This window comes from Aeromonas sp. 6P (assembly GCF_051919525.1).
GTDB lineage: Bacteria > Pseudomonadota > Gammaproteobacteria > Enterobacterales > Aeromonadaceae > Aeromonas > Aeromonas veronii.
Genome location: NZ_JBQBEO010000002.1, coordinates 2,371,935 through 2,429,605, shown reverse-complemented (window position 1 = coordinate 2,429,605; position 57,671 = coordinate 2,371,935). Strand labels below are relative to the sequence as shown.

Annotated in this window: 41 protein-coding genes and 4 pseudogenes (1 of these 45 only partly in view); 15 read left to right on the top strand and 30 right to left on the bottom strand. The window is 59.2% G+C overall.

Translation table 11 applies throughout. The features are described from left to right. The 8 genes in view from ACTG2J_RS11360 to ACTG2J_RS11325 are tightly spaced (at most 20 nt apart) and all read right to left on the bottom strand, a layout consistent with a single transcriptional unit that may run on beyond the window. A protein-coding gene (locus ACTG2J_RS11360; RefSeq protein WP_088869005.1) for a DUF3379 domain-containing protein crosses the window boundary here: on the bottom strand, positions 1 to 552 show its 5' portion. It extends 228 nt beyond the left edge of the window; 552 of the gene's 780 nt are visible here — the first part of the coding sequence; it begins with the start codon at positions 550 to 552; the stop codon falls past the left edge of the window. Continuing rightward, on the bottom strand, positions 545 to 1,144 hold the full coding sequence (locus tag ACTG2J_RS11355; protein ID WP_005333245.1) for a sigma-70 family RNA polymerase sigma factor: 600 nt from the start codon (positions 1,142 to 1,144) through the stop codon (positions 545 to 547). The genes ACTG2J_RS11360 and ACTG2J_RS11355 overlap by 8 nt, the downstream gene beginning before the upstream one ends. A 13-nt stretch (positions 1,145 to 1,157) precedes the next feature. Continuing rightward, positions 1,158 to 2,669, bottom strand: coding sequence for a hypothetical protein (locus ACTG2J_RS11350; RefSeq protein WP_439997908.1), 1,512 nt, complete (start codon positions 2,667 to 2,669; stop codon positions 1,158 to 1,160). Between the two features lie 20 nt (positions 2,670 to 2,689). Next, positions 2,690 to 4,141, bottom strand: coding sequence for a VWA domain-containing protein (locus ACTG2J_RS11345; RefSeq protein ID WP_274161516.1), 1,452 nt, complete (start codon positions 4,139 to 4,141; stop codon positions 2,690 to 2,692). Further along, the gene (locus ACTG2J_RS11340) at positions 4,132 to 5,124 is read right to left on the bottom strand and encodes a VWA domain-containing protein (protein ID WP_439997501.1); all 993 of its coding nucleotides are present in this window, start codon (positions 5,122 to 5,124) and stop codon (positions 4,132 to 4,134) included. The genes ACTG2J_RS11345 and ACTG2J_RS11340 overlap by 10 nt, the downstream gene beginning before the upstream one ends. After that, positions 5,121 to 5,660 (bottom strand): DUF4381 domain-containing protein, encoded by a 540-nt coding sequence (locus ACTG2J_RS11335; RefSeq protein ID WP_274161518.1) that lies wholly within the window; start codon positions 5,658 to 5,660, stop codon positions 5,121 to 5,123. The genes ACTG2J_RS11340 and ACTG2J_RS11335 overlap by 4 nt, the downstream gene beginning before the upstream one ends. Next, entirely contained in the window at positions 5,645 to 6,547 is a 903-nt protein-coding gene (locus ACTG2J_RS11330) for a DUF58 domain-containing protein (protein WP_439997500.1), read from the bottom strand. Before ACTG2J_RS11330 ends, ACTG2J_RS11335 begins: the two co-directional genes overlap by 16 nt. Next, positions 6,538 to 7,488, bottom strand: a complete 951-nt coding sequence (locus tag ACTG2J_RS11325; protein WP_113739487.1) for an AAA family ATPase — start codon at positions 7,486 to 7,488, stop codon at positions 6,538 to 6,540. Before ACTG2J_RS11325 ends, ACTG2J_RS11330 begins: the two co-directional genes overlap by 10 nt. Positions 7,489 to 7,670: 182 nt before the next feature. Here ACTG2J_RS11325 and fadI point away from each other — a divergent pair, with 182 nt between their 5' ends. Beyond that, entirely contained in the window at positions 7,671 to 8,981 is a 1,311-nt protein-coding gene (gene fadI / locus ACTG2J_RS11320) for an acetyl-CoA C-acyltransferase FadI (protein ID WP_113739488.1), read from the top strand. Continuing rightward, the gene (gene fadJ, locus ACTG2J_RS11315) at positions 8,981 to 11,128 is read left to right on the top strand and encodes a fatty acid oxidation complex subunit alpha FadJ (RefSeq protein WP_113739591.1); all 2,148 of its coding nucleotides are present in this window, start codon (positions 8,981 to 8,983) and stop codon (positions 11,126 to 11,128) included. The genes fadI and fadJ overlap by 1 nt, the downstream gene beginning before the upstream one ends. 168 nt (positions 11,129 to 11,296) lie before the next feature. On the opposite strand, the gene ACTG2J_RS11310 is transcribed toward fadJ, so the two are convergent. The 4 genes from ACTG2J_RS11310 to ACTG2J_RS11295 all read right to left on the bottom strand — a co-directional run bounded on the left by ACTG2J_RS11310 (position 11,297) and on the right by ACTG2J_RS11295 (position 18,552). After that, positions 11,297 to 12,817: a SpoVR family protein gene (locus ACTG2J_RS11310; protein WP_019445117.1), complete on the bottom strand. Its 1,521-nt coding sequence runs from the start codon at positions 12,815 to 12,817 to the stop codon at positions 11,297 to 11,299. Positions 12,818 to 12,826: 9 nt separating this feature from the next. Continuing rightward, a complete protein-coding gene (locus ACTG2J_RS11305) occupies positions 12,827 to 14,098 on the bottom strand; it encodes a YeaH/YhbH family protein (RefSeq protein ID WP_005360363.1) in 1,272 nt (423 codons plus the stop codon). A gap of 23 nt (positions 14,099 to 14,121) precedes the next feature. Continuing rightward, positions 14,122 to 16,044, bottom strand: coding sequence for a PrkA family serine protein kinase (locus ACTG2J_RS11300; protein WP_005333223.1), 1,923 nt, complete (start codon positions 16,042 to 16,044; stop codon positions 14,122 to 14,124). A 591-nt stretch (positions 16,045 to 16,635) separates the two neighbouring features. Beyond that, the gene (locus ACTG2J_RS11295) at positions 16,636 to 18,552 is read right to left on the bottom strand and encodes a RecQ family ATP-dependent DNA helicase (protein ID WP_439988625.1); all 1,917 of its coding nucleotides are present in this window, start codon (positions 18,550 to 18,552) and stop codon (positions 16,636 to 16,638) included. Positions 18,553 to 18,907: 355 nt separating this feature from the next. Here ACTG2J_RS11295 and sstT point away from each other — a divergent pair, with 355 nt between their 5' ends. Next, on the top strand, positions 18,908 to 20,158 hold the full coding sequence (sstT, locus tag ACTG2J_RS11290) for a serine/threonine transporter SstT (protein ID WP_139473892.1): 1,251 nt from the start codon (positions 18,908 to 18,910) through the stop codon (positions 20,156 to 20,158). Positions 20,159 to 20,745: 587 nt separating this feature from the next. On the opposite strand, the gene ACTG2J_RS11285 is transcribed toward sstT, so the two are convergent. From ACTG2J_RS11285 to pabB, 3 genes are all read right to left on the bottom strand, one after another. Then, the gene (locus ACTG2J_RS11285) at positions 20,746 to 22,044 is read right to left on the bottom strand and encodes a serine/threonine transporter (protein WP_439997499.1); all 1,299 of its coding nucleotides are present in this window, start codon (positions 22,042 to 22,044) and stop codon (positions 20,746 to 20,748) included. A gap of 216 nt (positions 22,045 to 22,260) precedes the next feature. Further along, positions 22,261 to 22,827 carry a CoA pyrophosphatase gene (locus ACTG2J_RS11280; RefSeq protein WP_236375078.1) on the bottom strand — a complete coding sequence of 189 codons (567 nt, stop codon included), beginning with the start codon at positions 22,825 to 22,827 and terminating at the stop codon, positions 22,261 to 22,263. Between the two features lie 42 nt (positions 22,828 to 22,869). Continuing rightward, complete coding sequence (gene pabB, locus ACTG2J_RS11275; RefSeq protein ID WP_234923094.1) at positions 22,870 to 24,153, bottom strand: aminodeoxychorismate synthase component I; 1,284 nt, start codon at positions 24,151 to 24,153, stop codon at positions 22,870 to 22,872. A gap of 294 nt (positions 24,154 to 24,447) precedes the next feature. Here pabB and ACTG2J_RS11270 point away from each other — a divergent pair, with 294 nt between their 5' ends. Further along, on the top strand, positions 24,448 to 25,974 hold the full coding sequence (locus ACTG2J_RS11270) for a fumarate hydratase (RefSeq protein ID WP_439988628.1): 1,527 nt from the start codon (positions 24,448 to 24,450) through the stop codon (positions 25,972 to 25,974). A gap of 204 nt (positions 25,975 to 26,178) precedes the next feature. Here the strand turns inward: ACTG2J_RS11270 and ACTG2J_RS11265 are convergent, their stop codons facing one another. After that, complete coding sequence (locus ACTG2J_RS11265; protein ID WP_111900926.1) at positions 26,179 to 26,757, bottom strand: PhnA domain-containing protein; 579 nt, start codon at positions 26,755 to 26,757, stop codon at positions 26,179 to 26,181. Positions 26,758 to 26,941: 184 nt separating this feature from the next. On the opposite strand from ACTG2J_RS11265, the gene ACTG2J_RS11260 reads away from it, so the two are divergent. The 3 genes and pseudogenes from ACTG2J_RS11260 (at position 26,942) to ACTG2J_RS11250 (ending at position 31,130) form a co-directional block, all read left to right on the top strand. Further along, the gene (locus tag ACTG2J_RS11260; RefSeq protein ID WP_439997498.1) at positions 26,942 to 28,162 is read left to right on the top strand and encodes a methyltransferase; all 1,221 of its coding nucleotides are present in this window, start codon (positions 26,942 to 26,944) and stop codon (positions 28,160 to 28,162) included. Between the two features lie 307 nt (positions 28,163 to 28,469). Beyond that, positions 28,470 to 29,931 (top strand): annotated as a pseudogene (locus tag ACTG2J_RS11255) (chitinase). A 590-nt stretch (positions 29,932 to 30,521) separates the two neighbouring features. After that, positions 30,522 to 31,130 (top strand): histidine phosphatase family protein, encoded by a 609-nt coding sequence (locus ACTG2J_RS11250; RefSeq protein WP_113739495.1) that lies wholly within the window; start codon positions 30,522 to 30,524, stop codon positions 31,128 to 31,130. A 130-nt stretch (positions 31,131 to 31,260) separates the two neighbouring features. Here ACTG2J_RS11250 and ACTG2J_RS11245 read toward each other — a convergent pair whose 3' ends face one another. Continuing rightward, the gene (locus ACTG2J_RS11245; protein WP_064341229.1) at positions 31,261 to 32,556 is read right to left on the bottom strand and encodes a sensor domain-containing diguanylate cyclase; all 1,296 of its coding nucleotides are present in this window, start codon (positions 32,554 to 32,556) and stop codon (positions 31,261 to 31,263) included. A gap of 57 nt (positions 32,557 to 32,613) precedes the next feature. Then, on the bottom strand, positions 32,614 to 33,138 hold the full coding sequence (gene smrB / locus ACTG2J_RS11240) for an endonuclease SmrB (RefSeq protein WP_005333198.1): 525 nt from the start codon (positions 33,136 to 33,138) through the stop codon (positions 32,614 to 32,616). 82 nt (positions 33,139 to 33,220) lie between these two features. On the opposite strand from smrB, the gene prmB reads away from it, so the two are divergent. Both prmB and aroC read left to right on the top strand, forming a co-directional pair. Further along, the gene (gene prmB / locus ACTG2J_RS11235) at positions 33,221 to 34,156 is read left to right on the top strand and encodes a 50S ribosomal protein L3 N(5)-glutamine methyltransferase (RefSeq protein WP_236267394.1); all 936 of its coding nucleotides are present in this window, start codon (positions 33,221 to 33,223) and stop codon (positions 34,154 to 34,156) included. A gap of 12 nt (positions 34,157 to 34,168) precedes the next feature. Next, the gene (gene aroC / locus ACTG2J_RS11230; protein WP_021230156.1) at positions 34,169 to 35,257 is read left to right on the top strand and encodes a chorismate synthase; all 1,089 of its coding nucleotides are present in this window, start codon (positions 34,169 to 34,171) and stop codon (positions 35,255 to 35,257) included. 111 nt (positions 35,258 to 35,368) lie between these two features. Here aroC and ACTG2J_RS11225 read toward each other — a convergent pair whose 3' ends face one another. Further along, the gene (locus ACTG2J_RS11225) at positions 35,369 to 36,199 is read right to left on the bottom strand and encodes a substrate-binding periplasmic protein (protein WP_425892328.1); all 831 of its coding nucleotides are present in this window, start codon (positions 36,197 to 36,199) and stop codon (positions 35,369 to 35,371) included. Positions 36,200 to 36,547: 348 nt separating this feature from the next. On the opposite strand from ACTG2J_RS11225, the gene ACTG2J_RS11220 reads away from it, so the two are divergent. After that, on the top strand, positions 36,548 to 37,948 hold the full coding sequence (locus ACTG2J_RS11220; protein ID WP_439997497.1) for a DEAD/DEAH box helicase: 1,401 nt from the start codon (positions 36,548 to 36,550) through the stop codon (positions 37,946 to 37,948). Positions 37,949 to 38,067: 119 nt separating this feature from the next. On the opposite strand, the gene ACTG2J_RS11215 is transcribed toward ACTG2J_RS11220, so the two are convergent. The 5 genes and pseudogenes from ACTG2J_RS11215 to cra form a co-directional block, all read right to left on the bottom strand. Further along, complete coding sequence (locus tag ACTG2J_RS11215; RefSeq protein WP_439988629.1) at positions 38,068 to 38,718, bottom strand: hypothetical protein; 651 nt, start codon at positions 38,716 to 38,718, stop codon at positions 38,068 to 38,070. A 116-nt stretch (positions 38,719 to 38,834) separates the two neighbouring features. Then, the gene (locus ACTG2J_RS11210) at positions 38,835 to 39,221 is read right to left on the bottom strand and encodes an MAPEG family protein (RefSeq protein ID WP_439988630.1); all 387 of its coding nucleotides are present in this window, start codon (positions 39,219 to 39,221) and stop codon (positions 38,835 to 38,837) included. A 225-nt stretch (positions 39,222 to 39,446) separates the two neighbouring features. Continuing rightward, positions 39,447 to 40,004 (bottom strand): annotated as a pseudogene (locus ACTG2J_RS11205) (hypothetical protein). Positions 40,005 to 40,257: 253 nt separating this feature from the next. After that, positions 40,258 to 41,451: an aromatic amino acid transport family protein gene (locus tag ACTG2J_RS11200; RefSeq protein WP_439988631.1), complete on the bottom strand. Its 1,194-nt coding sequence runs from the start codon at positions 41,449 to 41,451 to the stop codon at positions 40,258 to 40,260. 558 nt (positions 41,452 to 42,009) lie between these two features. Further along, on the bottom strand, positions 42,010 to 42,996 hold the full coding sequence (gene cra, locus ACTG2J_RS11195; RefSeq protein WP_162628382.1) for a catabolite repressor/activator: 987 nt from the start codon (positions 42,994 to 42,996) through the stop codon (positions 42,010 to 42,012). A gap of 296 nt (positions 42,997 to 43,292) precedes the next feature. On the opposite strand from cra, the gene fruB reads away from it, so the two are divergent. The 3 genes and pseudogenes from fruB (at position 43,293) to fruA (ending at position 47,102) form a co-directional block, all read left to right on the top strand. Beyond that, positions 43,293 to 44,393 carry a fused PTS fructose transporter subunit IIA/HPr protein gene (gene fruB, locus ACTG2J_RS11190; RefSeq protein ID WP_113739502.1) on the top strand — a complete coding sequence of 367 codons (1,101 nt, stop codon included), beginning with the start codon at positions 43,293 to 43,295 and terminating at the stop codon, positions 44,391 to 44,393. After that, positions 44,393 to 45,381, top strand: a pseudogene (gene pfkB, locus ACTG2J_RS11185) (1-phosphofructokinase). The gene fruB and the pseudogene pfkB overlap by 1 nt, the downstream one beginning before the upstream one ends. Then, a complete protein-coding gene (gene fruA, locus ACTG2J_RS11180; protein WP_113739504.1) occupies positions 45,378 to 47,102 on the top strand; it encodes a PTS fructose transporter subunit IIBC in 1,725 nt (574 codons plus the stop codon). The pseudogene pfkB and the gene fruA overlap by 4 nt, the downstream one beginning before the upstream one ends. Before the next feature lie 100 nt (positions 47,103 to 47,202). Here the strand turns inward: fruA and ACTG2J_RS11175 are convergent, their stop codons facing one another. After that, complete coding sequence (locus tag ACTG2J_RS11175) at positions 47,203 to 47,454, bottom strand: DUF1289 domain-containing protein (RefSeq protein WP_113739505.1); 252 nt, start codon at positions 47,452 to 47,454, stop codon at positions 47,203 to 47,205. A 150-nt stretch (positions 47,455 to 47,604) separates the two neighbouring features. On the opposite strand from ACTG2J_RS11175, the gene mltA reads away from it, so the two are divergent. Further along, positions 47,605 to 48,756 (top strand): murein transglycosylase A, encoded by a 1,152-nt coding sequence (gene mltA, locus ACTG2J_RS11170; protein WP_019445143.1) that lies wholly within the window; start codon positions 47,605 to 47,607, stop codon positions 48,754 to 48,756. Between the two features lie 118 nt (positions 48,757 to 48,874). Here mltA and yfaE read toward each other — a convergent pair whose 3' ends face one another. The 5 genes from yfaE to ubiG form a co-directional block, all read right to left on the bottom strand. Beyond that, positions 48,875 to 49,198 (bottom strand): class I ribonucleotide reductase maintenance protein YfaE, encoded by a 324-nt coding sequence (yfaE, locus tag ACTG2J_RS11165; protein ID WP_219263875.1) that lies wholly within the window; start codon positions 49,196 to 49,198, stop codon positions 48,875 to 48,877. Continuing rightward, positions 49,195 to 50,328, bottom strand: a complete 1,134-nt coding sequence (nrdB, locus tag ACTG2J_RS11160; RefSeq protein WP_005336708.1) for a class Ia ribonucleoside-diphosphate reductase subunit beta — start codon at positions 50,326 to 50,328, stop codon at positions 49,195 to 49,197. Before nrdB ends, yfaE begins: the two co-directional genes overlap by 4 nt. Positions 50,329 to 50,408: 80 nt before the next feature. Further along, positions 50,409 to 52,676, bottom strand: coding sequence for a class 1a ribonucleoside-diphosphate reductase subunit alpha (gene nrdA / locus ACTG2J_RS11155; protein WP_439988632.1), 2,268 nt, complete (start codon positions 52,674 to 52,676; stop codon positions 50,409 to 50,411). Positions 52,677 to 53,298: 622 nt separating this feature from the next. Then, positions 53,299 to 53,994 (bottom strand): HAD family hydrolase, encoded by a 696-nt coding sequence (locus ACTG2J_RS11150; protein ID WP_227273629.1) that lies wholly within the window; start codon positions 53,992 to 53,994, stop codon positions 53,299 to 53,301. Beyond that, entirely contained in the window at positions 53,994 to 54,710 is a 717-nt protein-coding gene (gene ubiG / locus ACTG2J_RS11145; protein WP_439997496.1) for a bifunctional 2-polyprenyl-6-hydroxyphenol methylase/3-demethylubiquinol 3-O-methyltransferase UbiG, read from the bottom strand. The genes ACTG2J_RS11150 and ubiG overlap by 1 nt, the downstream gene beginning before the upstream one ends. A 198-nt stretch (positions 54,711 to 54,908) precedes the next feature. Between ubiG and gyrA the strand changes: the two are divergent. Continuing rightward, positions 54,909 to 57,648 (top strand): annotated as a pseudogene (gene gyrA, locus ACTG2J_RS11140) (DNA topoisomerase (ATP-hydrolyzing) subunit A). Positions 57,649 to 57,671 lie beyond the last annotated feature (23 nt).

The window sequence follows — 57,671 nt, the reverse complement described above, 5'->3', positions numbered from 1 at the left end:
CTGATAAAACGAGCAGTGATTGACATAGGTCACCTTGAGCCCATCCATCCCGCTTAAGGTGGCGCCATACTTCTCCATCTTGGCATTGATGTTATGCAGATTGACCTGTTCATCGACACCTTCAATAAAGGGTTCTTCGCCATAGACATGAGCCATCGCCACCTGTGCGAGGGAGAGGGCCGCAGGAGCCGTTTCTGGCAGCGTGATCCAGCGGGTGCTCATTCCCAGCAGGAAGGCGACCGATGCAGCCAGGGCGATCTGGCGCCAGGATGTTGATGTCCGGATCTTGACCGGCGCCGTGCCAAGGGGGCGGGATGGCGGCAAATCATCTGGCGCGTCACTGTCTTTCTGCATGGCTTGCCTGAGCAGGATCCGCTCGGCCAGTCCGGCGGGAACCTCTACCTGCATGGCGTGCTTGAGAGTTCTGTCGAACTGCTTCATCTCGTCGAGATAGTTCCGATTGGCCTGGCTTGCTTCAGCGGCTTTGAGAAAATCCGGCAGTTTATCGTTGGGCTGGATCATGGCGTTGCGGCGAAATTCGAGTTCATCCATGTCCGTGTCCTCTTGCTTGGTTCTTCTGCTCCATCGCCTCCTTGATCTGGTTGCGGGCGCGAAACAGTCGGGTCATGACGGTGTTCTTGTTGAGGCCGAGCATCTCGGCAATCTCCTCACCACTGAATCCTCCCACGACTTGCAGCAGCAGTGGCTCCTGGTACTCCTCGGGCAACCGGGCGATGTGACGGTGCAACCACTCGTTCTCCATTTCCTGTTCGCTGTGCAGCGCATCGTGCTGGGGCTGAGGGTGATCGTCGAGATCCACCAGCTCCAGCTGTTTGCGTTCAAAGCGGCGGGCGTTCTCCCGTCTGAGGATGGTGATCAGCCACCCTTTGGCCGCCTTGTCATCCTGCAGGGTGTCGATAGCCTTCCAGGCACGCAGGAAGGTCTCTTGCACCAGATCTTCCGCCACGTTGGGATCCCGGGTCAGCCAGTAGGCATACCGGTAGAGATCGCCATGCAGCGCATGAACCAGTGCTTCAAATTTGGTTTGTTTGTCAGCCATGGGATCAGAGACCGGCGAAGTGGCCGGATCATTTCCACCAATATGCTGCTGAGCACGTTTTTTTCTAAAAAACAGCAGTGCCATAGGGCAATCCTTGTCAGGGGGCGTGGCGGCGGGAGCGGGAACTCCCGTGCGCTAGCAGGTAAATCAGGTACGCAATACCGGCCGTTTCATCAGCCCTGAGGGTATGCGCTAGAGCGCGCCACTCGATGGGCGGGCTAGAAGAGGGCCGTGCAAAACAGGCTCGCTCGAGTGCGGCGAGCCCGTTGCCGAGCCGATTATGCCCAGCGTCAGGCAACTGGCCTAATTGATAATAGGAGACCTGCCAGCGCATGGTCGCCCACTTGATCAGCGCCTTGCGACTGGCATCCGGCTGTTGTCGGGAAAGGGCACGTTGCAGTTGATAGAAGGCGTGCCAGCGGGGCCAGTGGCGCCATAGCGCACGCAGCGTTATGGCCAGCACGACCCACCAAAGGCTCTCTCGCAGTGCCATCTGCGATGTCTGCTGATCAGGTTGCCGATTTGTCGTTGCCTGAAACGTCAGCGTGATGGCAGGGAGGCTGGCCTGCTCAATCCGGCCACTTTGGGTATTAAACCAGGGCAGAGCAATGGGGGGCAGCTGGTAGTCGCCGCTCTGCTCCGCGACCAGAGTCTGGCGCCACTGTCGCTCAAACAGCAGCTTGCCATCTCGGTAACGCTCCTGCTGTTGCTCGCCATCGGGATGTGCCTGTATGCCGTTTGGCAGTTGATGGGCCATCAGGGGGGCAAGCTGTATCTGGCCGCTGTCACCATTTTCCATGGTCAGGGTGAGGATACGGATCAGTGGTTCACCCACTTCCCCCGTGGAGGCCGGTTCAAGCCGTTGACTCAGGGTCAGCCGGGTGGCCACCGGCGTGGCGGGGGCTTTGTCGACCCGAACCTCGAGTGGTGCCGCGCGGGCCGAGAGTTTTTGCGGCTTGTTCCCTTGCTGCGTGAGCTGCCCCTGCAAGCGGGGTGAGTCGAGGTACCAGAGTCCCGGCGCTTTTGCCTGAATGAGCCAGCTGCGGGTGAGCCGGCCGGGTAGACCAGCCTGAGCGGGGGCGATCCACTCGTCGCTACCGAGGCGACGGATGGTGAAGTTAGCAGAGCTGAGCTCGCTCAGGGCCGGGTTTTGCATACTGGTGGGCAGCCAAAGGGTCAGGCGGTAGGTCACCGGCTGGCCGGGATAGAGCGGGCCCTGATGATCAAGGCTGGCCTGCATCTCGAGGGGCGAGGGGGCCTCGGGCTGTGGCAGCGCGGTTGTTTTCGCCTCTCTCAATGGCAGGGTGAGCGAGGGGGTGAACTCATTTCCCAGCTTGAGCGGGGCAATCACCACCTTTGTATTAGCGGGTGAGTCGCTCTGGTGCAGCGGGATCTGCCAGCGAGTCAGTTGTTGTACCGGGGTGGTGACCCGGCTCATGGTCACTCTGCCCACTGCAAACTGGCGCAGTAGGGGGGTGATCTCCAGTTCGCTGCTCTGGCGCTCGCCATCCGCTTCGATGATCAGCAGCCAATCGCTGGGGTCAGCCCCCGGCAGCAGCTCTGCCCTAGGGGGCAAAGCCCAGCAAAGTTGACTCGCGAGTGCGAGCAACAGCCCCCATCCTGCTCGCGTCACCAGGGCTCCTCCACTTTGATAAGGTCCCGGCGCAGCGCCTCTTTACGCAGTCGCTGTTCCAGCAGCAACACAGGGGGAGAGGGGGGCAGGGGCATTGCCGTCGCCTGCTGAGCTGCCGATGGATCGGGCTGCTTGCTGTTGCTGGTATCGGGAGCGGCGGCCGCACCGCCTTGCAACAGAGAGAGGTTATAGAGCGCATCTTCATGGCCGGGCTCCAGTGCCAGAGCGGCCAGATAGGCCTCTTTGGCTGCGGCAAACTCCCCCAGTTGCAGCAGGGCATTGCCGCGGTTGTAGTGGGCGGTGGCGCTCGTCGCTTGCTGATAGGCTGAGATAGCTTGCCGGTAGGCTCCGGCCCGATACCAGGCGTTGCCGCGCCAGACTGGATCGTTGAAGGTGCGGGCAGCCCGCTGAAAATCCCCCTCTTGATAAGCCTGCATCGCTTGCAGATCCCCCCTCTCTGTTGCTTGCAGATCTTGTGGCGCAAGCAGCTGAGCTCCCACCATCAGCGCCATCATCAACCGGGCGCCGACTCTGGCCAGAAAGGCCAGTGGTAACAAGGGGATCAGCAGCCAGGGGCCAAGATCCAGTGGCGCCGGGGTGAGGGCCGAGGTCGTTGTGGGCAGCGGTGCAAAGCGGGGGACATCGCTGCCAAGCCACTGCAGCTCACCGCCGAGACGGTTGGCCAGAGCGGCAATGGCCTGACTATCGGGGACGGGCAACTGCGCGGGCATGCGGGTGGCAAACCCCAACTCATTGGCCGGAATGGCGGGCATGGGGGCCGGTTGACCACTGCTGGCGAGCAGAATATCGAGGCGTGCCGACTGGGTGTCGCGGCAGAGAAGGCGTTGTTGGCAGGGCCACAGAGCAGCGATTTGGGCCATCTGATTCTGGGTGAGGTCGTCGGTGATCAGCAGCAGACGGGCCTGCTCACCGGGGGCCAGCTGCTTCATGGCAAGTTCCACCGCCCGTGCCGGGTTGCTGCCCTGCAGCGGCATGATATCGGGGCGCAAGTCGGGCAGTAGCAGCGAAAGGGCCTGATGATCCCGGGTGGGCGGCATGGCGAGGTAGGCGTCGCCTGCGTAGAGGATCAGCGCAATGCGCTCGCCCTTGGCGCGGCTCAGCAGCTGCTGTAATTGCCATCTGACCCGGGTTGCCCGATCCGGTTTGAGATCGGTGGCGGTCATCGAGCGTGACAAGTCGAGTAGCCAGATATCGAGCGGTGCTGCAGGCTGCTGTTGCAGCTCACCGCGCAGTGCCGGTCCACTCAGGGCCAAAATGACGGGCAGGGTTGCCAGCCAGAGCCAGGGACGTTGAGGACGGGATGCTGGCAGCAGATAAGCCTGCATCGCAGGTGCGAGCAGCGGGGACTGGCGACGACGGTGCCACCCTTGCCAGAGCCAGGGGATGAGTGCGATCAGCCACAGAGGGCGGAGCAAGATCAGCTCCATCTGCGCGCGCCTCGTGCCAGCCAGTTACGCACCATGCGAAACTCCAGTCTGCCGTGCCCTGATGGCAGAAGCAGCAAGCCACAAAGCAGTGCCAATGGCCAGGGGTAGAGCTCGATCACCGGCTGGTACTGGGCAATCGGCATGGGGGCAGGTTCAAGGGCATTGAGAGTCGCATTGATAGCATCGAGATCGCTTTGGGTTCGCGCCCTGAAATAGCGCCCCTGTCCTGTTTTTGCCAGCTCTTTCAGGAGCGGTTCGTCCAGTTCGCTGCTGGGATCGGCCTGACCGCTGCCCGCCTCATCGTAGGGTTGGATAAAGGTATCGGGATCGGCCCCGACCCCCAGCGTGTAGATCCTTATTCCCTGTGCCGCGGCGAGTTTGGCCTCCTGCAGCGGGTCGGCATTGCCTGCGGTATTGCGGCCATCAGTGACCAGCAGCAGGGCGGTGGGGCGACCCGGATCTCCATGCTGACGTGCCAGCTGGATGGCTTCGCCAAGGGCGGTGGTTCGGCCGACCAGATCAAAATCGAGCTCGTCGCTCAAGGTCAACAGCGCCGGGATCTCCTGAGTGAGGGGAGAGAGCAGGTAGGCGTGATCGGCAAATACGATGAGGCCCACTCTGTCTCCGGCCCGTTTGGCGATCAGCGCCTTGATCTGCTGGCGCACCGCCGTTAGCCGTGCTTGCTGCTCGCCGTTATCGAGCATATCCGGGGTACGCATGCTGTCTGACAGATCCACCGCCAGCAGCAGATCCCGACTCCCCTCATATTTGATCACCGGTTCCCCCCACCACTGGGGGCGGCAGAGGGCGAGGATAAGGGCGCACCAGAGCAGCATGGAGCGCCAGAGCGGCAATCCGGCCTGAGGGCGCAGCAGCGCAAACCCGGGATAAGCCAGATAACCGCGGCGCAGGGGCGGCAAGCCGAAGCGCACCAGCAAGGGCAGCACCAGCGCCAGCGCAAACCAGGGCCAAGCCAGGATCATGGATGCCTCCGCGCGACTTTACGCCCAGAGCGGGGGGAGCGTTGCAAGAAGAGGGTTTGACCCCAGCGGCGATAATGTTGCCGAAGCTGTTCGCACTGCTCGCGAGTCGGGTTCTGGCTGCCATAGAGCCAACTGCTCCAGTGAGATGAGAACTGGCTAAAATCGCTGCCGCCGTGGCGATCGATGAAGGCTAGCCACGCCTCACCTTGCAGTTGGCGCGCCTCGGGCCAGCGCTGTAGCGCTTCATGACGCAGGGCCTCCTGTATTTGCGCCACCAGCAGCGCCGGATCCCCCTCCAGCTGGCGACACCAGCGGCGGTAACGTATCACCCTCTTGGCAATCAGGACGAGCAGCAGCAGAAGAAAACCGGCGATCAGGAGCCACAGTAGCGCCTGCACTCTGGGATCAAGACTCTGTTCAATCAGATCCGGCCCCGGGTGGATGTCTCGCATCAGGGCGGCCAGCGGCGGAGTGATGGCGTCGGAGGCGGGACTGGCGCTGTCGAGTTCGGCGGGCGAGATCATCCCTGATGACATAACCCCTCCTGCCACTGCTGTTGCAGCGTCTGACTGTTATCGAGCAGATAGAGGCGCTGCACCAATGGCAACAGCAACTGCTTGCCGTGGGCCAGCTGCTGCTCGGCAGCTTGCTGGTAGCGGCGGGAGAAACCGGCATGGCCTCCATCCAGCCAGCCTTGATAGTGCTGCCCTGGCCGATCGATGGCCACCGGCAGCTGGCCATCAGGGGGAAGGGCAGCCTCGAGGGGGTCGCGGATCTGCCAATAGTGAATATCGTGGCGCCGGGAGAGCAGTTGCAACTGCTGACAGAGCGCCGACTCACAGGGTCTGTGGTCGGTGATCAGCGTCAGTTTGGCACCATGGGGCAGCTTCACGCTGGCCAAGGTGTCGGCCAGTGAATGGGATAGTACCCGACGTGCCAGCCCTTGCTGGTAGTGATGGCAGAGGGATTCGAGCAGGGGCAGCACGCTGCCGCGCTGGCTCTGGTGATTTGGGATAAGCCCGTGGCAGATCAGGGTGTTGTGCTGCTTCTCCCCTTGCCAGATCAGGGCTGCTGCCAGCTCGCATCCCAGACGCGCCTTGAGCTGCCGTGTGGAGCCGAAATACATGGCGGGGGAGAGATCAAGCAGCAGCCAGTGCGCCTGATCCAGCTCCTCGCTATAGAGGCGGGTATAAGGACGACCGAGGCGCGCCGTCACTCGCCAGTCGATATGGCGTACCTCGTCACCAGCCTGATAGGCGCGCAGCTCGCGAAACGTGAGTCCGGGAGAGCGGCCCGGTTTGCCGCGTTCGCTGCTGCTTCTGCCTGCGTGAGGTGGCTTCCTGGCCTTGGCCCAGAGCCGGATATTGAGCAGCCGTGGCAGCGACAGGGCGATATCGGGATGCAGACTGGGATCTAGGGGCATGGCACCTGATCCAGCAGTTGGGCGATCAGGATATCGTTATCCAGATTGTCGGCCAGTGCCTGATAGCTGGGTATAAGGCGGTGGCGCAGCACCGGATAGGCTTGCAGCTGGATATCTTCCGGCAGCACATAATCACGTCCGGCAAGCCAGGCTCGGGCGCGGGCGGAGCGAGCCAGCCCAAGTGTGGCGCGGGGGCTGGCCCCTACGGCAATCAGTGGCTCAAGGGCAGGGCAAAGACCACTGCCCGGGCGAGTGGCGCAGACGAGCTCCACCAGATAGTGCTCCAGTCGGCTTTGCATGGTCACCGCCAGCACTTCGCTGCGCGCACGCTGCAAGCTGGTCTGACTCAGGGTCACTGGCGCCGCGCCAAGTTGTTCGCCGCTGGCGTTGAGCTGCAAGATGGCGAGCTCCATGGTGGGGCTCGGGTAATCCACCATCAGCTTGAGCAGAAAGCGGTCGAGCTGCGCCTCCGGCAGGGGATAGGTTCCCTCCTGCTCGATGGGGTTCTGGGTGGCGGCCACCATAAAGAGGGGTGGCAGCCGCCAGCTCTTTTTGCCCACGGTGATCTGGTGTTCGGCCATGGCTTCCAGCAGTGCAGATTGCACCTTGGCCGGTGCCCGGTTGATCTCGTCCGCCAGCACCAGATGATTGAACAGGGGGCCTGGTTGGAATACAAAACTGGCATCCTGCGGGTGAAACACCTCGCTGCCGGTGAGATCGGCGGGAAGCAGGTCGGGAGTAAACTGGATACGGGAAAAGCGTCCCTCGACGGCGCCAGCGAGCGCCTTGACGGCGCGGGTTTTGGCAAGACCGGGTGCCCCTTCGATTAATACATGTCCTTCACATAACAGGGCAATCAGGAGCCCTTCTATTAGTTCCTCCTGCCCCAGGATCTGACTGCCAAGATAGTCCCTAAGTGCTCTGAACTCGGCCGTTGCCATGCGATAAACCCGTTGTTTTTATGGAAGTTGATCTTTTTATACTCCAGTTGCTTCCCAAGGGCGAGCAAAGGGGCCTTGCCGCGCTTAATTTAGTTTCAATCAGCTGTATGAAACTTGTGATTGGATTGTTAAGATGTGGCGCAATGAGGTCAGACCTCTGCCTTTTAAACCAAGGAGCCAGGATGAAACAGCCATTGAAACTGACGACTCGCCAGGGCGAACGGATTGCCGTCGTGGCGGGGCTGCGTACCCCCTTTGCCAAGCAGGCCACCGCCTTTCATGGCGTGCCTGCAGTCGATCTCGGCAAACTGGTGGTGAGCGAGATGCTTGCCCGTACCGATCTCGACCCCAAGCTTATCGACCAGCTGGTGTTTGGTCAGGTGGTTCAGATGCCGGAAGCCCCCAATATTGCCCGCGAGATCGTGCTCGGTACCGGCATGAGCGTCAATACCGATGCCTATAGCGTCTCCCGCGCCTGCGCCACCAGCTTTCAGGCGGTGGCCAACGTCACCGAATCCATCATGGCCGGTACCGTAGACATCGCCATCGCTGGCGGTGCTGACTCCTCCTCCGTACTGCCTATCGGAGTGAGCAAGAAGCTGGCCCGCGCCCTGGTGGATCTCAACAAGGCGCGCAATCTGCAGCAGCGCTTCAACATTTTGCGCCAGCTGCGGGTCAAGGATCTGCTGCCGGTGCCGCCTGCTGTGGCGGAATACTCTACGGGACTTTCGATGGGACAGACCGCCGAGCAGATGGCCAAGAGCCACCAGATCAGCCGCGAGGCGCAAGATGCGCTGGCGCACCGCTCCCACACTCTGGCCGCGCAGGCTTGGGCTGATGGCAAGCTCAGCGGTGAGGTGTTTACCGCCCATGTACCGCCCTACAAATCACCGCTGGAGCGGGACAACAATATCCGTGAAAGCTCGGATCTCGCGAGCTACGCCAAGCTCAAGCCGGTGTTTGACCGAGTCCATGGCACAGTCACTGCTGCCAATGCGACCCCGCTCACTGACGGCGCCGCTGCCGTGCTGTTGATGCGCGAAGGTCGGGCGAAAGAGCTGGGCCTCGAACCGCTTGGCTATATCCGTAGTTTCGCTTTCTCGGCCATCGATGTCTGGCAAGACATGCTGATGGGGCCCTCCTACGCCACGCCGCTGGCGCTGGATCGTGCCGGTATCACGCTCGGTGACCTCACCCTGATCGACATGCACGAAGCCTTTGCCGCCCAGACCCTGGCCAACCTCAAGATGTTTGCCAGCCACGAGTTTGCCCGTGACAAGCTGGGCCGCGATCAGGCCATCGGCGAGGTGGACATGGAGAAGTTCAACGTCCTCGGTGGTTCGCTGGCCTATGGCCACCCCTTTGCCGCGACCGGTGCGCGGATGATCACCCAGACCCTGCACGAGCTGCGTCGTCGCGGTGGGGGACTGGGGCTCAACACCGCCTGTGCGGCGGGTGGATTGGGCGTGGCTATGGTGTTGGAGGTTGAATGATGAGCGCTAAGACTTTTTCCCTGGATGTTCGCAAAGATGGCATCGGCATCCTCACCATGGATGTGCCGGGCGAGAGCATGAATACCCTCAAGGCCGCCTTTGTGGAGGAGATCCGCACCGTGCTGGCCGAAGTGAAACGCAACAAGGATTTGATCGGTCTGGTGATCACCTCCGGCAAAAAGGACTCCTTCATCGCTGGCGCTGACATCACCATGCTGGCCGCCTGCACCAGTGCCAAGGATGCCGAGACCCTGTCGCGAGAAGGGCAGGAGATCTTTGCCGAGATCGAGGGGCTGACCATTCCTGTGATCGCCGCCATTCACGGCCCCTGCCTCGGTGGCGGGCTGGAGCTGGCGCTGGCCTGCCATGGTCGGGTGGTGACCGATCACGGAAAATCTGTGCTGGGATTGCCGGAAGTTCAGCTCGGTCTGCTGCCGGGCTCTGGCGGTACCCAGCGTCTGCCGCGCCTCATCGGGGTGGCCAAGGCGCTGGATCTGATGCTGACCGGCAAGCAGGTTCGCGCCAAACAAGCCAAGAAATTGGGGCTGGTGGACGATGTGGTGCCGCCGTCAATCTTGTTGGATGCTGCTATCAAGCTGGCCAAGAAGGGAAAACCGCGCCATCAGTTGAAACGGGATCTGCAGGGCAAGGTGCTGGAGACCAACAAGCTGGGCCGCAAGGTGCTGTTCGATCAGGCCAGCAAGGGGGTGAAAGCCAAGACCCGTGGCAACTACCCGGCGCCGGAGCGGATCCTGGATGTTGTGCGCATCGGCGTGGAGGAGGGGATGAAGGCCGGTCTGGCCGCGGAATCCCGCCACTTTGGCGAGCTGGTGATGACTGCTGAGTCTGCCGCCCTGCGTTCCATCTTCTTTGCCACCACCGAGATGAAGAAAGAGGTCACCTATCAGGGGGCCGAGCCGCGCAAGGTGGCCCATGCCGCCGTGCTGGGCGGTGGTCTGATGGGGGGCGGCATTGCGTTCGTCACCGCTACCAAGGCGGGAGTGCCGGTGCGGATCAAGGATGTGGCAAGCGCCGGGATCGGCAATGCCATGCGCTACAGCTATGACATTCTGGCCAAGAAGCTCAAGCGCCGTCACATCCTGCGCAGCGAGCTGGAAAAGCAGATGAGCTTGCTGACCGGCACCCTCGACTACTCCGGTTTTCACCGGGTGGACATAGTGGTGGAGGCGGTGTTTGAAGATCTCAATCTCAAACACCAGATGGTGAAAGATGTAGAGCGTGAGTGCGGTGAACACACAGTGTTTGCCTCCAACACCTCTTCCTTGCCCATTAACCAGATTGCGGCAGAGGCGGCGCACCCGGAGCGAGTCGTGGGGCTGCACTACTTCAGCCCGGTGGACAAGATGCCGCTGGCGGAGATCATCCCCCACGCAGGTACCAGTGCCGAGACGGTCGCCACCACTCTGGCCTTTGCCCGTGCTCAGGGTAAAACGCCTATCGTGGTGAAGGACGAAGCCGGTTTCTACGTCAACCGCATCCTGGCGCCCTACATGAACGAAGCGGCGCGACTGGTGCTGGAAGGGGAGCCGGTGGAGGTGCTGGATAGCGCACTGCTGGACTTTGGTTTCCCGGTTGGCCCCATCACCTTGCTGGACGAGGTGGGGATCGATGTGGGCGCCAAGATCTCCCCTATTCTCGAAAAAGAGCTGGGCGGCGAGCAGTTCCAGGCGCCCAAGGCGTTCGACAAGCTGCTGCAAAATGATCGCAAGGGACGCAAGAACGGCAAGGGCTTCTATCTCTATGGCAAGGCGGCACCGCGCAACAAGCTGACCGGCAAAGAGGGCAAGAAGACGGTGGACGAGAGCGTCTATGGCGTGCTCGGCATCAAGCCTTCTGCCAAGCTGGCCCGTCAGGAGATCGCCGAGCGTTGCGTATTGTTGATGCTCAACGAAGCAGCGATGGCGCTGGATAGCGGTGTGGTGGCGTCGGCCCGTGATGGCGATATCGGCGCCATCTTCGGCATCGGTTTCCCGCCCTTCCTCGGCGGCCCGTTCCGTTATATGGACACGCTCGGGATCGATCATCTGGTTGGCCGTCTGGAGTATTACCAGAAGCGCCACGGCGACCGGTTCGCCCCCTGTGCCCGTCTCAAGGCGATGGCCGCGGAGCAGCAGAACTTCTACTGATAACCGCTGCAGAGTGACCGCAAAGCAAAGAGGCCCGCACACCATGCGGGCCTCTTTCTATGTTGTGGTTTGTTCGGGTTGTACGGCTTGGGCAGCGCTCATGCTGGCAGAAGCAACCGATTAAAAAACGGCCCACCGAAGTGGGCCGTCGAGATATCACGTCACGGGTCAGATCCCCGGTTTGCGCTCCGGGCAACGACCTATGATATCGGGTGGCAGCTCGCCGTTATCCTGCTCTAGCACCACGTCGAATCCCCACAGTTGATGCAGGTGTTTGAGCACCTCATGGCGAGAGTCGCCAAGGGGGATGCGGTTGTGGGGCACATAGCGCAGGGTGAGGGAGCGATCCCCCTTCACGGCGACGTTGTACACCTGAATATTGGGCTCCAGATTGCTGAGGTTGTACTGGGCCGACAGGGTATTGCGCACCTGACGGTACCCCTCGTCATTGTGGATGGCGGAGACTTTCAAATAGTTCTTCAGATCGTCGTCATCAATGGCGAACAACTTCATATCCCGCATCACTTTCGGGCTTAAGAACTGGCTGATAAAGCTCTCATCCTTGAAGTTTTGCATGGCAAAGTGGAGGGTTTCGACCCAGTTGCTGCCGGCATAGTCGGGGAACCAGTATCTATCCTCCTCGGTCGGGTTCTCGCAGATGCGGCGCAGGTCGGTAAACATGGCAAACCCCAGCGCATAAGGGTTGATCCCCGAGTAGTAGCGGCTGTTGTAAGCCGGTTGATAGACCACATTGGTGTGGCTGTGCAGCACCTCCATCATGAAGCGATCGCTCAGCTTGCCCTCGTCATAAAGGTGATTGAGGATGGTGTAGTGCCAGAAGGTGGCCCACCCCTCGTTCATCACCTGGGTCTGCTTTTGTGGATAGAAATACTGGCTGATCTTGCGCACTATGCGTACCACTTCCCGCTGCCAGGGCTCCAGCAGGGGGGCATTCTTCTCGATGAAGTAGAGAATGTTCTCCTGGGGCTCTGCGGGGTAGCGCCTGTCCTCCACACCAGCGGCTTTATGCTGCTTGGGCAGGGTTCGCCACAGCTCGTTGACCTGAGTCTGCAGATAATCTTCCCGCGCCTTCTGACGCCGCTTCTCCTCGGCCATCGAGATCTTCTGGGGACGCTTGTAGCGATCCACCCCGAAGTTCATCAGGGCATGGCAGGAGTCGAGCAGCTGTTCCACCGCCTCGATGCCATGCTTCTCTTCGCACTGGGTGATGTAGTTTTTGGCGAACAACAGGTAGTCGATGATGGAAGAGGCATCGGTCCAGGCCTTGAACAGGTAGTTGTTCTTGAAGAAGGAGTTGTGACCGTAGCAGGCGTGTGCCATCACCAGCGCCTGCATCGGCATGGTGTTCTCCTCCATCAGGTAGGCGATGCAGGGATCGGAATTGATGACGATCTCGTAGGCCAGTCCCATCTGGCCGCGCTTGTAGTTGCGCTCGGTATGGATAAAGCGCTTGCCGAACGACCAGTGTTGATAGCCGATGGGCATGCCGACGCTGGAGTAGGCATCCATCATCTGCTCGGCGGTGATCACCTCGATTTGGTTGGGGTAGGTGTCCAGCTTGTAGAAACGGGCGACACGGGCGATCTCCTGGTGATAGGTCTCCAGCAGATCGAAGTTCCAGTCTGGTCCGTCATCCAGTGGCGCTACACGTTTTTCTGTTTCGATCATGTGACCTCCTCACGCCGCTTGTTTCTTGAACAGCTCGCGGAACACCGGATAGATATCCTCGACCTTGCGAATGTGCTCCATCGCAAAGTGGGGGAACTGGCTGGCTACCGACTCATATTCGTGCCACAGGGTCTGGTGGGCACGGGTGGTGATCTCGATGTAGGAGTAGTACCTCACCCTTGGCATGATGTCCCGCGCCAAGATCTCCCTGCACTGCGGTGAGTCATCAGCCCAGTTGTCACCATCCGACGCCTGCGCCGCATAGATGTTCCACTGGTTTGCGGGGTAACGCTCGTTGATGATGTCATTCATCATCTTGAGGGCGCTGGAGACGATGGTGCCGCCAGTCTCCTGGGAGTAGAAGAACTCGTGCTCGTCCACCTCCTTGGCCTGGGTGTGGTGGCGGATGTAGACCACCTCGACGTTCTTGTAGGTCCGGCTCAGGAACAGATAGAGCAAGATATAGAAACGCTTGGCCATCTCCTTGGTGGCCTGATCCATGGAGCCAGATACGTCCATCAGACAGAACATCACCGCCTGGCTGGAGGGGACGGGCCGTTTGACGAAGTTGTTGAATTTGAGATCGAAGGTGTCGATAAACGGCACCGCATCGATCCGTCGTTTCAGCTCCCGGATCTCCTTCTCGAGCAGGGCGATTTCGGCAAAGTGTTCGTTGGGATCGGTAGCCAGCAGGGCCAGCCGATCTTCCAGTTCATGCAGTTGGCGTTTCTTGCCAGCTTGCAACGCCATGCGCCGTGCCAGCGAGTTTTGTAGCGAGCGCACCACGTTGATATTAGCGGGCACCCCGTTGGAGGTGTAGCCCGCCCGATAGGTTTTGACTTCCATCAGCTGATTGAGCTGGGTTTTCTGCAGCCTGGGCAGCTCCAGATCTTCAAACAGCAGATCGAGATACTCATCCTTGGAGATCTGGAACACGAAATCATCTGCCCCTTCCCCCTGATTGGATGCTTGTCCCTCGCCGGAACCCTGTCCACCGCCCCCTCCTTTGGGGCGGTCAATCTTGTCGCCGGAGACGAACTGATCATTGCCGGGATGCACCATCTCCCGTTTACCTCCGTGCCCCTGATGAAAATGGGGCTCGCCGATATCCTTGGTCGGGATGCTGATGCTCTCACCCTTGTCTACGTCCTGAATGCTGCGCTTGGAGACAGCATCCGAGACCGCTTGTTTTATCTGCTTCTTGTAGCGGCGGATGAAGCGCTGCCGATTGACAGCGCTTTTGTTTTTGCCGTTGAGCCTGCGGTCGATAAAATGCGCCATAACTCCCCCTTGAACAGTCAGGGTCAGGATGACTTGCGTACCCTGAGATACCATTCGGAGAGCAGTCGCACCTGTTTACGGGTGTAGCCTTTCTCCATCATCCGTTCGACAAAGTTATCGTGCTTCTTCTGCTCCTCGGCCGAGGTTTTGCTGTTGAAGGAGATAACCGGCAGCAGCTCTTCCGTGTTGGAGAACATCTTCTTCTCGATCACGGTGCGCAGCTTCTCGTAACTGGTCCAGTTGGGGTTACGGCCTGCATTGTTGGCCCGGGCACGCAGCACGAAGTTGACGATTTCGTTGCGGAAATCTTTCGGGTTGCTGATCCCGGCGGGTTTTTCAATTTTCTCCAGCTCACTGTTGAGGGACGCTCTGTCAAACAGCTGGCCGGTCTCGGGGTCACGGTACTCCTGATCCTGGATCCAGAAGTCGGCGTAGGTGACGTAGCGATCGAAGATGTTCTGACCGTACTCGGAGTAGGACTCGAGATAGGCGGTCTGGATCTCCTTGCCGATGAACTCCACATAGCGTGGGGTCAGATAGCCCTTGATGAACTCAAGGTAGCGGTCGTGCAGCTCTTGCGGGAACTGCTCGCGCTCGATCTGCTGCTCCAGCACATAGAAGAGGTGCACCGGGTTGGCGGCCACTTCCGCATGATCGAAGTTGAAGACGCGGGAGAGGATCTTGAACGCAAAGCGGGTGGAGAGACCATTCATTCCCTCATCCACCCCGGCGTAGTCGCGATACTCCTGATAGCTCTTCGCCTTCGGATCGGTGTCCTTCAGACTTTCGCCATCATAGACCCGCATCTTGGAGTAGATGCTGGAGTTTTCCGGCTCTTTCAGCCGTGACAACACAGAGAACTGGCCCAGCAGCTCGAGGGTGCCCGGGGCGCATTTGGCCTCGGTCAATTCGCTGTTGATCAGCAGTTTCTCGTAGATCTTCACCTCTTCGGAGACGCGCAGGCAGTAAGGCACCTTGACGATGTATACCCGGTCGAGGAAGGCCTCGTTGTTCTTGTTGTTGCGGAACTGCTGCCACTCTGATTCGTTGGAGTGGGCCAGCAGAATGCCGTCAAAGGGGAGGGCGGAGAGCCCCTCGGTGCCGTTGTAGTTACCTTCCTGGGTCGCTGTCAGCAGCGGGTGCAGCACCTTGATAGGGGCTTTGAACATTTCCACAAACTCCATAACCCCCTGGTTCGCTTTACACAGCGCACCTGAGTAGGAGTAAGCATCGGCGTCATCCTGGGCGAAGTGCTCCAGCATGCGGATGTCGACCTTGCCGACCAGTGAGGAGATATCCTGGTTGTTGTCATCACCGGGTTCCGTTTTGGCGATGGCAATCTGATCGAGGATGGAGGGATTGACCTTCTCCACCTTGAACTTGGTGATGTCGCCGCCAAACTCGTGCAGGCGTTTGGCCACCCAGGGGGACATGATGGGACGCAGGTAACGGCGCGGGATGCCGTACTCTTTCTCCAGGATCTCCCCATCCTCTTCGATATCGAACAGGCAGAAGGGGTGATCATTGACTGGTGAGCCCTTGATGCGATAGATGGGCACCTTCTGCATCAGGGATTTGAGTTTCTCTGCCAGCGAGGATTTACCGCCGCCAACGGGGCCCAGCAGATAGAGGATCTGTTTCTTCTCCTCCAGCCCCTGGGCTGAGTGTTTGAGGTAGGAGACGATCTGTTCGATGGCCTCTTCCATCCCGTAGAAATCCTTGAAGGCGGGATAGCGTGCCACGACGCGGTTGGAGAAGAGTCGGCTCAGTCTGGGGTTGGCTGAGGTGTCTACCATCTCCGGCTCACCAATGGCGGTCAGCAGACGTTCGGCTGCGGAGGCGTAGCAGGCTTTGTCCTGCTTACACATATCCAGGAACTCCTGGATGGTATATTCCTCTTCTCTCGCTTTTTCATATCGCTGTTGGTAATGCTCGAATATGCCCATAACTTTGCCCTCGTTATAGTCGCTTACCCTGAAAAAAGTGGATGACTGCTTTTGTGTTGTGCGCTTTTAAAGCCTAGTCAACAGACTCCAGTAATCCATCACGGTTGATAGGTTAAATTCTGAAGAAACCTGCCCGATCCTTGTGCGGGGAGGGTCAGTCAACAACACCGCTATGTTACTGACTGTTAAATTATTTTTGCCACGATAGTGAGGTAAATGTCAAAGACATAAAAAATAAATGTTTATGGGAAAGAGGGAACTTATTGCGAAAAGATTAAGGGGTTTGACGAAAGGCAATGGGGCTGCGGGTTGGCGGGGTTATGGATGAGAATGTCATTACGTGAACGTCAACGTAAATTGCTTTGTTTGGAGTTTTGGCTCTAATTTTTACATTGACGCTACATTTTGAGTGCCCTAGATTGGCGATGTGTGAGCAGCAAGATGCTTTAGCAAGAGAGTTGACTGTTGCCTCACCAAGCTCTGTTTAAGCACGTTTCCGTTGGCTTGACCCTCGCAACCGCGAGGGTCTTCTTTTTCTGCGTCTGTAAACGCTTGTTTCTGCTGGTGGCTATTGACGCAGCCAGCACTCACCTAGCAAGGGTAGGCTTGTTGCACTGCCGCCAGGACGCGGGCAAACGGGTACGCGGCCAACTGGCCTGCACCCGCCAGCGATTTGGCTTTGACCCGGCTGGTCAGCGGGGTGGTGATGCCGCACAGGAAACGGGCCAGAACACGCGCATCCACCGAACCTGTTTTGGCAATCAGCGGATCGCACCAGGCGCGGATCCCCGCCTCGTTTGGCATGGTCAGTGGGGGCAGGGGAGGGAGATGTGCCACCTCGCCGCGACAAACCGAACAGTGGCCACAATGAACCGGCGCCACCTCATCGGCAAAATAGCTGGCGAGGCGGTGACTCAGGCACTCATCCGAGGTGAAAAAGTCGAGCATGGCTTGCAGTCTGGCCAGCTCACTTTGCTCTTTTTGCAGGAACAGGGTGTGCAGGGCGTTTGCCTCCTGCTCGTTGTCCCACCCCTGACGGGTGATCCGGTAGACCTCGGTCATCTGTTTGCTTTCAAGCTCGATCCAGCCTTGCTGCTGCAGGTAGTCGAGCGCCGCAACCGCCCGCTGTCGCTCTCCCTGATAGCCCTGCCAGAGGGCGTCAAAGTCCATGGTGCACCAACTGCGGGCTTGCGGGGCACAGGCGAACAGCTGCTCCAGAAACTGGCGGCGTTCCGGATTGAAGCGGCTCACTATCTCGCCTTTATCCAGCACAAACTTGAAGCGGTAATCTGCGTAGTAGCTGTAGGCCGGGGTGATGATGCCCGCCATCTCCAGATAGACCAGCAGGGTTTTAAGGGGCAACTGGCGGATATTGGTGTCGTTGGAGAGGCGCAGCAGGGTGAATTCCCACTCGCTCCCGCTCTGCTTGATGATGGCAAGCAGCTGGAGGATGGCACTCAAATCCGGCGTATCACCGTAGACGAAGTTCTCCAGCACCGGCAGTTGGCTCTGGTTGGCCAGCACGATACAGCGCGATGGCTGGCCATCTCGTCCGGCGCGGCCAATCTCCTGGCTGTAGTTCTCAATGGATTTGGGCAGATCGTAGTGAATGACCCGCCGGATATCCGCTTTGTCGATACCCATACCAAAGGCGATGGTAGCGACGATGCAAGCCACCTTGCCCGCCATGAAGTCGTGCTGGGTCTGGCTGCGCAGCGCCGAGTCGAGTCCGGCATGATAGGCGCGGGCGTTGATCCCTTCTCTAACGAGTTGTTCGGCGCAGGCTTCGGCGGTGTGTTGCAAGGTGACGTAGACGATGGTGGGGACCGCCGGATCGTTGGCCAACTCCTGCGCGAGCCAGCCATCCCGCGCGTCGGGCGCTAGGGGAATGACCGCCAGATCAAGATTGGGGCGGTAGAAACCGGTGACCACGACCCCCTCCGGCGCTATGCCGAATTTGGTCTGCATATCCTGAATAACCGCCGGTGTGGCGGTGGCCGTCAGCAGCAACACCTGTGGGATCTTCAGGTCATGGCGATAGCTCGGCAGCTTGAGGTAGTCGGGGCGAAAGTTGTGGCCCCACTCCGAGATACAGTGTGCCTCATCGACGACCAGCAGCGAGAGCGGCACTTGCTGGATAAAGCGGCGAAAGCGCTCGTTTTTGAGTCGCTCTACCGAAATCATCAGGATCTTGAGCTGGCCATCCAGCGCCTGCTGCATCACTCGTCGGCTCTCCTCCGGGCTCTGGCTTGAGTCGAGGGTAGCGGCGCTTATTCCCTTGCTTTTGAGGAAGGCGAGTTGATCGTGCATCAGCGCCAGCAGCGGTGAGATCACCAGGGTCAGGTGAGGCAGGGCGAGGGCAGGCAGTTGATAACAGAGGGACTTGCCGGAGCCGGTGGGAAAGATGGCGGCGGCACTCTGACCTGCCAGCACCCGGCTGATCACCGCCTCCTGACCAGGTCTGAGTGCGGAGAAACCAAAATATTGGTTGAGCAGGGATGGGATCATGGCAAAGCTCCGCGGCAAATGGGGGATGATAGCACAGCGACGCCGGTCACGGATGACACAGGAATGGTCGTGAGGGCAAGGGCAGAGAGTGTCGATAAAACGTACAAAAATGGGTGGTTGCGCTGTGGTTAAGGTTTTGTTGCGGTTTTTTGTGATGGAAACGGGATATTTTTTGGTGAGTCTCTGGAAAAAAAAGATGGCGAATGGGATATTCCGTCATGCAATCCGGTGACTGGCGGATCGGCCCGACAGAAGGCTGGCCACAGACACCACATTCGGGCGACAGGGGTCTCCCGATGAGTGGTTGCAGACAGGACTCATGATTCATGCACTACGGTGCTTAGGGACTTTTTTGATGACACAACAACACCCCCTCCTTCGGCTGGTCAATAGCACCAGCCTGGTCAGCCAGATCCTGGTTGGTCTGGTATTCGGTATCTTGCTGGCACTGTTTGCGCCCGAGTGGGCGAAAACGGCAGGTCTGCTTGGCAGTCTGTTCGTTGGTGCACTGAAAGCGGTAGCTCCGCTGCTGGTATTCGTACTGGTGATGGCGGCCATCATTGGTCACAAGCAGGGTCAGAAGACCAATATTCGCCCGCTGCTGGCGCTCTACCTGTTTGGTACCTTCTCTGCGGCCGTGGTCGCGGTGATTGCCAGCTTCCTGTTCCCCTCCAACCTCCATCTGGTGGCCAATACTGCCGAGATCACCCCGCCCGGCGGGATCACCGAGGTACTGCAGACCCTGCTGTTCAACGTGGTGACCAACCCGGTCAAGGCGTTGATGGATGCCAACTATATCGGGATCCTGGCGTGGGCCATCGGTCTGGGTATCGCCATGCGCCATGCCAACGAGAGCACCAAGGCGCTGATCACTGACCTGTCTCACGGTGTATCCGCCATCGTGAAAGCGGTGATCCGCTGTGCTCCGCTCGGGATCCTGGGTCTGGTTGCCTCCACGCTGGCAGAGACCGGCTTTGACGCCCTGTTTGGCTATGCCCAACTGCTGGTGGTGCTGATCGGCTGCATGCTGTTTATCGCCTTTGTGGTCAACCCGTTGATCGTCTTCTGGAAGATCAAGCGCAACCCCTATCCGCTGGTGCTGACTTGCCTCAAAGAGAGCGGCGTGACCGCCTTCTTTACCCGCAGCTCTGCCGCCAACATTCCGGTCAACATGGCGCTGTGTGAAAAACTGCGCCTGCCCAAAGATACCTACGCGGTCTCCATCCCGCTGGGTGCCACCATCAACATGGCAGGTGCGGCCATCACCATCACTGTGCTCGCCATGGCGGCGGTACATACCCTGGGGATGGAAGTGGACATGGCAACGGCCGTGCTTCTCTCTGTGGTAGCCACCATCAGTGCCTGTGGCGCGTCCGGTGTCGCGGGCGGCTCCTTGCTGCTGATCCCGCTGGCGTGCAGTCTGTTTGGCATCAGTAACGACATCGCCATGCAGGTGGTTGCTGTCGGCTTTATCATCGGTGTGTTGCAGGATTCTGCCGAGACAGCGCTGAACAGCTCCACCGACGTGCTGTTCACCGCCGCAGCGTGCATGGCCGAAGATGAAACCTTGCTGGATGTGGCTCCGGTACCGAGCCGCGAAGCCTGATCTCGCAACGGTCAGTTTCGCAACACACTTGCGCCCTCTTCGGAGGGCGCTTTTTATTGCCGGATTTGCTCTCTTTTCCTCTTTAAGCAGGCTCTTTGGCTGATGTGCCAGACATTCTGTCGCCCTTGTCCAGGGCGCTGCCTTATCTTTATCCCTTGGAGTTGTGCTTCCTCCTTCTGTTGTGCGTTACACATTTTTGTCTGTTCTGCTAACAGCCGATTGCTATGGCTTACCCCAGATCTTCAAGACAATCACATCATCACATCATCACATCATCACATCATCACATCATCACAGAAGAATGGAGGTGGCTGGCTGCGGCAGATGAACCCAACCCGTCCTATCAGACACGCCATCATGGTTTGGTGAGGGGGAGTAAACGTGTTGGCGATATTGAGCTGCGGGCAGGGGGGCGTCATGTTGATATCCGAAGTGCTCTGCCATGGCGCTGGTGAGCATGCAGATATCCAACAAGGTGAGGAGAGTAATAAGGAGAGAGCAGGGGAATCGCGGAGGCACAGAGTGCAGAGATAAAAAAGCCAGCAGAGTGTTCGGCTGGCTTTTTGCTATCAGTGGCAGGTAGGGGATTAACCGACCAGCTGATAGAGGATGGCGGAGATGGCGATCATCCCCATGGTTGCAACGAATACGTTGCTGATATGGCCCTGATATTTCGCCATGGCCGGTACGCGCTTGATGGCGTACATCGGCATGATGAACAGGATGGTGGCGATGATCGGGCCGCCCAAGGATTCAATCATGCCCAGGATGGAAGGGTTGGCAATGGCAGTGCCCCACAGGGTCAGGATGAAGAAGACGATGATGAACATCTCGACTTTCTTGGCGTTCGGCTCTTTGCCGGACTTGCGCATGTTCTGCACGATCATCCCCTTCAGACCTTCACGGGCACCCAAATAGTGGCCGAAGAAGGAGGATACGATGGCCACGAACGCAACCAGCGGACCGAAGTAGGAGATGATGGGGCTGGCATGCTGGTTGGCCAGATAGGAGAGCACGGCGATGTTCTGGGCCTTGGCTTCTGCCAGCTGGGCCGGTGTCAGGCTCATGACGCAGGAGAAGACGAAGAACATCACGAAGCCCAGCAGCACCATGGCGGTACGCTTGAGGATGGCATCGGCTTTCTCGACAGCCTGATCACCGTGGTCGCGGCGCTGGGCCAGGGAGAAGCTGGAGATGGCCGGGCTGTGGTTGAAGGAGAAGACCAGTACCGGGATGGTCAGCCACAGGGTAGTGGCGAAATCCTTGGCAGAGGGCACTTGCTCCAGCGCCGCGCCGGTCCAGTCCGGGATCAGGTAGAGGGAGATACCGGCCAGAATGGCGATCAGCGGATAAACCAGCAGCTCGGTCACTTTCAGCATCAGCTTTTCACCGGCCAGCATCACCGACATCATGCCCATGATCAGCACGATGGAGAGGATCCAGTGCGGCGGGGCACTCATCTGCAGCTGGTTGACCATGAAGCTTTCCACGGTGTTGGTGATACCCACGCCGTAGATCAGCACGATGGGGTAGATGGCGAAGAAGTAGAGCAGGGTGATTAATTTACCGGCACCGACGCCAAAGTGCTCTTCCACCACTTCGGTGATGTCTGCGTTTGGCTTTTTGGAGGAGAGCACGAAGCGGGCCAGACCACGGTGGGCCAGATAGGTCATGGGACCTACCAGCAGCGCCATGACGACCAGCGGCCAGAAACCGCCCATACCGGCGTTGATCGGCAGGAACAGGATCCCCGCGCCAACTGCGGTCCCGAACAGACTGATGACCCAGGTAGAGTCGCGTTTTTCCCAACGAGTGGTTTGAGTAGAGCTGATCCCTTGCTCTGTTGACGCCGCAACTCCCTGCGTGCCAGTGACTGTGTTTGACATCTATCTCACCCCGAATGTGTGGTTCTTATTAAGTCGGCGCAAGGATACGGTTTTTCTAATCAAAAATGTTGATCAAATTCATCTTTACGGCACGAAAAACCGCACTTTCTTATGGAAATGTGATCAAAACAAGAAAAATTCAATTATTGTTTATCAATTGGCACGTTATTTTAGTGTTAATGATTAAATCTCGCTCAGTCAAATGTAGGTGAATTGTTATTTTGCGAGATGCTGGGCTAGCTGGTTGATCATGCTGGCGGTAGCCCCCCAGATAAAGTGCTGTTGCCAGGGGATCCAGTAGATGGTGTGTGCTTTCCCCCCTCTGGAAAGGGTCAGGGGGATGTGGTTGCGCCGATCCAGCAGATGGGTCAGCGGCACTTCGAAGGCGTGCTCCACCTCATCCGGACTCAGGATGAGGGGATAGTTGCCATCGAGCAGCCCCAGCACCGGCAGTACCTCGAATCGTGACACCGTATTGAGCGGGTTGAGGGTGCCGATCACCTCGATCAGCCGGGCCGGAATGCCGAGCTCCTCTTCGGTCTCCCGCAGCGCCGTGGCAATCAGGTTCTCGTCGCCGGGATCCTGTCGCCCGCCGGGGAAGCTGATCTGCCCCCCATGATGACGCAGCCGGGGGCTGCGCCGGGTCAATAACACGCTGAGCCCCTCATCGCGCATCACCACCGGGATCAACACCGCCGCCGGACTGAGCCCGCCGATGGCGAGTCGATGGGCCGGGGCGGGTCGCTGCAACTGGAAGCGGGTCAGCAGTTCGTGGCGATCCATGGCGGGGAGCTCTCCTGTGCGTTGGCCTGACAGTGGGGAGGGTTACAGCGCCGACAGCGGCGGCAGGATGCGGGCAACCTTGTCATAGGTCTCCTGATATTCGCTGTCGGCGTCGGAGTCGGCGATGATGCCGCCACCGGCCCAGCAGTGCAGACGACCCGCTTCGGCGATCAAAGTGCGAATGCAGATGCTGGTGTCCATCCGGCCATGCTGGCTGAGGTAGCCGATGCTGCCGCAATAGGCATTGCGGCGCTGTGGCTCAAGCTCTTCGATGATCTCCATGGCGCGGATTTTGGGGGCGCCGGTGATGGAGCCACCCGGGAAACAGGCCCGCAGCAGATCGACCCCTTGCCAGCGTGCATCCAGCTCACCGTGGATGGTGGAGACCAGATGATGTACCGCTGGAAACGACTCCACCGCAAAGAGATGAGGCACGCTGACCGAGCCAGGCCGGCTGACCCGACCGATGTCGTTGCGCAGCAGATCAACGATCATCAGATTCTCTGATCTGTCCTTGTCCGCCTGTGCCAGCTCCCGCGCGACTTGCCGATCGGTGGCCGGATCGGGGTGGCGAGGGCGAGTGCCTTTGATGGGTTTGGTTTCGATATGGCGGCCATCAAGCAGCAGGAACCGCTCGGGGGAGAGGCTCAGCAGTGCACTGTCCGGCAGGCGGATAAAGGCTGAGAAGGGGGCCTTGTTGGCGGTTACCAGCAGGCAATAGGCCTGCCACTCATCCCCCTGATAGGGGGCGCTGAAACGCTGGGTCAGGTTGATCTGGTAGCAATCCCCCGCGGCAAGGTATTCCTGAATGCGGGCAAACTTCTCGCCATACTCGGCGCGGCTCATATTGCTCTGCCACGACCCCTGCAAGGCAAAGGCAGGGGCCGGTTTGGCCTGTTGCTGTTCAAGCCAGGCCAACCGGTTGGCAAGGCCAGCTTCATCCCCCCAGTGCACCAGCTGCCAGTCGCCGGTCGCCAGATTGCGCAGCAGTGCCCAGTCGTAGATGCCCACCGCCATGTCCGGCACCGCGATATCGGCGGCGGCCTGCACCGGCAGTCGCTCGAAGCGGCGGCCCAGATCATAGCCAAACAGGCCGAGGGCGCCGCCAATAAAGGGTAGGTGAGTGGCGCACAGTTCCAGCTCCCCCAGCAACTGTTGCTGGGTATGGGCCAGCAGGGCGAGGGGATCTTCGTGGTGTTTGCTGATATTCGCCCCGACACGCAGAGTGGTCACCTCGCCACGGGTTTCGAGGGTCGCCAGCGGATCGGCAGTGATGATATCAAAGCCGTTATCGGCACCGAGTGGTCCCGCCGATTCCAGCAACATGGCCCACGGCTGATGTTGCAGGCGGGCAAAAAGCTGATGGAGTTCAGCACTATGGTCTAGATGATGGATATGAAGTGTTGGCGTCATTTTATGTTACACAGGCAACAGTTTGGTTCCCGAACCCTAGTCGGTGCTGGTGGGCAAGCGTATCATAGGTGTCGGTGACTTAAGAAAAAACTGCCGTGTCGTTCGTTTTTTGTTGGTTGATAGTTTTTAGCCAGCACGTCAGCACGGCCCATCATATGGAAGCCCTTGCCCTGCTCTGTGGCAGAGACAAGGACCAGTGAGGATGATATGAGCATTATAAAAAAACAGGATTTCATCGATTCTATCGCAGATGCCCTCCAGTACATCTCCTATTACCACCCGTTGGATTTTGTTCAGGCTGCCAAAGCGGCGTATGACCGCGAGGCCAACCCGGCCGCCAAAGATGCGCTGGCCCAGATCCTGATCAACTCCCGCATGTCCGCCGAAGGTCATCGTCCGCTCTGCCAGGACACCGGTATCGTGACCTGTTTCGTCAAGATCGGCATGCAAGTCCAGTGGGACAGCGACATGACGGTGCAGGAGATGGTGGACGAAGGGACCCGCCGTGCCTACACCAATCCTGACAACCCGCTGCGCGCCTCCGTGCTGGCCGATCCGGCCGGCAGTCGCAAAAACACCAAAGACAACGCCCCTGCCGTGGTTCATATCGACATGATCCCCGGCAACAAGGTGGAAGTGAGCATCGCGGCCAAAGGCGGCGGCTCCGAGAACAAATCCAAGATGGTGATGCTCAACCCCTCTGACGATATCGTCGAGTGGGTACTGAAAACCGTGCCGACCATGGGCGCAGGCTGGTGCCCACCCGGCATGCTGGGCATCGGCATCGGTGGTACTGCCGAGAAAGCGGCGGTGCTGGCCAAAGAGGCTCTGATGGAGCACATCGACATTCAGGAGCTGATCGCCCGTGGCCCGCAAACCACCGAAGAGAAGCTGCGGGTCGAGCTCTACGACAAGGTCAACAAGCTGGGGATCGGTGCCCAGGGTCTGGGCGGCCTCACAACCGTGCTGGATGTGAAGGTGAAATCTGCGCCGACTCACGCCGCCTCCAAGCCGGTGGTGATGATCCCCAACTGCGCCGCGACCCGCCACGTTCACTTCGAGCTGGATGGTTCAGGGCCCGCCGAGCTGACCCCGCCGAAACTGAGCGACTGGCCGGAGATCACCCGTGAAGCGGGTGGCAACGTGCGTCGCGTCAACGTTGATGGCATCACCAAGGCCGAACTGGCCAGCTGGAAGAGCGGTGATACCGTGCTGCTCTCCGGCAAGATCCTCACAGGTCGCGACGCCGCCCACAAGCGTATCGCCGACATGCTGGCCCGTGGTGAAGGGCTGCCGGAAGGGGTCGATTTCACCAACCGCTTTATCTATTACGTTGGCCCGGTCGATGCGGTGCGCGACGAAGTGGTCGGCCCGGCAGGCCCCACCACCTCCACCCGTATGGACAAGTTTACCGACATGATGCTGGGTGAAACCGGCCTTATCGGCATGATCGGCAAATCCGAGCGGGGCCCGAAAACCGTCGAGAGCATCAAGCAGCACAAGGCCGTCTATCTGATGGCGGTGGGCGGCGCCGCCTATCTGGTGGCCAAGGCCATCAAGAAGGCGCGCGTGGTGGCTTTTGCCGATCTCGGCATGGAAGCGATCTACGAGTTTGAAGTGGAAGATATGCCGGTGACCGTTGCGGTCGATTCCGAAGGCAACAATATCCACGAAACCGGCCCGACCTACTGGTCTGCCAAGATTGCCGAGCTGGATGGCAAGCTCTCCTCCTGAGTTACCGCTTTCGCTGCCGGTTAACGGTATCGGCCTGTAAAGAAGGCGCGTCCATCCGGATGCGCCTTTTTGCTTTGGCTGGCCTGTTATGGGCTCCAGTTGGCCGTTTGCGGCAAGCAGGTATAAAAAAAGGATGGCGTGACGCCATCCTTTTTCGTTGTGCTTGTGCTCTGGTAGTAGACAGCAGAGCAATCGTCCTTGGCTTTAGGCCTTTTTCAGGTAGGCGGCCACCAGTACGATCTGCACGCCGTTGACCTTGCCTTCGATGTGGAGCGGGTTGTTGGTCAGACGGATGCCCTTGACCAGGGTGCCGCGCTTGGCGGTGAAACCGGCGCCTTTCACGTCCAGATCCTTGATCAGGGTAACGGAGTCGCCCTCTTGCAGCACGGCGCCGTTGGAGTCAACGGTCGGTACGCTGTCATCATCTTCGTCAGCAATACCAGCTTCAGCCCAGGCCTTGGCTTCGTCTTCCATGTACATCATGTCCAGCAGATCCTGAGCCCACACTTCACCCTTGCCGGAGAGTGTTTTCAGCTGGCGCCATGCCATCACCTGCACCGCAGGCACCTGGCTCCACATGCTGTCGCTCAGGCAACGCCAGTGGTTCACCACCAGGGTATCCGGTTGTTCCAGCTGACCACGGCAGGTGTCACAGATAGCAACGCTGTGATCATCGTCGCTGGCGGGGGAGTGAGGCACCACGAAGGCGGTCAGCGCCTGCTCGGCGCTGCACAGTTCACACTTGGCGCCCGCGCGCGCTTGCAGAATGGCGTTGATGGTCATGTTGTTGGTCCCATAGCTAGTGGTAAAGCGACCCGCGTTGGGCGGGGCGCGTGAAAGAGGGGGCGGAATATAGCATAAAACCCCGCACTTTGTCAGGTCTGCCCTGGCTCACAAGGTTGGCTGTGCTGTTGCGCGGCGCTGATCGTTTGGTATTGAGAGTGCAATTTGAAGCGGGATAGCTAGAATGAGCCTCCTTTTTGACTGCAAGGCAGGGGCATTCGTGCTGGCTCAACGTTTTCAACAACTGGATCGACTGCTCACCCGCTACCGACGCTGGTGGCAATATCAGCCATATCATCATTTGACCATGGCCTTTGCCGATGAGGCGCCCGAACTGGCGGCGTTACTCAATGGGCTGACGCTCGGCCAGCTGGCAGAGCTCGATGCGGATATGGATGCCCTCAGCAGTCTGCTTGCCCCCTGGATTGCCGAGGGCGCCGAGCTGCAGCAACTCAGCCAGCTTGCCCCGTTTACCCCGGAGCCCATCACTTGCAGCAAGGAGATGGCACTGCATATGCCGGGGCGCAAGCAGGCCCAGATCGAGTCGTTCACCGCCTGTTTGCCGGCCCATCAGGGCCCCTATCTGGAGTGGTGTGCCGGCAAAGGGCATCTTGGGCGACTTGTATCGCTCCATCGACAGGCTCCGATCCTCAGTCTGGAGCTGCAAGGGCAGCTTTGTGACGAAGGTCGGCTGCTGGCCGAGCTGGATGGTGCCAATATGACCTTTACCTGCGCCGATGCCTTTGCCCCCGAATCGGCGGCGCTGATCGTCCCTGAACATCACGCTATGGCACTCCATGCCTGCGGCGAGCTGCACACCCATCTGCTGGAACGGGTAGCCGAGCGCAGTGCCAGTGGAGTGACCATCTCTCCCTGTTGTTATCACCTGATCCGCAGCAGCCACTATCGCCCGCTGTCGTTGGCGGCCAACGCCAGTGAGCTGGTGTTGAGCAAGGCGGATCTCAAGTTGCCGCTACAGGAGACGGTGACTGGCGGTGCGCGGATCGCCCGCCTGCGCGAGCAGGAAGTGGTGTGGCGGCTCGGGTTTGACTGCCTGCAGCGTCAGGTGCGCGGTGTGGATGAGTATCTGCCGGTGCCCAATATGCAAAAGAGCCTGCTGACCGGCACCTTCGAGGCATTCTGCGTTTGGGCTGCAGAGCGCAAAGGGATTGTGCTGCCCGCCGGGCTCGACTACCCCGCCTGGTTGGAACACGGGGAGCGCCGCTTTGGCGATGTCGCCCGCATGGAGCTGGTGCGTCATTTGTTTCGCCGTCCCCTCGAGATCTGGCTGGCGCTGGATCGCGCGCTCTTTTTGCAAGAGCAGGGCTATCGGGTCGAAGTGGGGGAGTTCTGTGCCAAACCCATGACCCCGCGCAATATCCTGATCCGTGCCGTGCGTGCCTGACATCCGGCTATTTTGAGCATTTTTCTTGAACATTGATGATGGCTGACAGGTTGAGCCTGTCAGCCATTTTTTTCATCACGAACAATGGCCGTATGGCAGGCCACCTTGCCGTCTCAACTGTTCTTAAAATGGGCGAAAGATCACGCTCTGGCGTTTTCGTTTGGGTTCTTTTTCTTTGTTTCAGCTGCACTGAATATCACAAGGTGAAATGGCTCACAAATTTTGCTTATTTCTTAATTCTCATCGTGAATTTAGTTGTTGAAACACCTACTCTTGGAACGCATTAATTCAAAAAAGGACGATAAACATGTTCAAACCCAAGCGTTGTGCCTGGCTGATAGCTGCCGCCTGCGCATTGCCAAGCTATGCCGCAATGAGTGCAGCCATGAATATTCAACCCGATCCGAAAAATGCGGGAGGATATGTGATTGCGGCTCCGGATCTGGCCGCCGTGGAAAAAGCCAAGACGGCTAATCCCATGTATGCAATATGGGCCAAGGCATTGGCGACACGGTCAAATAAAATCGTTGATTCCATTGAACCGGGTCTGGCAAGCAATCCTGACAACGTAAAACGGGTTGAACGGGTATTTCCTCAATCTGAATGGGAATATTTAACCCAGATGGCAGCGCCGGAATATACTTATGTCCGCTTCTTGCGAGCCATCGGTAAATTCCCTGCGTTCTGTGGCGAATATACTGACGGGCGTGATTCTGATGCGATCTGTAAAAAATCCATTGTGACGGCCTTTGCCCACTTCTCTCAGGAGACCGGTGGCCATATTGCCAAGGAGAACGTCTCCGATAACCCGCTGGGGCTGGAGGAGTGGCAACAGGCGCTGGTGCATGTGCGGGAGATGGGCTGGTCAGAGGGACAGACCGGCTACACCACCGGCTGTGGCCAGAACGACTGGCAGAACAAGAAGTGGCCTTGCAGCACGGGTCAGGGGTACTTCGGCCGCGGCGCCAAGCAGCTTTCTTACCACTTCAACTACGGAGCCTTCTCCGAGGCGATGTTTGATGGCGATGCCTCCGTGCTGCTCAACAACCCGGGGCTGGTGGCGGACTCCTGGCTCAACCTCGCTTCTGCCATATGGTTTTTCCTCACCCCGCAGGCCCCGAAACCGGCCATGCTGCACGTGATTGATCGCACATGGGTACCCTCCAAACGGGAAGTGGATGCCGGTATCGGCTACGGCTTTGGTACCACCATCAACGTCATCAACGGCGGCATCGAGTGTGGTGAACAGAACAAGGACAAGGGGCAGCCGGTCAATCGCATCCGCTATTGGGAAGGGCTGGCCAACCACTACCAGATCCCGATCAAGGCGGATGAGAAACACCTGCTGGCAGCAGACTCCCTATGGCAGCCTCAATCTCAACGGTGCTACCGACGTGCTCTATACCAACTGGGATGGCAACTGGAAGTACTATCCGGATCGCCCGGGCGGTTACTCCTTCGAGTGCGAGCTGGTGGGCTTTCAGACCGCTTATTCTGCGCTGGTGCCGGGTGATTACGAGAAGTGCGTGACCAACTTCTACGGCTCCCACGCCAACTGGCCGAAAGTGCGGATCGTCGCCAAGCTCGATCCCGCCCCGGTCGATCCGGTTGACCCGCCGGTTGATGGTCAGCCTGCCTGGGATGCCAGCAAGGTCTATACCGCTGGCAGCAAGGTGAGCTACAAGGGCGCCGTCTATCAGGCAAAATGGTGGACGCAAGGGGATGATCCCGCCAAAGGTGGCCCCTGGGCGTTGGTGACGACCCAATAAAGAGACAGTCCATCCATTGATAAGGAGAGGGGGCTTAGCCCCCTTTTAATATATTTTTTGCGCAGGGGGCAATATGTGCAGCGATTAAAAAAAAACCGTCAATCTGGAGGGGGAACTGTATTTGTCAGCCAGCTTTTCTTTTCCATTTAAAGTGACGTAAACGATCCATATTAAATTTTATTGATGGCTGGATTTAATGTTTTAACCTTGCTACGCAGCAATATTAAAAAGCGTTGAGTGATGTTTTGCTAAACGATGGGTTCGCAGAGCACACCCATGATGCCATCCTTCTCGTATTTATGATGAGGGTGTCTATTCTTCTCATCTATCAATGCATGGTATCACCTTGGCGACATTTATTTCACAGAGAGAAAAATGAACATATTGGATGTAAAAGTCGTATGTATCTATTTGTTTACGGATGAGAGTATGTAGTTCGGCGGATTTTTTTACTGCGAGCGAGGTAATCTTGCTCGATTTAAAATAGTTGTTAAGGTGCGCAGATGAATGGGGATTGTCGTCTCGTTATCTGAATGGGAAGTCGTATGCGGTTTAATCACTAAGTAGATAGCAGGAAAGAGGAGTGCACCATGGAACTGGTGGTGATCCGCCATGGCGATACGCAAGCCAATGCGGACGAGCGCTATCAGGGCGCGCTGGATATCGGGCTCAATGACGATGGCGTGCTTCAGATATCCCGGCTGGCTGAGAAGGTGGCTGTGACAGAGCCGCCGTTCGATCGGCTGCTGGCATCCCCTCTGCTTCGAATAAGGGAGAGCGCTGCCATCTTGTCTCGTCAGTTGGGATTGCCTGTGGAGCTTGTGCCTGCCTTTCGTGAGCGGGATGTCGGCCTGTTTGAAGGGCTGACGCAGGCAGAAGCAAGGGATCACTATCCCGAACTGTGGGCGCGCAATATCACCCGGCGCTGGGCTGAAGCTCCTACCGGTGGTGAAACCATTGATGAGGTGATTGCCCGGGTCTCGCAGGGACTCACGGAACTTGCTTCGACCATGCAAGGGGAGCGAATACTGCTGGTGGCGCATGGTGTGGTCGCCAAGGTGATCCGTGCCGTCACGATTGCCGGATTTGATGACTTCTTCGAGTGGCAATTGCCCAACGGCGGCATGCTGTCGGTGAGGCTCTCTCTGGCTGATGGCGGCCCACTGCGCTTTAGCCGTCCCCTTGATGGTTGTGATTGAAAAGTGCACCAAAGGCAAAACGAAAAAAGCAGCGCTACCGAAGAGAGTAGCCTGCTTTTTGTGTACGTTGTGGTTGGTTATCTCTGCAGGCACTGGTTAGCAGTGTCACCAGAGGGAAGGGCGTGCGCCATCAGATTGGCTCCGGTTCCTCTTTGCGGCAGCAGTTGCGCCCCTGTTTCTTGGCCAGATAGAGGGCGGTGTCGGCTCGTCTAACCATCTTCTCTACAGTGTCATGGCTGCCCTTGCTGGCGCTGATCCCGATACTGATGGTGAGGGAGATCTCAAGAGCCCCGTCCAGTGCATGGTGCTGGGATTCGATGGCTAGCCTGATCCGCTCGGCGCTGGCCCAGGCGAGCTCGAGGGAGGTTTCCGGTAGCAGCACGATAAACTCTTCGCCACCCCAGCGACCCAGCATGTCCACCTCCCGCAGCTGTTTGCTGATCCGTTTCACCAGACTCAGGATTGCCAGATCTCCCTGCTGATGGCCAAAGGTGTCGTTGACTTCCTTGAAGTGGTCGATATCGATCAGCAGCAGGCTCATGGTATGGCCAAAACGCTGGCAGCGTTGCATCTCGGCGTTGACCAGCTCGTTGAAGCGGCGCCGGTTGGCAATGCCGGTGAGGGGATCCGTGGTGGCGGCGACCTTCAACTCCTCCACCAGTCGGGCTCGCTCCGAGATATCCCGCAAGATGGCGGTCATCTCGGTGGTCGGGCCCAGATTGATCTTGGCGATAGTCACCTCCAGCGGAAATTCGCTACCGTCGCGGCGCAGACCCATCACCGAGGCGCGGGCATGCATCGGGCGCGAATTGATGGGGGAGCTGCTGAAAGCTTTGAAATAGGTTTCGTGATTGGCGCGAAAACGCTGTGGCAGCAGGGTTTCCAGCCGCTTGCCGAGATAGCTTTCGTCGATGCCGAACATCTCGCAGGCGGCGGTATTGATAAGCTCGATGCGTGACTCGCTGCTGACACTGATGATGCCGTCATAGGCGGAGTTGACCACCGCTTCGAAGCGACGGCGACTGGTGGTGAGCGCCTCTTCCAGCTGCATCCTGGCGGTGATGTCGATGGCGGTGACGATGATCCGGTTGATCCGTGCCTGCTCGGGGATGATGGGGGAGAGAATAAAGCGCCACCAACTGGTGCGCGACAGGCTGTCGATGGGCAGCTCGCTCTCGAGCCCTGTCTGCATGCGCACACATTCGTGCATTGGCGGCTCGATGGTATTGGTGATGTAGCGGGGAAACATCTCGCTCAGCTGTTTGCCAATGCTGCCAAGGACATCCAGCTCGAACGCCTTGGCAAAGGTATCGTTGGCAGAGACCAGCACAAAGTGATCATCCTTGTCGAGGCTGAACACCGCCACGGCTGCGCCGATGGCGTCGAGAGATGACTTTATGTCGGCATGGGAACCCTGTGTAAACATGCGACCTCCACGGCGAATAACATATTGATATTCAGTATAGTGTGGTCGTTTGGCTAACTACTCTTCGATATCCAGCAACACCAGAATGGCGCTGTCGCCGCCCCATTCGCGGGGAGCCTGATGGAAGGCGCGAACATTGGGGTGCTGGGCCAACCAGCTGGGAATGCGCTGCTTGAGAATATGTTTGCCGATGCCGTGCATCACCGAGGCGACGTGAATGTTCTCTTTCTGGCAGAGGGTGAGCAGGGCGGCCAGCTCCTGTTTTGCCTGCTGCTGGTTCATGCCGTGCAGATCGAGGTAGATCTCCGGCGGATAAATCCCCCGCTTGAGCTTTTTCAGCTCAAATTTTGACACATCTTCCCGCACGTAACGGGTCGGCCCATCATCGTCGAGATGGGGCTGATACTCATCGCTGAAATAGTGGTCAACCCCAAGCTTTTCGCGGGTTTCGCGCAATTCGCGTTTCTGCTTGACCGGGCGTAACTCGGCCCTTATGGTATCTTGCTTGATTTTCCGGGTACCTTTTATCGCATCGCGGAACAGCAGGGTTTCCTCGTCTGTCGGTGAGGGCGTTTTTTTCATCAGATGCTCATGTATTAGGTATGCGTCTTGCCCGCAACGTAAACGGGGCTCGGGCCGGATATTACTCGACTTGGAGGTGGATTTGGACAAGATATTTATCGATGAGGTGGTTGCCGAGATGCACACCATCCAGGACATGTTGCGTTGGGCCATGAGTCGTTTCAACGACGCCGGGATTTTTTACGGTCATGGAACCGACAACGCCTGGGATGAAGCTGTGCAGCTGGTACTGCCCGCGTTACATCTGCCACCGGATGTAGACCCGGCCATGCGCCACTCCCGTCTCACCAGCAGCGAGCGTCACCGCATCGCCGAGCTGATTATCCGCCGCGTACAGGAGCGGGTACCGGCCGCCTACCTGACCAACAAGGCCTGGTATGCCGGTTGGGAGTTCTACGTGGACGAGCGGGTGCTCATTCCCCGTTCCCCCATTGCCGAGATGGTGGCCAACCGTTTCGCGCCCTTCCTCAAACATGAACCGACCCGGATCATGGACTTGTGCACCGGCTCCGGTTGCATCGCCATCATCATGGCCCACGAGTTCCCGGAAGCGGAAGTGGATGCCATCGACATCAGCATCGATGCGCTGAACGTGGCCGAGCGCAACATCAACGATCACGGGTTGGAGCAGCAGGTCATTCCGATCCGCTCCGATCTGTTCCGCGATCTGCCCGCGGGCGACAAGTACGATCTCATCGTCTCCAACCCGCCCTATGTGGACTCCGAAGATATGTCGGATCTGCCGGACGAGTTCCGTCACGAGCCCGAGCTGGCGCTGGCGTCCGGCTCCGATGGTCTCAAGCTGACCAAGCGTCTGCTGGCCCATGCGGCAGATTTCCTCAAGGATAACGGCGTGCTGGTGGTCGAAGTGGGCAACAGCATGATCCATCTGGAAGCCCAGTTCCCCGAGATCCCCTTTACCTGGGTTGAATTCGAAAACGGCGGCCACGGCGTCTTTGTGATGAGCCGTGACGAGCTGGTGCAGTATCAGGATCATTTCGCCATCTACAAGAACTAAGCAGGAGCGCGCATGGCAGGGAACAGTTTTGGTCAACTCTTTCGGGTCACCACCTTTGGCGAGAGCCACGGCCTGGCGCTGGGCGCTGTGGTCGATGGTTGCCCGCCGGGGCTGGAGATCAGCGAGGCGGATCTGCAGGGGGATCTGGATCGGCGCAAGCCCGGTACCTCCCGCTACACCACGCCGCGTCGCGAGCCGGATGAGGTGAAGATCCTCTCTGGGGTGTTTGAGGGCAAGACCACCGGCACCTCCATCGGGCTGCTCATCGAGAACACCGATCAGCGCTCCAAGGATTACTCCGACATCAAGGATCTGTTCCGGCCGGGTCACGCTGACTACACCTACCACCAGAAGTATGGTCAGCGGGACTATCGCGGCGGTGGTCGCTCCTCGGCACGCGAGACCGCGATGAGGGTAGCGGCGGGGGCGATCGCCAAGAAGTACCTGAAACAGGTGCATGGCATCGAGATCACCGGTTTTCTCTCCCAGCTCGGCCCCATCAAGGCTGAGGCGTTTGACGCGGCGCAGATTGAGCAGAATCCCTTCTTCTTCCCCGATGCGGGCAAGCTGGAAGAACTGGATCAATACATGCGTGACCTGAAAAAAGAGGGCAACAGTATCGGTGCCAAGGTGCAGGTCATTGCGCGCAATGTGCCGGTGGGCCTGGGTGAGCCGGTGTTTGATCGTCTCGACGCTGACATTGCCCATGCCATGATGGGCATCAATGCGGTTAAAGGGGTGGAGATCGGTGACGGCTTTGCGGTGGTGGAGCAAAAAGGCTCCGAGCATCGTGACGAGATGACCCCGGCGGGCTTTGCCAGCAACCATGCGGGCGGCATTCTGGGTGGGATCTCGTCGGGTCAGGATATCGTGGTGAGCATGGCGCTCAAACCGACTTCCAGCATCACTGTGCCGGGCAAGACCATCAATACCGAAGGCGAGGCAATCGAGATGATCACCAAGGGTCGTCACGATCCCTGTGTCGGCATCCGCGCCGTGCCCATCGCCGAAGCCATGCTGGCGCTGGTGTTGATGGATCACCTGCTGCGCCATCGCGCCCAGAATCAGGGGGTGTTGACCCATACCCCGCAGCTGCGCTGATCGCTGTTGCTGCTTATTGACTGATCGCTCCCTGTTTGGGGAACAAGTTCGACAATACCAAAAAGGCGACCTTCGGGTCGCCTTTGCTATTTCAGGTGGCGGCTTATCCCGTCAATGCTTGCGGAGAGTGCGGGTCAGCAGATCCGCGGCGCCCGGATCGGCATTGAGGCGACACCTGGGGGGCGAGAACTTGTTGTGGGGTTTGGGCAAGGCATGAATGGCCTCGTTGACTTTGAGGATCTGTTCTTCGCTCACGCTGTTTTTGGCAAACATCAGGCTGACCGGCTGGTGGTGGAGCAACAGTTGGCAGCTGATAAACTCTTCGGCCCCCAGTTGGGCCAGCCGGTAGCGGGCATATTGCCACTCCATGATGATGCCATCGAGGCGGCGAGCCAGCAGCAGATCGATCATCCGCTCATCGGCGTTGTATTCGGTCGCCATTTTAAGCGCCGGGCAGCTATCCATCTGATGCATGGGGCGGGTGCCGCGCAATTTGCCTATCTTGAGCCCTTTCTCGTTGCACAACGCGGGCAGATTATCGAGCTGCGCCCAGCGATCCTGATGGCCGGGAATCGGGTCATTGCTCAGCAGCACATAGGCACTTTGGCGGTAGGGGGTCGAGAAGCGGGCATAGCTCTGGCGCTCCGGCAGGGGGAGGGCGGCCATCGCCACATCCAGCTGATCGTATTCTACCAGATGCAGTGCCCGCGCCCAGGGAAGCTCGCGAAACTTGGGGGCAAAGCCCGCCTGGGTAAGGATCTGGCGGGTCAGGCTGACATCCAGCCCATCCAGCTCACCCCGGTTGTTGATTTGGCTGAAGGGGGGCCAGTGGCTCCAGGCCACGGTCAGGGTCTGACTGGCCTGCAGCACAGGGCTTAGCAGCAGAAGCAGCAGGCCAATCCTTGCCTGCCAGCTGCCGCGGGGACGATATGGCGTGGTCATAGCTAAACCTCGTTATTGTGTTCTTTTATCCCGTGCTTTTGCCCTGCGAGCCATGCCTGCGAGGGCTGATATTGTGTTGCCAGTTAATAGTGTGGTGCGTGCTACATCAATCAACGGGATTATTCGGGGGGCAGGAGGGGGATTTTCTGTTCGTGCTGGGAGGAGCATCACATTTTTCTCGTTTATCCCGGACAACTCCGTTAGACTGCGCCTCTATTCTTTCCCCTTTGCTCTGCTCCCCGGGGAAATCGTTGTTTTCTCAATAGGCCCAGATCTTGTGAGATGGCATCGGCTCAGCAGAGGAGCCCCACCACAAATCCCCGGCGCCCCTATCTCTAGCAGGTAATTATGAGTTTTACTTCCCTCGGTCTGGCCGAACCCTTGTTGCGTGCCGTTGCCGAACAAGGCTACGACACCCCGTCTCCCATTCAGCAGCAAGCGATCCCCGCCGTTCTGGCTGGCCGCGATCTGATGGCGGCGGCCCAAACAGGGACCGGCAAGACCGCAGGCTTTACCCTGCCGATGCTGCAACGTCTGATGGAGAGCAAGCGCAAGGTTTCTCCGAACCGCATTCGTGCGCTGGTGCTGACCCCGACTCGCGAGCTGGCCGCCCAGGTGGGCGAGAGCGTGCGTAACTACGGCAAACACCTGCCGATGCGCAGCCACGTGGTGTTCGGCGGCGTCAGCATCAATCCGCAGATGATGGCGACTCGCCGTGGTCTGGACGTGCTGGTGGCCTGTCCTGGCCGCCTGATGGATCTTTACAACCAGAACGCCGTCAAGTTCGACGAGGTGGAGATCCTGGTACTGGACGAAGCGGATCGCATGCTCGACATGGGCTTTATTCGCGACATCCGCCGCATCCTGGCCCTGCTGCCGAAGAAGCGTCAGAACCTGCTCTTCTCCGCCACCTTCGCCGACGAGATCCGCGAACTGGCCACTGGTCTGCTGGATAACCCGGCTGTCATTGAAGTCGCCCCGCGCAACAGCACCGCCGAGCGTATCGAGCAGCTGGTGCACCCGTGCGACAAGGCCAACAAGATCGCGCTGCTGAGTCATCTGGTCACCAGCAACAACTGGCAGCAGGTACTGGTGTTCACCCGTACCAAGCACATGGCCAACCGTGTTGCCGAGACTCTCGACAAGAACGGCGTCAGCGCCGCCGCCATCCACGGCAACAAGAGCCAGGGTGCCCGTACTCGCGCGCTGGCCGGTTTCAAGGATGGTAGCGTCAAGGTGCTGGTGGCAACCGACATCGCCGCCCGTGGTCTGGACATCGACAAGTTGCCGCAAGTGGTCAACTTCGAGTTGCCCAACGTGGCGGAAGATTACGTTCACCGCATCGGTCGTACCGGCCGTGCAGGTGCTGCCGGTCACGCCATCTCGCTGGTGGCTGCCGATGAAGGCAAGCTTATCAAGGCGATCGAGCGTCTGACCAAGCAGAACATCCCGTGCGAGCAGGTGGCCGGTTTTGAAGCCTCCCGCGAGACCCTGGACAACATCGCCCGTGGTATCGGCGCGCCGCTGCGCAAAGAGCCCCGTGATCCGAGCGAGCAGCGCCGTGCGCCGCGTCCGCAAGGTCAAGGCCAGCGTCAAGGTGCCGGTCGTTCCGCCTCCAATGGCAATGCGGGTGGTGCACGTACCGGTAACGGTGGCAAGCCCAAGTCGCAAGGTGGTCAGCGCCCTGTTGATGGCGCTGGCAAACCGGCTCAGGCCCGTCGTCCACGTCGCTCTACCCACAACCAGTAAGCGGCTCGGGAGCTTGACTCCCCTGCTATGCGGTTGACTGAAAAAGCCCTGCCAATTTGGCAGGGCTTTTTGTTTTTTCAGCCATGTAATCGGCACTGTGTGGTGCTGTGAGAACCGCACTAGATGGCGGAGAGGTACTGCTTTTGCATCGCCAACCAGCGCCCGTTGTTGATAAACACCAGCTGTACCTTGAGCAGGGCCGCAATTTCCGCCCGGTGCTTTTTATCGAGGTAGAGAAAGACCTGCTCTTTGGTGATCTTCTGCCAGGGGGACGCCAGTGCAGGTTGAGAGGCGGGGCGCATCTTGATCAGCCAATCCACTTTGCCTCGATGCAGTTGGGCAAGCCCCTGCTTCTCATCGTTCAACCAGATGACCTGATAGTTGCCGAGGAAGCGCTCGCACCACTGGATGCCGCGCAGGCAGCCAATCACGGTATCCTTGGCAGGGGGCCAGCTCGGGTTATCCCGTGGCTGACCATAAATCGCCGCCTCCGAGATGGGGGCACCGATCTGCAGCAAGTGGGGATAGGTCTGATCAAAGCCCTTTATCCGGGCCATATCGCCATCGACGGCATGGTCTGCCTCAATCAACTTTTCGCAGCGGGCATAGGTGCAGGGGATCAACTGAAAGTCGATGCCGGCCCGGCCAAACCAGTCATGAATAAAAGGGCGCAATATCGCTGTGTGTTCGACCGCTGCCGCCAGCTTTAGCGGGGTTGCGTGGGCAACGGGAATCAGCCCGACAAGCAATAACCAGCCAATCCACTTCATATCGCACTCCTGAATCGGGCTTATTCAAGCAGAACTGTTGCGACTATCTGTGCAGTAAAGAATAGCCGATGGGGATGGCTGCCAGACCGCTTCGCCAGCTATTCGTGACGGCCGGGTCAGGGGCGCAGCGCCGTGATCAGGATATGGGCAGCGCTCACCAGGATCACTGTGAAGGTCAGCCCCATTCCCACAACCCGATAACGGAAGTTCTCCGGCGTGCGGCTCATGCCAAAGGCGTGGCAGAGGCGGCCAAGCAAGAGGGCGCTCCCCAGCAGATGGATAAGCCAGGGGGTCTGGTTGCTGGTTTCGACGAAATAGATGAGCAGCAGGGCGAGGGGGACATACTCGGCAAAGTTGGCATGCACCCGCATGGCCCGCAGCATGGCGGGGTCATCCCCATGCCCCAGCGCCACCTTGCGGCTATGGCGGGTGCGAATGGTTCGAATGCTCAGCAACACAAACAACAGGGCGAGCAGGGCCGCGTAAACAGGCAGTATGGTCATGGTATCTGGCTCCTTGTGTGATGATATCGAGTGGCTGGTGTTCAGAGACGCGATATTGCTCGGCATCTCAATGGCTTGCCTTGAGGGTAGCAGCAAACTGCCTTAGCACGACCGTCATCCACTCACTCGCCATCGGCCAAGCGCAGGCGCAAAAAAAACAGCCCTGCCGAGGTGGCAGGGCTGTTTTTTGATCATATTGATGGTGGGCAGAGCAGGGCCCCGTCATTACCCCTCATAAGGGAGGGAGGAGTGGTGCAGCACGATGCGCACCTTGCCATCATCCCCCTTCTTGAAACCCCAGGTCTTGTCGACTGTAGTTTCCTTGTTGTCGCGATCTACCAGATGCACCTTGCCCATGGTCAGCGCCATGTCGCCGTTGATATAGAGGGCGGCATTGTCATAGCGATAGCTCTGCCAGTTTTTCAGGGCGAACCCTTTGTCGGTGGGGTAGGCGCTGTTGTTGCCGACAAAGTAGGCCAGCGCCCCCTCGCGGTTGGTGCGAAAGGTCTGCACGCCACCGGCAAGGGTCGGCTTGAACAGCACCGGCCCCTGCTGGTAGCCGTAGGCGCTGTCGAGCACCGACTCGGCGGTCGCCTTGGCGCGCTCAATCCCACCGGCGCGATAGTCATCGCTTATCTTGATGAGCGCCGCGCCCTAACCATCCTGCGCGGCCTTGATCTCCGCCTCGGTAATATTGTTGTTGGCGATTTCGGCGGCGCTGAGTGCGCCGCTGGCGGCAAGCAGGACGAGGGCAAGGGTGCTCTTCTTGAGGTGCAACATCATTGTTTTCAAACTCCTGATAGCGATAAACGAGCGGGCAGTGTAGCGAAGGGGCATGAACGGTTTTTGAACTGATTATTCAGGGTTGGGTAGTAAAAAGGTCGGTATATAGCTGAAGGTTTGGGTGTTTGTTTGGTAAGGGGCGCTGTCTTAATTAATGGCGGATGCCTGTATCCAACTTGATTTCTTTTCCAACAAAAAGCCCCGCCAAGTTAATTGGCGGGGCTTGGCTATTTGGGGCATTCAGTATCGGGGATTACAGCGCTGGCAGCATTCCAAGGCTGACGCTGATCTGGACGCCAACAATCAGCACGCCCATGGCGGCGGCCACACCCAGCGCCACTACGCCACCCGGGGCGCGGTAGTGGTGGGCAGGCGCCTGTTTGCGGCTCTGCCACACCAGCGCCACCGGCAGCAGCACCGCGAGGATCGCCAGCGCAATGGCGGCGTAGCCGAGGGCCATGATAAAGCCCTGCGGGAAGTAGAGGGCAAACAGCAATGGCGGCACAAAGGTGATGAGGCCAGTCTGACTGCGGCCCTGCCAGTTGTCCTTGCGGCGGGTCACCTTGGCCATAAAGTCGAACAGTCCCAGCGTTACCCCGAGGAAGGAGGTGGCGAGCGCCAGATCGGCAAACAGGTGCATCGCCTGATTAAACGCAGGCCAGCTCACCAGCTTGCCGACGTTGGCCAGCAGGCTGTCCAGCGCGCCGCCGGTTTGCAGCAGGGCTTGCTGGCCGAGCAGACCGAGGATCGCCACCTGCCACAGCACGTAGAGGATCAGCGGCAGGGCTGAGCCCCAGATAAAGACCCGACGCAGCTGTTTTGGGCAGTCACCGAGGTAGAGCATCACGCTCGGAATGGAGCCGTGAAAGCCGAACGAGGTGAAGATGACCGGCAGGCCCGCCAGCAACAGGCCCTGACCCAGCGGCATCGAGAGCAGATGCTGCCCTTCAGTGCGGGGCAGCAGCAACGCCAGCACCACCACCATGATCACCAGTTTGACGGTGAACATCAGCCGGTTGAGGTAATCCACCGAGCGGGTGCCAACACAGACCATGCCGCCAAACAGCAGGGTAAAGGCCCAGGCGGCCTGCTCCTGGGTCAGGGTCATGCCCGCATCGGCCAGCGCCTGTGCCAGCAGGCTGCTGCCACCGCTGATGTAGGCGGAGGCCAGCGAGTAGAACAGCATCAGGATACAGAAGGAGGCGATGCGCTTGCCCCAGGGGCCGAGCAGATGGTCCGCCAGCTGGTGCAGGTACCATTTGCCGGTGTTGAGGCTTGCCTCTACTTGCAGCATGGCGGTGAAGGCCATCAGGGCCCAGAGGCCGACCATCAACATCAGGGTGGCGGGGCCGCCGAGGGAGGAGGAGGCCAGCGGCAGGGCCAGCATGCCGGCGCCTATGGTGGTGCCGGCAATCAACAGGGTGCAACCCAGGGTTTTGGTATTCATGTTATCCATCCGAACGTAGCGGTGTCAGTGCAAACAGGCGATGTCAGCAGTGACGTCAACAAGAGGGGCCGATTGGCGTTATCAGAAGGAGCCTCCGGTGATAGGGCCGGAGGCTAGCAATATCGGAACGGGAACATCTGTACCTAAAACCTGTCAGTTGTAAAAGGTGGTTGCCACGTTAGCGGATCAAAATAGCGGAAACAACCCCTTTTATACGGATCTTGTGCTGGCTTGTGGCAACAAGTGGAAATAAATGATGACAGTGATAGCTAATTGCAGAAAAAATCACCGAAAAAATGACTGGCAGGGGCTCATTGATACAGGTCAGCCAAATGGTTGCTGCACGGATGGGGGAGTGCCTTGTCCTGGCGTTGGCGTTTAGTTGCGGGGTGAAAAGAGTGTAGAGGCCGGTTGTTTAGTCGGCCAGACGGTAGAGAAAGTAAAGCGGGCGGGTAGGGTTGTGGGGGAAAACAATAAGGCTGCCGATGCTGGCAGCCTTATTGTCATCTGTTCGCTTTACCCACCCATTGACAGCAAATCGGGTCTGCTGCGGTCAGGTTAGCGACGGCGCTTGAGGGTGCGGCTCACATAGTGCAGCCCGCTCTGGTAGTCGCCGTTCACCGCCTTGAGCGCTAGCTCCAGCGCCTGGTTGGCCAGCGCGTCGTGCTGCTGGGGCAGGGAGTTGATGCCAAAGGGGAGGAAGTCGAGCAGGCGATCGTCCCCGAAGGTGGCCATGGCGAGCTGGCTCATGTCGATCTCTTGCTCCAGCAGGTAGTCGAGTACCCCCTCCATAAGGATATAGGAGGTAGTGATCAGCGCTTCGGGCAACTGGCCCAGCTGCTGGTGCAGATCTTTGATCAGGCGATACCCCTCAAGACGGGAGAAGTGATTCCCCTCACACAGGTGGCGAGCCGCGCTATGACTGGCGACCGCCTGCTCGAAACCGGCTTTGCGCTCCTGACTGATCGTGAGTGCCGGCAGCGCGGTGATCAAGGCGATATGGCGCAAGGTCGGGGTAAGCAGGGAGCTGGTGAGATCAAAGCTCGCTTTCTCGTTTTCACTGGCGACGGTGACGAACTTGTCGGCGGCCATCGCCCGGTCGATGGCGAGGATCTGGCTGCCTTGCGCCTGCAATTTACCGTAGAAGGGGTCGTCCGGCGGCAGGCAGCTGGCCACCAGCAGGGCATCCACATGGCGGCTCACCAGCATCTGGGCCAGCTCTTTTTCGGTGGCGGGATCATCTTCCGAGCAGACAATGAGCAGCTGATAGCCCTGCGCCCGAGCCCCCTGTTCCAGCCGTTTGGCCAGCTTGGCGTAACTGGCGTTTTCAAGGTCGGGCAGGATAAAGCCGAGGGTCTTGGTCTGGCCGCCGCGCAGGGAGGCGGCGCGGCTGTCCGGCTGATAGTTGTGGGCGGTGACCACGGCCATCACCTTGTCGCGGGTAGCCTGACTGATGCGGTATTGGTCGGCCTTGCCATTGATCACATAGCTTGCCGTGGTGCGCGAGACACCGGCGAGGGCGGCGATTTCATCCAGTTTCATCATATTGGCTCTGTTTGAGTTGCAAGGCCCACGGTCACTGCCGGGTGAGGGCACCGAAAAGTGTGCGCGGGATCATATCATTGAAAAGCACTCTTTGTGGGTACTTGATCAATTCGCTGAAACGATTCAGTCTGAGTGTAAGTGAAACGATTCAGCCTGTCAGCAACGAAGAGACCCAGTGGCCTGAAAATCGGGCCCCGATCACAGTGAACCGTGTTCGGGTCTATTGTCAGCTGGCGAGTTATCCGAATGTTCAATTGTGACGTACCGGCGCGGCCGGAACCTGATGGAGAGTCTCTATGTTGAAGTTGGCGCGAGAGCAGATCTTGCTGGGGCAGTCGGTGGCGACCAAGTCGGACGCCATTGCCCTGCTGGCAGGCAAACTGACCGAAGCCGGTCTGGTGGAAGCGGGCTATGTGGATGGGATGCTGGCCCGTGAAGCGCAGCATGCCACCTATCTTGGCAGCGGCATCGCCATTCCCCACGGCACCACCGATACCCGTCATCTGGTGAAGAGCACCGGCGTCATGGTGGCCCAATTCCCTCATGGCATCGAGTGGGACGAGGGGCAGATCGCCTACGTCGCCATCGGCATCGCCGCCAAGTCCGACGAGCATCTGGGCATTTTGCGCCAGCTCACCCATGTGCTGGGTGACGAGCAGGCGGCAGCTCAGCTCAAAGAGGCCACCGATGCCGACACCATCATCAACATCCTGACCGGTGCCACTGCCGCCAAAGAGGTGCAATACCTGACCCTGGCTGACTTCCCGGCCGATGATCGCGACCAACTGCTGCTGGGAGCAGCCGCCCGCGCCAAGTCTGCGGGCTGGGGCGATGCCGCCATGGTGAGCGCGCTGCTAGCAAGCGAACCGGCCTATCTGGGCGAGGGCATCTGGCTGGCGCGGGCGCAAGCGGCCCAGACTGGCTGGGTGCTGGCCACCCCGAGCAGCGAACTTCACGCAGGGGAGCTGCCGGTCAGCGCCATGCTGCTACTGTGCGCCGCAGATAGCGGCCATCTGCCGCAACTGGAGAATCTGGCCAAACTGGCAGCCGCTGGTCAGCTGGCAACGCTGGCGGGCGGCGAGGGGCTTGCCATGTTGCAGGCGGGCCCCGCCAGCGGTCTTAGTGAAACCTTCACCATCATCAACCCCCACGGCTTGCACGCCCGTCCCGGCGCCATGCTGGTCAAGGTGGCCAAAGAGTTTGCATCCGACATCCGGGTGGCCAATCTGGATGGCAGCGGCGAAGCGGTTTCCGCCAAGAGCCTGATGAAAGTGATCGGTCTTGGGGTCAAATGCGGGCACCGTCTGGCGTTTCGCGCCGAAGGGGCTGATGCCGAAGCCGCCCTCAAGGGGATCGGTGAGGCGATCGCCGCTGGTCTCGGCGAGGGGGCACACTGATGAAGATTGTCACCATTACCCTCAACCCCGCCCTCGATCTCACCACCCGCCTCGAGGCGATGAGCCTTGGTGAGGTCAATCTGGTGAGCGAGGCCAACCTGCGCGCGCGGGCAAGGGGATCAATGTCGCCATGGTGCTCAAGGATCTGGGCCGCGACGTAGGCGTCACCGGCTGGCTGGGCGCTGACAATGAGCAGAGCTTTGTCTCCTTGTTTGCCGAGCGCGCGCTTGATGATCACTTTGTCCGTGTCGCTGGCAGCACCCGCATCAACGTCAAGATTTCCGAGCAGTCTGGTCAGGTCACCGATCTCAACCTGCCGGGGCTCACCATCGAGCAAGGGGAGGTGAGCGCGCTGGAGCAGGCCATCGACGAGTTGGCTCCGCATGCAGAGTGGTTCGTGCTGGCGGGCAGCCTGCCCAAAGGGGTGGCCCCGGATTACTGCGCTCAGCTGATCCGCCTGCTCAAGGCCAAAGGCAAGCAGGTGATCTTCGATTGCAGCGGCGCGGCCTTAAGCGAAGGGATCAAGGCGGCGCCGACCCTGGTCAAACCCAATCTGGAGGAGCTGAGCCAGTGGGGGGGTCGACCCATCAAGACCCTGAGCGAGCAGGCCGAGTGTGCCCGCGCGCTGCAGGCAAGCGGCATCCCCAACGTGGTGATCTCCAACGGCGCCGATGGCCTCATCTGGTTTGCCCCGGATGCCGTCTGGCAGGCCATTCCGCCGCGGATGCAGGTGGTCAGCACGGTCGGTGCTGGCGACTCCCTGGTGGCCGGTCTCGCCCATGGTCTGAGCCTTGGCTGGGCGCCGGAGCAGACCCTGCGGCTGGCCACCGCCGTCTCGGCCTTGGCGGTCAGTCAGGTTGCGGTCGGTTTTAACGATATCAGTGTGCTCAACCCCTTGCTTGAACAGGTGCGTTTAGAGCGTCTGGAAGCGCTGGCACCGGTTCAATGCCATACCCCCTCAATGGAAAACTCAGGAGATGCCCAATGAAAGCAATCTTGGTTACGGCTTGCCCGGCGGGCATTGCCACCAGCTTTCTCGCTGCAAAACGGATAGAACAGCAGGCCAAACTGGCTGGCTGGGAACTCACCCTCGACGTCGGCTCCAGCGTGCAGCCCCGCCAAGTACCGAGCAAGGAGCAGATTGCTGCCGCCGATCTGGTGCTGGTTGTCGCCAGTGCCCCAGTGGATCTCGCTGCCTATGATGGCAAGCGGGTCTATCAGGGCAGCATGGATCTCGCCCTGCAGGATCCGGCTGCCTTGCTGGAAGCAGCCGACAGCGGCGCCAGCCTCTATCGCCATCAAGCCGCGCCTGCTGCCGCCAAACCGGCCGCTGCTGGCAAGCGCATCGTGGCAGTGACAGCGTGCCCGACTGGCGTTGCCCACACCTTTATGTCGGCAGAAGCGTTGGAGACCATGGCCAAACAGCTGGGTTACCAGATCCGCGTCGAGACTCAAGGCTCGGTCGGTGCCCAGAATGCCCTGACCGCCGAGGAGATTGCATCTGCCGATCTGGTGTTCCTCGCCACCGATATCGAGGTGGACATGGCGCGCTTTGACGGTAAGCCGGTCTATCGCACCAGCACCGGCGCGGCATTGAAGAAAACCCGCGCCGAGCTCGACAAGGCGTGGAACGAGGCGACACTCTATCGCCACAGCGGTGCCAGCCAGCCCAAGAAAGAGGAAAAAGCCGGCCCCTACAAGCACCTGCTGACCGGTGTCTCCTTCATGCTGCCGATGGTGGTGGCGGGTGGCCTTATCATTGCGCTCTCGTTTGTGTTCGGTATCGAAGCGTTCAAGGTGGAAGGCACCTTGGCTGCTGCCCTGATGAAGATCGGTGGTGGCTCCGCTTTCGCCCTGATGATCCCGGTGCTGGCCGGTTACATTGCCTACTCCATCGCTGACCGCCCGGGTCTCGCTCCCGGCATGATCGGCGGCATGCTGGCAAGCTCGCTGGGTGCCGGTTTCCTTGGCGGCATCGTGGCCGGTTTCCTAGCCGGTTACAGTGCCAAATACCTGAGCGACAAGGTACGTCTGCCGAATACCCTGGAAGCGCTCAAGCCGATCCTGATCATTCCGCTCTTTGCCAGCCTGTTTACCGGCCTGGTGATGATCTACGTAGTGGGTGGCCCGGTGGCCGGCATCATGAATGCCATGACCGAGTTCCTCAACAACATGGGCTCTGCCAACGCCGTGCTGCTGGGGGTCATCATCGGCGCCATGATGTGCTTTGACATGGGCGGCCCGGTCAACAAGGCGGCTTATGCCTTCGGTGTCGGCCTGCTGGCCTCCAAAACCTATGCCCCCATGGCTGCTGTGATGGCCGCCGGTATGGTGCCGGCACTGGGGATGGGAATTGCCACCTTCCTGGCCCGTACCAAGTTCATCAAGGCGGAGCAGGAAGCGGGCAAAGCATCCTTCGTACTGGGTCTGTGCTTCATCTCCGAGGGGGCCATTCCGTTTGCCGCCAAGGATCCGATGCGCGTTATCCCGGCCTGCATGGTCGGCGGCGCCCTGACCGGTGCGCTCTCCATGCTGTTCGGCTGCGAGCTGATGGCACCCCACGGCGGTTTGTTCGTGCTCTTCATCCCGCACGCCATCAGCAACGTCATGATGTATATCGTTGCCATTGCCGCAGGCTCGCTGCTGACCGGTGTCTCCTACGCCATGCTCAAGCGCGGTGAAGAGCAGGCCAAGCTGGCCACGGCATAAGCCTCGCCCCTTGGTAACACGTCATAACCAAGAGCGGCCTTGGGCCGCTTTTTGTTTTGTCGGGAGGATAGGTAACCTGTGAGGGGAAGATAGGGAGTGGTTAAAACTCCCAGCCTTGTTGTTCTGGCAACTGGGGTTGCGCTCCTTCCAGCGCTTTGCGCCGCGCAGCCTCAACCCGCGCCTTGCGGGCGCGGCACAGACGCATCACATCCTGCTGCTGGGCGGGGGTCATGGCGAGCCAATTGAAACGCTCGTCGCGATTGCGCAGGCACCCCTTGCAGTAGCCTTTGTTGTTCACTTCGCAGACCCCGATGCAGGGGCTCTGCAGCGGGAATATTTCGAGCTGTTCCATCCATCACCTCGCACATCCTGTCACCTTGTTATAACCCAGCGGATCCCCTTTGGAGAAATCCTGCTTCAAGTGATTGATGTCGTTTGCTTTCCCCCTGCAAATTTGGCATCTTCCCCGCCGAGCATGGCTCTTGGCGTTATATGAGGACATATGAACAAACACGCGTACTGGCTGACCGCCGCAGTGCTGGGACTGGCCGGTTGTGCGGGCAACTCTGACAAAGCAGAAGTGCCCAAAAAACAGACCGACAACAGATGCTTTCTTAACTGCGAGGTGCCGGAAAATCTGGGCAAGCAGTATCTGGACGGGACCTTGCCAGAGGATCTGGTGAGGGTAGAGCGGGTCAATAGCCGTGCGCGTGCCGACTACAGCAAGTTTGGCCCGCAAAGCAGACTGGTATTGGAGCGCTCCGGCAAGATGACCCGCCGTTATGGCGAGCTCTATCACCAGCTCTCCCGCTGGGTGGCGGGCGGCGGCAATCCTGCCGACATCACCCGTTACGGTATCAGCCTGGCTCAGCTGGGCGGTGCCGATCGCATGGGTAACGTGCTGTTTACCGGTTACTACTCGCCGGTGCTGGAAGTGCGCCACCGCCCGGATGCCAAGTACAAATATCCCATCTATGCCATGCCCAAATGTGGCGGTCGCTGTCCGACCCGGGCCGAGATCCATCAGGGGGCCCTGGCCAACCGCGGGCTGGAGCTGGGTTACAGCAAATCCCTTATCGACAACTTCCTGATGGATGTGCAGGGCTCCGGCTTTGTCCATTACGGAGATGACGATCGGCTGCAATATCTGGGCTACAGCGGCAAGAACGGCCACGGTTACGTCAGTATCGGCCGGGTACTGATCGACCGCGGTGAAGTGCCCAAAGAGCAGATGTCGATGAAGGCCATCAAGGAGTGGGCCAACCGTCAACCGGAGGAGAGCGTCAAGGAGCTGGTGGAGCAGAATCCCTCCTATGTCTTCTTCGAGCGTCGCCCCACCAATGACGTGATCGGCGCAGCCGGTATCCCGCTGCTGCCGCTGGCGGCTGTTGCCGCCGACAAGACCCTGCTACCGATGGGGACCCCGATCCTCGCCGAAGTCCCCTTGCTCGATAAAGAGGGCAACTGGACCGGCAAGCATCAGCTGCGCTTGTTGATTGCGCTGGATGTGGGCGGGGCGGTGAAGAAGGGGCACCTCGATCTCTACCACGGCATGGGTGAGAAGGCCGGTGTCGCGGCCGGTCACTACAAGCACTTTGGCCGTGTCTGGAAGCTGGGCCTGCACCACGGGCCGACTGCCGCCCCCTGGTTGTAATCCTCTGAGGGTTTGGGCGTCTGTCATCGGGCGCCCAGGCAATGTGAAGAGACAAAAATAGCCGCCGGATTGCTCCGGCGGCTTTCTACTTTGTGCGAGTTGCCAGTCTGTGGCTGCGTCAGCTCTTCTGGATATCCAGCCGGATGGCGCCGACCGGTTTGCAGCAGCAGGGGAGGCACTCCCCTTGGGCGACGAATGCCAGCGGCATCGCAGGATAGTGCACCTTGCCAGCCATCAGCGGAGTGCGGCAGGCGCCGCAATAGCCGCTGCGACACTGGAATTCCACATGATGACCATGGCGCTCCAGGGTCTCCAACACGCTTTCGCCGGGATGGGCGTGCAGCACGGCACCATCCCGGGTATGTACCCGTGGTGCCACGACCGCATGCTGTTCGGCAGGTGCGTGCGGGGCAGGGGTCAGCGTGTTGGTGGCGTCACTCACAGCTCGAAATCACCCAGGTCGTCGGCATTGACTTCGCTGTCGATCTGACCGACCAGATAGGAGCTGACCTCTACCTCTTGCGGCGCGACCTGCACGTTGTCGGATGACAGCCAGGTGTTGATCCAGGGGATCGGGTTCTGCTTGGTGCCGGCAAAGGCTGGCTGCAGGCCGACCGCGCTCATGCGCAAGTTGGTGATGTACTCCACGTATTGGCAGAGGATGTCCTTGTTCAGGCCGATCATGGAGCCGTCCTGGAACAGGTACTCGGCCCACTCTTTCTCCTGAATGGCCGCTTCCTTGAAGATCTCGAAGCAGGCCTGTTCGCACTCGGCGGCGATCTCGGCCATCTCCGGGTCATCCTGGCCGGTGCGCATCAGGTTCAGCATGTGTTGGGTGCCGGTGAGATGCAGCGCTTCGTCGCGGGCGATCATCTTGATGATCTTGGCGTTGCCTTCCATCAGTTCGCGCTCGGCGAAGGCAAAGGAGCAGGCGAAGCTGACATAGAAGCGAATTGCTTCCAGCGCGTTGACACTCATCAGGCAGAGATAGAGCTTCTTCTTGAGCTCGCGCAATGTGATGGTCACTTCGCGGCCAGCGACGGTGTGGGTCCCTTCACCATGCAGGTTGTAGAGGGCGGTCGCTTCGATCAGGTCGTCGTAGAAGTGGCTGATGGAGCCGGCGCGCTTCAAGATCTGCTCGTTGGTCACGATGTCGTCGAACACCTGGGCGGGGGTGTTGACGATATTGCGGATGATATGGGTGTAGGAGCGAGAGTGGATGGTCTCGGAGAAGGCCCAGGTCTCAATCCAGGTTTCCAGCTCCGGAATGGAGACCAGCGGCAGCAGCGCCACGTTGGGGCTGCGACCCTGAATGGAGTCCAGCAGGGTCTGGTACTTCAGGTTGGAGATGAAAATGTGCTGCTCGTGGGGTGGCAGGGCCTGATAGTCGATGCGATCACGGGAGACATCCACCTCTTCCGGACGCCAGAAGAAGGAGAGCTGCTTCTCGATCAGCCGCTCGAACACTTCGTGCTTTTGTTGATCATAACGGGCTACGTTGACCGATTGGCCAAAAAACATCGGCTCTTTGAGCTGGTCGTTTTGGGTTTGGCAGAAAGTTGAATAGGCCATGGTTACCAGAATATGTGAATAGAGAAAACAGGAGAGCGGGAGCTTCATGCTCCCGCCCGGTTATCAGTTCTTGCCGTGACTTAGATTTTGCAAGCCCCGCCAGCGCAACCGTCATCTTGCAGGTCGGTCTGGGCATCGTCTGCACCATCACGGGTGTTGTGATAGTACAGGGTCTTGAGGCCGTATTTGTAGGCGGTCAGCAAGTCCTTGAGCAGCTGTTTCATCGGGACCTTGTTGCCTTCGAAACGGGCAGGGTCGTAGTTGGTGTTGGCGGAGATCGCCTGATCCACAAACTTCTGCATGATACCGACCAGCTGCAGGTAGCCGTCAACGCTCGGTTGCTTCCAGAGCAATTCGTATTGATCTTTCAGGCGATCATACTCGGGCACCACCTGTTTGAGAATGCCGTCTTTGGAGGCCTTGACCGACACCAGACCGCGCGGCGGCTCGATACCGTTGGTGGCGTTGGAGATCTGGCTGGAGGTCTCGCTCGGCATCAGGGCGGTCAGGGTGGAGTTGCGCAAGCCCACGGACTTGATCTCTTCGCGCAGGCTTTCCCAATCCAGATGCAGCGGCTCGTTGCACAGCGCATCCAGATCCTTCTTGTAGGTGTCGATGGGCAGGATACCTTGCGCGTAGGCGGTCTCGCCAAACAGCGGGCAGGGGCCGAACTCGCGGGCCAACTGCACGGAGGCTTTCAGCAGGTAGTACTGAATGGCCTCGAAGGTACGGTGAGTCAGCGCCAGACCGGAGCCGTCGGAGTAACGGGCACCGTTTTTGGCCAGGTAGTAGGCGTAGTTGATGACGCCGATCCCCAGGGTGCGACGACCCATGCTGCCCTTCTTGGCGGCGGCAATCGGGTAGTCCTGATAGTCGAGCAGGGCATCGAGGGCGCGTACGGCCAGATCGGCCATCTCTTCCAGATCTTCCAGCTTCTCGATGGCACCCAGGTTGAAGGCGGAGAGGGTACACAGGGCGATCTCGCCGTTCTCGTCGTCGATGTTGTTGAGCGGCTTGGTCGGCAGCGCAATCTCGAGGCAGAGGTTGGACTGGCGCACTGGCGCCACGCTCGGATCAAACGGGCTGTGGGTGTTGCAGTGATCCACGTTCTGGATGTAGATGCGACCGGTACCGGCACGCTCCTGCATCATCAGGGAGAAGAGATCGACGGCCTTGAGGGTCTTCTTGCGAATGGCCGGATCCTGCTCGTACTTGACGTAGAGTTCTTCGAACTTGTCCTGATCCGCGAAGAACGCATCGTACAGACCCGGCGCATCGGACGGGGAGAACAGGGTGATGTCACCGCCCTTGATGAGGCGCTGGTACATCAGCTTGTTGATCTGCACGCCGTAGTCCATGTGACGGACACGGTTCTCTTCCACGCCGCGGTTGTTCTTCAAAACCAGCAGGCTTTCCACTTCGGTGTGCCACAGCGGGTAGAACAGGGTCGCCGCACCGCCGCGCACGCCGCCCTGGGAGCAGCACTTCACGGCAGTCTGGAAGTATTTGTAGAAGGGGATGCAACCAGTGTGGAACGCTTCGCCGCCACGGATGGGGCTGCCCAGACCGCGGATGCGACCAGCGTTGATGCCGATACCGGCGCGCTGGGAAACGTAACGCACGATGGAGCTGGCGGTGGCGTTGATGGAATCCAGGCTGTCGTCGCACTCGATCAGTACGCAGGAGCTGAACTGACGGGTCGGGGTGCGCACACCGCTCATGATCGGGGTCGGCAGGGAGATCTTGAAGGTCGAGACCGCATCATAGAAGCGTTTGATGTAGTCCAGACGGGTATCTTTCGGGTACTTGGAGAAGAGGCAGGCCGCTACCAGGATGTAGAGGAACTGCGGGCTCTCGTAGATCTCGCCGGTGACACGGTTTTGTACCAGATACTTGCCTTCCAGCTGCTTGACCGCCGCGTAGGAGAAATCCATGTCGCGCCAGTGATCCATGTGCGCGTTCAGCTCTTCGAATTCAGCCTGGGTGTAGTCTTCCAGCAGGTGTTTGTCGTACTTGCCCATGTCGACCAGACGAGCCACGTGCTGGTAGAGGTGGGGCGGTTCGAACTGGCCGTAGGCCTTCTTGCGCAGGTGGAAGATGGCCAGACGGGCGGCCATGTACTGGTAGTCAGGGGTCTGCTCGGAGATGAGGTCAGCCGTCGCCTTGATGATGGTTTCGTGAATGTCGGCGGTACGGATACCGTCATAGAACTGGATGTGGGACTTGAGCTCTACCTGGGAGACCGACACGTTGTCGAGCCCTTCGGCGGCCCAGTCCAGCACGCGGTGAATTTTATCCAGATCGATGGGTTCTTTGTGTCCGTTACGCTTCGTCACAAACAAGTTCATTGGCTGATGACCTTCAGTTGATTCCCGAAAAACCATCGCACAATGGCGCCACCCAGGCTCCGGCGGTGTGCGGGAGTTGGGTAGAGATTGTGCGATGAATCACAAGATGTAGTGTTATTTTAAGTTCGAGCTACAAGATAGTGAGGTCAGCCCGCCATTGCAATGTGTGGATAAGTGACGAGCTGTGGATAAATTGTGAGTCTTGCCCCATCAGTTAGTGACCGCTCACAGTGAGCGGGTTTTCATTCGTCCGCTCCGCTAAAAGCAAGTCTCCCGATCGAAGATGGAAAATTTAAATAACTTTTTTTGCTTGCGAAACGGGGGGCTTTTTACTAGCAAACGGCGGCTGATTATCCCTTATGCAACAAGGGTCAAAAGCTGTCCAGTTGTCGCAGCCGCGGGCTCAGCGTGGCAAGGGCTTTGCATCAGATGACGGTGGTTTGTGGCCGTTTTGTGACGGTTGCGAGCTTGTCAAATGGGTATCCAACAGGCAGAAAGCTGCCTTTATTATCCATGAATAGACGAGTGATGGTGGCGCAGGACGCAGGAGCGTAAAGGAAGAGATGCAAGGGCGAAGAGTCTCTTCGCCCCGTTATCGCATATCAGCCGGTAAGGCTGCGCGTTACGCCTTGGCCGTCAACTCGTAGCGCAGCCAGTGGTGCAGGGCCTGCACGGTATCAAACTGCAGATCGGCGCCCCACTGGGCGGGATCTTCCTCATCATTGAGATAGCCCCAGCCAGCGACCGCAGTGCGCATGCCGGCATTGCGGCCTGCTTCGATATCCCGCACATGATCCCCCACATAGAGGCAGTGAGCCGCCTCGACCCCCAGCTTCTCGCAGGCAAAGAACATGGGGGCGGGGTCGGGCTTGCGTACTGGCAGGGTATCGGCACTGACGGTGACGCCGCAGCTGGCGAGCTGTGGCAGGGCCGCCAGCAGTGGCTCGGTGAGAAAGCCCGGCTTGTTGGTGACTATGCCCCAGGGGAGCTGTTTCTCGTCGAGCCACTCGATAAGATCCACCATTCCCTCATAGGGACGGGTACCGACGCAGAGATTGGCCGCGTAGTAGTCGAGCAGGGCATTGCGCAGGCGCGTGGCCCCCAGCTCTTCAAGCAGTTCATCGCCGAGGCCCGCTTTCAGCAGCCCGAGCGCTCCGTGGGAGGTGGTCTGACGAATTATGTCGTCAGAGAGCGGCGCAAAGCCTTCGCTGATCAGCACGTGGTTGACGGCGGCACCCAGATCCGGGGCTGTGTCGAGCAGGGTGCCATCCAGATCGAACAGCACACCGCGCAGGGGAAGAGGGCGAGAGGCGCTCATCAGCCGTGCTCCGGGCGGACAAACTCCACCATATAGTTGACGTCGACATTTTTGCCGAGCTTGAACTGGTTGGTGAGCGGGGCGTAGTGGACACCGCTCATATCCCGCACCAGCAGGCCAGCTGCTTCACCCATGCGACACAATTCGGCCGGGGTGATGAATTTTTTGTGATCGTGGGTACCCTTGGGCACCATCTTCATCAGGTATTCGGCCCCGATGATCATCATCAGATAGGATTTGGGGTTGCGGTTGATGGTGGAGACGAACACCCGTCCGCCCGGGCGTACCAAGGTGGCGATGGCGCGCAGCACGGAGGCGGGGTCCGGCACATGCTCCAGCATCTCCATGCAGGTGACCACGTCATACTGGCCCGGCACTTCGGCGGCATGGGCTTCGGCGGTGATCTGGCGGTACTCGAGCTCGACACCCTGCTCCAGAGCGTGCAAGCGGGCGACGCCGAGGGGCTCCTTGCCCATGTCGATGCCGGTGACCTTGGCGCCACGGCGGGCCATGCTTTCGGAGAGAATGCCACCACCGCAGCCGATATCGAGAATGCGCTTGCCAAACAGACCGCCACTTTTGTCGGTGATCCAGTCAAGGCGTACCGGATTGATTTGATGCAGGGGTTTGAATTCACCTTCCATGTCCCACCAGCGGGAGGCGATGACTTCAAACTTGGCGATTTCTGTCAGATCGACATTGGCATCACTGTTCATTTTTCGAAGATCCTGTGGCAGGGCGCCCGCTTCTGAGTCATGGGCGCAATCTATTGTCCTGGCGGGCATTATAACGGACGGACTTTGTCACACCAGCCCGATCTGATACCCGATTTGTGGCTTAAGGTATTTGGCTCAGTGTGTTACCATGTCGCGCTGTTTAAGCCAAAGAACAACTAATTAGGGATAAGGCTTTCTATGAGCGATCTGGCCAGAGAGATCACGCCGGTCAACATCGAAGAAGAGCTCAAGAGTTCCTATCTTGATTACGCCATGAGCGTGATCGTAGGACGAGCTCTGCCGGATGTGCGTGATGGCTTGAAACCGGTTCACCGCCGCGTTCTGTTTGCTATGAACGAGTTGGGGAACGACTGGAACAAGCCCTATAAAAAATCGGCCCGTGTGGTCGGTGACGTAATCGGTAAATATCACCCGCACGGCGATATCGCTGTGTATGACACCATTGTCCGGATGGCGCAGGATTTCTCCATGCGTTACATGCTGGTCGATGGTCAGGGCAACTTCGGTTCAGTCGACGGCGACAGCGCCGCGGCGATGCGTTATACCGAAGTGCGGATGGCCCGCATCTCCCACGAGCTGCTGGCTGATCTGGACAAAGAGACCGTGGACTGGGTGCCGAACTATGACGGCACCGAGATGATCCCGGCGGTCATGCCTACCAAGGTTCCCAACCTGCTGGTCAACGGCTCCTCCGGTATTGCGGTGGGCATGGCGACCAACATTCCGCCTCACAACCTCACCGAGATTGTCAATGGCTGCCTGGCGCTGATCGAAAACGGCGACCTCACCATTGACGAGCTGATGACCTACATCACCGGCCCGGATTTCCCCACCGGCGGCATTATCAACGGTCGTTCCGGCATCGTGCAGGCGTACCGTACCGGTCGTGGCTCCATCTATGTGCGGGCCAAGGCTGAAGTGGAAGTGGACGAGAAGACCAGTCGCGAGACCATCATCGTTCACGAGATCCCCTATCAGGTGAACAAGGCTCGACTGATCGAGAAGATCGCCGAGCTGGTCAAAGAGAAGAAGATCGAGGGCATCAGTGCCCTGCGCGATGAAGTCTGACAAAGACGGCATGCGCATCGTTATCGAAATCAAGCGCGGCGAGTCCGGCGAGATTGTGCTGAACAATCTCTACAAGCACACCCAGATGCAGACCACGTTCGGCATCAACATGGTGGCGCTCGATAACAACCAGCCCAAGGTGATGAACCTTAAAGAGATCCTGGATGCGTTCCTGCTGCACCGCCGTGAAGTGGTGACTCGCCGGACCGTGTTCGAATTGCGCAAGGCGCGGGATCGGGCGCACATTTTGGAAGGTCTGGCGGTTGCGCTGGCCAACATTGATCCCATCATCGAGCTGATCCGCCACAGCGCGACCCCGGCCGACGCGAAAGCGGGCCTGGTTGCCAAGGGCTGGGAACTCGGCAACGTGGCCGCCATGCTGGAAAAAGCGGGCGACGACGCGGCACGGCCAGAGTGGCTGGAGCCGGAGTTCGGTATCCGTGAAGGTCAATACTTCCTGACCGAACAGCAAGCCCAGGCCATCCTTGACCTGCGTCTGCACAAGCTGACTGGCCTCGAGCACGAGAAGATCCTGGAAGAGTACCAATCTCTGCTGGATCTGATCGCCGAGCTGCTGCACATCCTGGCGAGCCCGGCTCGTCTGATGGAAGTGATCCGCGATGAACTGCTGGCCGTGCGCGAGCAGTATGGTGACGAGCGTCGCACCGAGATCAGCATGTCCAGTGCCGAGATCAACATCGAGGATCTGATCACCCCGGAAGATGTGGTGGTTACCCTGTCTCACCAGGGCTATGTGAAGTATCAGCCGCTCTCCGACTACGAGGCCCAGCGCCGCGGTGGTCGTGGCAAGTCGGCCACCCGGATCAAGGAAGAGGACTTTGTGGAGCGTCTGCTGGTGGCCAACACCCACGACACCATTCTGTGTTTCTCCACCCGTGGCAAGGTCTACTGGCTCAAGGTTTACCAGCTGCCGGAAGCGTCCCGTGGCGCCCGTGGTCGTCCGATCATCAACCTGCTGCCGCTGGAAGAGGGTGAGCGTATCACCGCTATCCTGCCGGTGAAGGAGTATGACGCCGAGAAGTATGTGTTCTTCGCCACCGCCAACGGTACCGTGAAGAAGACCAGCCTCTCTGACTTCAGCCGTCCGCTCTCCTCCGGTATCCGCGCCATCAACCTCAAAGAGGGTGATGAGCTGATCGGGGTGGATATCACCGATGGCAGCAACGAGATCATGCTCTTCTCCGACGCGGGCAAAGTTGTTCGCTTCGCGGAAGGCAGCGGTCGCGCTGATGCCGATGTCAGCGATGACGTTGAAACCGACGACGATGCCGGTAATGACGATGATGGCAGCGACAACGGCGAAGGCACCGAAAGCAAGGGTACCTTCAAGGGCGTGCGTCCCATGGGTCGTACCGCCGCCGGTGTCCGTGGCATCAAGCTGGGCGCCGGTGACAAGGTGGTTTCCCTCATCGTTCCGCGCGGCGAAGGTGCCATCCTCACCGCCACCGAGAACGGTTACGGCAAGCGGACTGCGTTGGCCGAATACCCGACCAAGAGCCGTGGTACTCAGGGCGTTATCTCCATCAAGGTGGATGAGCGCAACGGCAAGGTGATCGATGCGATTCAGGTCGAAGATACCGACCAGATCATGCTGATCACCAACGGCGGCACTCTGGTGCGTACCCGTGTTGCCGAGGTGAGCGTCATTGGCCGTAACACCGGCGGTGTCCGTCTGATCCGTACCGGTGAAGACGAGACCGTGGTTGGCCTGCAGCGTATCGCCGAGAGCGACGAAGACGAGAACGACGCTTTGGCCGTTGATGGTGAGGTATCTGAAGGTACCGATACCGCGACCGGCACTGATGCGGTCGATGCTGGCGACGAGTAATCGTCACCGGTTACCCGAGCAAC

What these genes read in the sequence shown, in the direction of transcription:
- ACTG2J_RS11355 (WP_005333245.1), bottom strand. Translation starts at nt 1,144, where the DNA reads ATGGCACTGCTGTTTTTTAGAAAAAAACGTGCTCAGCAGCATATTGGT.
- ACTG2J_RS11345 (WP_274161516.1), bottom strand. Translation starts at nt 4,141, where the DNA reads ATGGAGCTGATCTTGCTCCGCCCTCTGTGGCTGATCGCACTCATCCCC.
- ACTG2J_RS11340 (WP_439997501.1), bottom strand. Translation starts at nt 5,124, where the DNA reads ATGATCCTGGCTTGGCCCTGGTTTGCGCTGGCGCTGGTGCTGCCCTTG.
- ACTG2J_RS11335 (WP_274161518.1), bottom strand. Translation starts at nt 5,660, where the DNA reads ATGTCATCAGGGATGATCTCGCCCGCCGAACTCGACAGCGCCAGTCCC.
- ACTG2J_RS11330 (WP_439997500.1), bottom strand. Translation starts at nt 6,547, where the DNA reads ATGCCCCTAGATCCCAGTCTGCATCCCGATATCGCCCTGTCGCTGCCA.
- ACTG2J_RS11325 (WP_113739487.1), bottom strand. Translation starts at nt 7,488, where the DNA reads ATGGCAACGGCCGAGTTCAGAGCACTTAGGGACTATCTTGGCAGTCAG.
- fadI (WP_113739488.1), top strand. Translation starts at nt 7,671, where the DNA reads ATGAAACAGCCATTGAAACTGACGACTCGCCAGGGCGAACGGATTGCC.
- fadJ (WP_113739591.1), top strand. Translation starts at nt 8,981, where the DNA reads ATGAGCGCTAAGACTTTTTCCCTGGATGTTCGCAAAGATGGCATCGGC.
- ACTG2J_RS11310 (WP_019445117.1), bottom strand. Translation starts at nt 12,817, where the DNA reads ATGATCGAAACAGAAAAACGTGTAGCGCCACTGGATGACGGACCAGAC.
- ACTG2J_RS11305 (WP_005360363.1), bottom strand. Translation starts at nt 14,098, where the DNA reads ATGGCGCATTTTATCGACCGCAGGCTCAACGGCAAAAACAAAAGCGCT.
- ACTG2J_RS11300 (WP_005333223.1), bottom strand. Translation starts at nt 16,044, where the DNA reads ATGGGCATATTCGAGCATTACCAACAGCGATATGAAAAAGCGAGAGAA.
- ACTG2J_RS11295 (WP_439988625.1), bottom strand. Translation starts at nt 18,552, where the DNA reads ATGATCCCATCCCTGCTCAACCAATATTTTGGTTTCTCCGCACTCAGA.
- sstT (WP_139473892.1), top strand. Translation starts at nt 18,908, where the DNA reads ATGACACAACAACACCCCCTCCTTCGGCTGGTCAATAGCACCAGCCTG.
- ACTG2J_RS11285 (WP_439997499.1), bottom strand. Translation starts at nt 22,044, where the DNA reads ATGTCAAACACAGTCACTGGCACGCAGGGAGTTGCGGCGTCAACAGAG.
- ACTG2J_RS11280 (WP_236375078.1), bottom strand. Translation starts at nt 22,827, where the DNA reads ATGGATCGCCACGAACTGCTGACCCGCTTCCAGTTGCAGCGACCCGCC.
- pabB (WP_234923094.1), bottom strand. Translation starts at nt 24,153, where the DNA reads ATGTTGCTGGAATCGGCGGGACCACTCGGTGCCGATAACGGCTTTGAT.
- ACTG2J_RS11270 (WP_439988628.1), top strand. Translation starts at nt 24,448, where the DNA reads ATGAGCATTATAAAAAAACAGGATTTCATCGATTCTATCGCAGATGCC.
- ACTG2J_RS11265 (WP_111900926.1), bottom strand. Translation starts at nt 26,757, where the DNA reads ATGACCATCAACGCCATTCTGCAAGCGCGCGCGGGCGCCAAGTGTGAA.
- ACTG2J_RS11260 (WP_439997498.1), top strand. Translation starts at nt 26,942, where the DNA reads ATGAGCCTCCTTTTTGACTGCAAGGCAGGGGCATTCGTGCTGGCTCAA.
- ACTG2J_RS11250 (WP_113739495.1), top strand. Translation starts at nt 30,522, where the DNA reads ATGGAACTGGTGGTGATCCGCCATGGCGATACGCAAGCCAATGCGGAC.
- ACTG2J_RS11245 (WP_064341229.1), bottom strand. Translation starts at nt 32,556, where the DNA reads ATGTTTACACAGGGTTCCCATGCCGACATAAAGTCATCTCTCGACGCC.
- smrB (WP_005333198.1), bottom strand. Translation starts at nt 33,138, where the DNA reads ATGAAAAAAACGCCCTCACCGACAGACGAGGAAACCCTGCTGTTCCGC.
- aroC (WP_021230156.1), top strand. Translation starts at nt 34,169, where the DNA reads ATGGCAGGGAACAGTTTTGGTCAACTCTTTCGGGTCACCACCTTTGGC.
- ACTG2J_RS11225 (WP_425892328.1), bottom strand. Translation starts at nt 36,199, where the DNA reads ATGACCACGCCATATCGTCCCCGCGGCAGCTGGCAGGCAAGGATTGGC.
- ACTG2J_RS11220 (WP_439997497.1), top strand. Translation starts at nt 36,548, where the DNA reads ATGAGTTTTACTTCCCTCGGTCTGGCCGAACCCTTGTTGCGTGCCGTT.
- ACTG2J_RS11215 (WP_439988629.1), bottom strand. Translation starts at nt 38,718, where the DNA reads ATGAAGTGGATTGGCTGGTTATTGCTTGTCGGGCTGATTCCCGTTGCC.
- ACTG2J_RS11210 (WP_439988630.1), bottom strand. Translation starts at nt 39,221, where the DNA reads ATGACCATACTGCCTGTTTACGCGGCCCTGCTCGCCCTGTTGTTTGTG.
- ACTG2J_RS11200 (WP_439988631.1), bottom strand. Translation starts at nt 41,451, where the DNA reads ATGAATACCAAAACCCTGGGTTGCACCCTGTTGATTGCCGGCACCACC.
- cra (WP_162628382.1), bottom strand. Translation starts at nt 42,996, where the DNA reads ATGATGAAACTGGATGAAATCGCCGCCCTCGCCGGTGTCTCGCGCACC.
- fruB (WP_113739502.1), top strand. Translation starts at nt 43,293, where the DNA reads ATGTTGAAGTTGGCGCGAGAGCAGATCTTGCTGGGGCAGTCGGTGGCG.
- fruA (WP_113739504.1), top strand. Translation starts at nt 45,378, where the DNA reads ATGAAAGCAATCTTGGTTACGGCTTGCCCGGCGGGCATTGCCACCAGC.
- ACTG2J_RS11175 (WP_113739505.1), bottom strand. Translation starts at nt 47,454, where the DNA reads ATGGAACAGCTCGAAATATTCCCGCTGCAGAGCCCCTGCATCGGGGTC.
- mltA (WP_019445143.1), top strand. Translation starts at nt 47,605, where the DNA reads ATGAACAAACACGCGTACTGGCTGACCGCCGCAGTGCTGGGACTGGCC.
- nrdB (WP_005336708.1), bottom strand. Translation starts at nt 50,328, where the DNA reads ATGGCCTATTCAACTTTCTGCCAAACCCAAAACGACCAGCTCAAAGAG.
- nrdA (WP_439988632.1), bottom strand. Translation starts at nt 52,676, where the DNA reads ATGAACTTGTTTGTGACGAAGCGTAACGGACACAAAGAACCCATCGAT.
- ACTG2J_RS11150 (WP_227273629.1), bottom strand. Translation starts at nt 53,994, where the DNA reads ATGAGCGCCTCTCGCCCTCTTCCCCTGCGCGGTGTGCTGTTCGATCTG.
- ubiG (WP_439997496.1), bottom strand. Translation starts at nt 54,710, where the DNA reads ATGAACAGTGATGCCAATGTCGATCTGACAGAAATCGCCAAGTTTGAA.